Annotated in this window: 56 protein-coding genes and 1 pseudogene (1 of these 57 running past the window's edge); 41 read left to right on the top strand and 16 right to left on the bottom strand. The window is 55.7% G+C overall.

All coding sequences use genetic code 11. The features are described from left to right. Window positions 1–24: 24 nt before the first annotated feature. Both tapT and trxC read right to left on the bottom strand, forming a co-directional pair. Window positions 25–723: a tRNA-uridine aminocarboxypropyltransferase gene (tapT, locus tag ABIE11_RS08025; protein ID WP_102105002.1), complete on the bottom strand. Its 699-nt coding sequence runs from the start codon at window positions 721–723 to the stop codon at window positions 25–27. A gap of 69 nt (window positions 724–792) precedes the next feature. Next, the gene (trxC, locus tag ABIE11_RS08020) at window positions 793–1,212 is read right to left on the bottom strand and encodes a thioredoxin TrxC (RefSeq protein ID WP_100779268.1); all 420 of its coding nucleotides are present in this window, start codon (window positions 1,210–1,212) and stop codon (window positions 793–795) included. A gap of 206 nt (window positions 1,213–1,418) precedes the next feature. On the opposite strand from trxC, the gene ABIE11_RS08015 reads away from it, so the two are divergent. Beyond that, complete coding sequence (locus tag ABIE11_RS08015) at window positions 1,419–2,516, top strand: tRNA/rRNA methyltransferase (protein WP_102105001.1); 1,098 nt, start codon at window positions 1,419–1,421, stop codon at window positions 2,514–2,516. Window positions 2,517–2,582: 66 nt separating this feature from the next. Here the strand turns inward: ABIE11_RS08015 and ung are convergent, their stop codons facing one another. Continuing rightward, window positions 2,583–3,272 (bottom strand): uracil-DNA glycosylase, encoded by a 690-nt coding sequence (gene ung / locus ABIE11_RS08010; RefSeq protein ID WP_314520592.1) that lies wholly within the window; start codon window positions 3,270–3,272, stop codon window positions 2,583–2,585. A gap of 314 nt (window positions 3,273–3,586) precedes the next feature. Here ung and grcA point away from each other — a divergent pair, with 314 nt between their 5' ends. After that, window positions 3,587–3,970: an autonomous glycyl radical cofactor GrcA gene (gene grcA, locus ABIE11_RS08005; protein ID WP_100779271.1), complete on the top strand. Its 384-nt coding sequence runs from the start codon at window positions 3,587–3,589 to the stop codon at window positions 3,968–3,970. A gap of 52 nt (window positions 3,971–4,022) precedes the next feature. Here grcA and srmB read toward each other — a convergent pair whose 3' ends face one another. Beyond that, window positions 4,023–5,354 (bottom strand): ATP-dependent RNA helicase SrmB, encoded by a 1,332-nt coding sequence (gene srmB, locus ABIE11_RS08000; RefSeq protein WP_100779272.1) that lies wholly within the window; start codon window positions 5,352–5,354, stop codon window positions 4,023–4,025. 131 nt (window positions 5,355–5,485) lie between these two features. Here srmB and trmN point away from each other — a divergent pair, with 131 nt between their 5' ends. Continuing rightward, window positions 5,486–6,223, top strand: coding sequence for a tRNA(1)(Val) (adenine(37)-N(6))-methyltransferase TrmN (gene trmN, locus ABIE11_RS07995; protein WP_429184251.1), 738 nt, complete (start codon window positions 5,486–5,488; stop codon window positions 6,221–6,223). Here trmN and nadB read toward each other — a convergent pair. Continuing rightward, window positions 6,208–7,827 carry an L-aspartate oxidase gene (gene nadB / locus ABIE11_RS07990; protein ID WP_107703093.1) on the bottom strand — a complete coding sequence of 540 codons (1,620 nt, stop codon included), beginning with the start codon at window positions 7,825–7,827 and terminating at the stop codon, window positions 6,208–6,210. The two genes, trmN and nadB, sit on opposite strands and share 16 nt — an antisense overlap. Before the next feature lie 324 nt (window positions 7,828–8,151). Here nadB and rseD point away from each other — a divergent pair, with 324 nt between their 5' ends. From rseD to acpS, 12 genes are all read left to right on the top strand, one after another. Further along, a complete protein-coding gene (gene rseD / locus ABIE11_RS07985; RefSeq protein WP_429184250.1) occupies window positions 8,152–8,256 on the top strand; it encodes a rpoE leader peptide RseD in 105 nt (34 codons plus the stop codon). Further along, window positions 8,253–8,828: an RNA polymerase sigma factor RpoE gene (gene rpoE / locus ABIE11_RS07980; protein WP_100779275.1), complete on the top strand. Its 576-nt coding sequence runs from the start codon at window positions 8,253–8,255 to the stop codon at window positions 8,826–8,828. Before rseD ends, rpoE begins: the two co-directional genes overlap by 4 nt. Window positions 8,829–8,859: 31 nt before the next feature. Next, complete coding sequence (gene rseA, locus ABIE11_RS07975; RefSeq protein ID WP_429184249.1) at window positions 8,860–9,513, top strand: anti-sigma-E factor RseA; 654 nt, start codon at window positions 8,860–8,862, stop codon at window positions 9,511–9,513. Next, window positions 9,513–10,466: a sigma-E factor regulatory protein RseB gene (gene rseB / locus ABIE11_RS07970; RefSeq protein ID WP_100779277.1), complete on the top strand. Its 954-nt coding sequence runs from the start codon at window positions 9,513–9,515 to the stop codon at window positions 10,464–10,466. The genes rseA and rseB overlap by 1 nt, the downstream gene beginning before the upstream one ends. Further along, complete coding sequence (rseC, locus tag ABIE11_RS07965; RefSeq protein WP_429184248.1) at window positions 10,463–10,939, top strand: SoxR-reducing system protein RseC; 477 nt, start codon at window positions 10,463–10,465, stop codon at window positions 10,937–10,939. Before rseB ends, rseC begins: the two co-directional genes overlap by 4 nt. A 185-nt stretch (window positions 10,940–11,124) precedes the next feature. Then, window positions 11,125–12,924 carry a translation elongation factor 4 gene (lepA, locus tag ABIE11_RS07960; RefSeq protein WP_100779279.1) on the top strand — a complete coding sequence of 600 codons (1,800 nt, stop codon included), beginning with the start codon at window positions 11,125–11,127 and terminating at the stop codon, window positions 12,922–12,924. A gap of 16 nt (window positions 12,925–12,940) precedes the next feature. After that, window positions 12,941–13,903: a signal peptidase I gene (gene lepB, locus ABIE11_RS07955; protein ID WP_100779280.1), complete on the top strand. Its 963-nt coding sequence runs from the start codon at window positions 12,941–12,943 to the stop codon at window positions 13,901–13,903. Window positions 13,904–14,124: 221 nt separating this feature from the next. Then, a complete protein-coding gene (gene rnc, locus ABIE11_RS07950) occupies window positions 14,125–14,805 on the top strand; it encodes a ribonuclease III (RefSeq protein ID WP_095284345.1) in 681 nt (226 codons plus the stop codon). Then, on the top strand, window positions 14,802–15,707 hold the full coding sequence (gene era / locus ABIE11_RS07945; protein ID WP_429184247.1) for a GTPase Era: 906 nt from the start codon (window positions 14,802–14,804) through the stop codon (window positions 15,705–15,707). The genes rnc and era overlap by 4 nt, the downstream gene beginning before the upstream one ends. Before the next feature lie 11 nt (window positions 15,708–15,718). After that, on the top strand, window positions 15,719–16,426 hold the full coding sequence (gene recO / locus ABIE11_RS07940; protein ID WP_100779282.1) for a DNA repair protein RecO: 708 nt from the start codon (window positions 15,719–15,721) through the stop codon (window positions 16,424–16,426). A gap of 27 nt (window positions 16,427–16,453) precedes the next feature. Then, on the top strand, window positions 16,454–17,185 hold the full coding sequence (gene pdxJ, locus ABIE11_RS07935) for a pyridoxine 5'-phosphate synthase (protein WP_429184246.1): 732 nt from the start codon (window positions 16,454–16,456) through the stop codon (window positions 17,183–17,185). Next, window positions 17,185–17,565, top strand: a complete 381-nt coding sequence (gene acpS / locus ABIE11_RS07930; protein ID WP_100779284.1) for a holo-ACP synthase — start codon at window positions 17,185–17,187, stop codon at window positions 17,563–17,565. Before pdxJ ends, acpS begins: the two co-directional genes overlap by 1 nt. Here the strand turns inward: acpS and ABIE11_RS07925 are convergent. Together ABIE11_RS07925 and ABIE11_RS07920 are read right to left on the bottom strand one after the other, a co-directional pair. Beyond that, on the bottom strand, window positions 17,562–17,822 hold the full coding sequence (locus tag ABIE11_RS07925; protein WP_100779285.1) for a YfhL family 4Fe-4S dicluster ferredoxin: 261 nt from the start codon (window positions 17,820–17,822) through the stop codon (window positions 17,562–17,564). The two genes, acpS and ABIE11_RS07925, sit on opposite strands and share 4 nt — an antisense overlap. A gap of 56 nt (window positions 17,823–17,878) precedes the next feature. Further along, window positions 17,879–18,727, bottom strand: coding sequence for a MurR/RpiR family transcriptional regulator (locus ABIE11_RS07920; protein WP_100779286.1), 849 nt, complete (start codon window positions 18,725–18,727; stop codon window positions 17,879–17,881). Between the two features lie 116 nt (window positions 18,728–18,843). Here ABIE11_RS07920 and murQ point away from each other — a divergent pair, with 116 nt between their 5' ends. From murQ to tadA, 4 genes are read left to right on the top strand one after another with little or no spacing between them, the layout of a single operon-like run. Beyond that, a complete protein-coding gene (murQ, locus tag ABIE11_RS07915) occupies window positions 18,844–19,737 on the top strand; it encodes an N-acetylmuramic acid 6-phosphate etherase (protein ID WP_102104993.1) in 894 nt (297 codons plus the stop codon). Window positions 19,738–19,750: 13 nt separating this feature from the next. Further along, on the top strand, window positions 19,751–21,112 hold the full coding sequence (locus ABIE11_RS07910; RefSeq protein ID WP_129035587.1) for a PTS transporter subunit EIIC: 1,362 nt from the start codon (window positions 19,751–19,753) through the stop codon (window positions 21,110–21,112). Between the two features lie 3 nt (window positions 21,113–21,115). Next, on the top strand, window positions 21,116–21,751 hold the full coding sequence (gene yfhb / locus ABIE11_RS07905) for a phosphatidylglycerophosphatase C (protein ID WP_312070254.1): 636 nt from the start codon (window positions 21,116–21,118) through the stop codon (window positions 21,749–21,751). Between the two features lie 24 nt (window positions 21,752–21,775). Continuing rightward, entirely contained in the window at window positions 21,776–22,315 is a 540-nt protein-coding gene (gene tadA / locus ABIE11_RS07900; RefSeq protein WP_107703097.1) for a tRNA adenosine(34) deaminase TadA, read from the top strand. On the opposite strand, the pseudogene mltF reads toward tadA, so the two are convergent. Further along, window positions 22,203–23,768: pseudogene (gene mltF / locus ABIE11_RS07895) on the bottom strand (membrane-bound lytic murein transglycosylase MltF); the annotation flags it as partial. The gene tadA and the pseudogene mltF sit on opposite strands and share 113 nt — an antisense overlap. Before the next feature lie 251 nt (window positions 23,769–24,019). On the opposite strand from mltF, the gene purL reads away from it, so the two are divergent. The 5 genes from purL (at window position 24,020) to glnB (ending at window position 32,423) form a co-directional block, all read left to right on the top strand. Continuing rightward, window positions 24,020–27,907 (top strand): phosphoribosylformylglycinamidine synthase, encoded by a 3,888-nt coding sequence (purL, locus tag ABIE11_RS07890; RefSeq protein ID WP_429184245.1) that lies wholly within the window; start codon window positions 24,020–24,022, stop codon window positions 27,905–27,907. 568 nt (window positions 27,908–28,475) lie between these two features. Continuing rightward, a complete protein-coding gene (gene qseE, locus ABIE11_RS07885) occupies window positions 28,476–29,909 on the top strand; it encodes a two component system sensor histidine kinase QseE/GlrK (protein WP_429184244.1) in 1,434 nt (477 codons plus the stop codon). Continuing rightward, window positions 29,906–30,670 (top strand): two-component system QseEF-associated lipoprotein QseG, encoded by a 765-nt coding sequence (gene qseG / locus ABIE11_RS07880; protein WP_102104988.1) that lies wholly within the window; start codon window positions 29,906–29,908, stop codon window positions 30,668–30,670. The genes qseE and qseG overlap by 4 nt, the downstream gene beginning before the upstream one ends. Beyond that, on the top strand, window positions 30,667–32,004 hold the full coding sequence (gene glrR / locus ABIE11_RS07875) for a two-component system response regulator GlrR (protein WP_100779295.1): 1,338 nt from the start codon (window positions 30,667–30,669) through the stop codon (window positions 32,002–32,004). The genes qseG and glrR overlap by 4 nt, the downstream gene beginning before the upstream one ends. Before the next feature lie 80 nt (window positions 32,005–32,084). After that, complete coding sequence (glnB, locus tag ABIE11_RS07870; RefSeq protein ID WP_002914032.1) at window positions 32,085–32,423, top strand: nitrogen regulatory protein P-II; 339 nt, start codon at window positions 32,085–32,087, stop codon at window positions 32,421–32,423. Between the two features lie 78 nt (window positions 32,424–32,501). On the opposite strand, the gene hmpA is transcribed toward glnB, so the two are convergent. Then, complete coding sequence (gene hmpA, locus ABIE11_RS07865; protein WP_429184243.1) at window positions 32,502–33,680, bottom strand: NO-inducible flavohemoprotein; 1,179 nt, start codon at window positions 33,678–33,680, stop codon at window positions 32,502–32,504. A gap of 304 nt (window positions 33,681–33,984) precedes the next feature. On the opposite strand from hmpA, the gene glyA reads away from it, so the two are divergent. Continuing rightward, on the top strand, window positions 33,985–35,238 hold the full coding sequence (gene glyA, locus ABIE11_RS07860) for a serine hydroxymethyltransferase (RefSeq protein WP_100779297.1): 1,254 nt from the start codon (window positions 33,985–33,987) through the stop codon (window positions 35,236–35,238). A 49-nt stretch (window positions 35,239–35,287) separates the two neighbouring features. Here glyA and ABIE11_RS07855 read toward each other — a convergent pair whose 3' ends face one another. Beyond that, on the bottom strand, window positions 35,288–35,710 hold the full coding sequence (locus ABIE11_RS07855) for a DoxX family protein (protein ID WP_107703106.1): 423 nt from the start codon (window positions 35,708–35,710) through the stop codon (window positions 35,288–35,290). Window positions 35,711–35,934: 224 nt separating this feature from the next. Here ABIE11_RS07855 and ABIE11_RS07850 point away from each other — a divergent pair, with 224 nt between their 5' ends. Together ABIE11_RS07850 and ABIE11_RS07845 are read left to right on the top strand one after the other, a co-directional pair. Beyond that, complete coding sequence (locus tag ABIE11_RS07850) at window positions 35,935–36,138, top strand: hypothetical protein (RefSeq protein ID WP_429184242.1); 204 nt, start codon at window positions 35,935–35,937, stop codon at window positions 36,136–36,138. Window positions 36,139–36,210: 72 nt separating this feature from the next. Continuing rightward, window positions 36,211–37,359 carry a 3-phenylpropionate MFS transporter gene (locus tag ABIE11_RS07845; protein WP_123427064.1) on the top strand — a complete coding sequence of 383 codons (1,149 nt, stop codon included), beginning with the start codon at window positions 36,211–36,213 and terminating at the stop codon, window positions 37,357–37,359. Here ABIE11_RS07845 and csiE read toward each other — a convergent pair. Beyond that, window positions 37,354–38,631 carry a stationary phase inducible protein CsiE gene (csiE, locus tag ABIE11_RS07840; RefSeq protein WP_107703108.1) on the bottom strand — a complete coding sequence of 426 codons (1,278 nt, stop codon included), beginning with the start codon at window positions 38,629–38,631 and terminating at the stop codon, window positions 37,354–37,356. The two genes, ABIE11_RS07845 and csiE, sit on opposite strands and share 6 nt — an antisense overlap. Before the next feature lie 125 nt (window positions 38,632–38,756). Here csiE and ABIE11_RS07835 point away from each other — a divergent pair, with 125 nt between their 5' ends. After that, a complete protein-coding gene (locus ABIE11_RS07835; protein ID WP_429184241.1) occupies window positions 38,757–39,395 on the top strand; it encodes a DUF1007 family protein in 639 nt (212 codons plus the stop codon). Next, on the top strand, window positions 39,386–40,366 hold the full coding sequence (locus ABIE11_RS07830) for a nickel/cobalt transporter (RefSeq protein WP_319417954.1): 981 nt from the start codon (window positions 39,386–39,388) through the stop codon (window positions 40,364–40,366). The genes ABIE11_RS07835 and ABIE11_RS07830 overlap by 10 nt, the downstream gene beginning before the upstream one ends. Before the next feature lie 82 nt (window positions 40,367–40,448). On the opposite strand, the gene suhB is transcribed toward ABIE11_RS07830, so the two are convergent. Continuing rightward, on the bottom strand, window positions 40,449–41,255 hold the full coding sequence (suhB, locus tag ABIE11_RS07825) for an inositol-1-monophosphatase (protein ID WP_100779303.1): 807 nt from the start codon (window positions 41,253–41,255) through the stop codon (window positions 40,449–40,451). Between the two features lie 137 nt (window positions 41,256–41,392). Between suhB and trmJ the strand changes: the two genes are divergently transcribed. The 11 genes from trmJ (at window position 41,393) to sseB (ending at window position 50,178) form a co-directional block, all read left to right on the top strand. Beyond that, window positions 41,393–42,130: a tRNA (cytosine(32)/uridine(32)-2'-O)-methyltransferase TrmJ gene (trmJ, locus tag ABIE11_RS07820; RefSeq protein ID WP_100779304.1), complete on the top strand. Its 738-nt coding sequence runs from the start codon at window positions 41,393–41,395 to the stop codon at window positions 42,128–42,130. 235 nt (window positions 42,131–42,365) lie between these two features. Next, the gene (gene iscR / locus ABIE11_RS07815; RefSeq protein WP_100779305.1) at window positions 42,366–42,857 is read left to right on the top strand and encodes a Fe-S cluster assembly transcriptional regulator IscR; all 492 of its coding nucleotides are present in this window, start codon (window positions 42,366–42,368) and stop codon (window positions 42,855–42,857) included. Window positions 42,858–42,976: 119 nt separating this feature from the next. Then, window positions 42,977–44,191: an IscS subfamily cysteine desulfurase gene (locus tag ABIE11_RS07810; RefSeq protein ID WP_100779306.1), complete on the top strand. Its 1,215-nt coding sequence runs from the start codon at window positions 42,977–42,979 to the stop codon at window positions 44,189–44,191. Between the two features lie 22 nt (window positions 44,192–44,213). Beyond that, the gene (gene iscU / locus ABIE11_RS07805; protein WP_005120408.1) at window positions 44,214–44,600 is read left to right on the top strand and encodes a Fe-S cluster assembly scaffold IscU; all 387 of its coding nucleotides are present in this window, start codon (window positions 44,214–44,216) and stop codon (window positions 44,598–44,600) included. 19 nt (window positions 44,601–44,619) lie between these two features. Further along, window positions 44,620–44,943: an iron-sulfur cluster assembly protein IscA gene (iscA, locus tag ABIE11_RS07800; RefSeq protein WP_100779307.1), complete on the top strand. Its 324-nt coding sequence runs from the start codon at window positions 44,620–44,622 to the stop codon at window positions 44,941–44,943. A gap of 76 nt (window positions 44,944–45,019) precedes the next feature. Beyond that, a complete protein-coding gene (gene hscB / locus ABIE11_RS07795) occupies window positions 45,020–45,535 on the top strand; it encodes a co-chaperone HscB (protein ID WP_102104982.1) in 516 nt (171 codons plus the stop codon). Window positions 45,536–45,550: 15 nt separating this feature from the next. Next, window positions 45,551–47,401 (top strand): Fe-S protein assembly chaperone HscA, encoded by a 1,851-nt coding sequence (hscA, locus tag ABIE11_RS07790; RefSeq protein ID WP_409255436.1) that lies wholly within the window; start codon window positions 45,551–45,553, stop codon window positions 47,399–47,401. A 1-nt stretch (window position 47,402) separates the two neighbouring features. Continuing rightward, window positions 47,403–47,738 (top strand): ISC system 2Fe-2S type ferredoxin, encoded by a 336-nt coding sequence (gene fdx, locus ABIE11_RS07785; RefSeq protein ID WP_100779310.1) that lies wholly within the window; start codon window positions 47,403–47,405, stop codon window positions 47,736–47,738. An 11-nt stretch (window positions 47,739–47,749) separates the two neighbouring features. Next, on the top strand, window positions 47,750–47,953 hold the full coding sequence (gene iscX, locus ABIE11_RS07780) for a Fe-S cluster assembly protein IscX (RefSeq protein ID WP_100779311.1): 204 nt from the start codon (window positions 47,750–47,752) through the stop codon (window positions 47,951–47,953). Between the two features lie 68 nt (window positions 47,954–48,021). Next, window positions 48,022–49,308 (top strand): aminopeptidase PepB, encoded by a 1,287-nt coding sequence (gene pepB / locus ABIE11_RS07775; RefSeq protein WP_429184240.1) that lies wholly within the window; start codon window positions 48,022–48,024, stop codon window positions 49,306–49,308. Window positions 49,309–49,401: 93 nt separating this feature from the next. Continuing rightward, entirely contained in the window at window positions 49,402–50,178 is a 777-nt protein-coding gene (gene sseB / locus ABIE11_RS07770; protein ID WP_100779313.1) for an enhanced serine sensitivity protein SseB, read from the top strand. Between the two features lie 18 nt (window positions 50,179–50,196). Here the strand turns inward: sseB and ABIE11_RS07765 are convergent, their stop codons facing one another. The 4 genes from ABIE11_RS07765 to ABIE11_RS07750 all read right to left on the bottom strand — a co-directional run bounded on the left by ABIE11_RS07765 (window position 50,197) and on the right by ABIE11_RS07750 (window position 54,824). Further along, entirely contained in the window at window positions 50,197–50,967 is a 771-nt protein-coding gene (locus ABIE11_RS07765; protein ID WP_129035579.1) for a MurR/RpiR family transcriptional regulator, read from the bottom strand. After that, complete coding sequence (gene sseA / locus ABIE11_RS07760; protein ID WP_429184239.1) at window positions 50,967–51,812, bottom strand: 3-mercaptopyruvate sulfurtransferase; 846 nt, start codon at window positions 51,810–51,812, stop codon at window positions 50,967–50,969. Before sseA ends, ABIE11_RS07765 begins: the two co-directional genes overlap by 1 nt. Window positions 51,813–51,900: 88 nt before the next feature. After that, on the bottom strand, window positions 51,901–53,268 hold the full coding sequence (locus tag ABIE11_RS07755) for a 6-phospho-alpha-glucosidase (RefSeq protein ID WP_429184238.1): 1,368 nt from the start codon (window positions 53,266–53,268) through the stop codon (window positions 51,901–51,903). Window positions 53,269–53,279: 11 nt separating this feature from the next. Next, complete coding sequence (locus ABIE11_RS07750; RefSeq protein WP_429184237.1) at window positions 53,280–54,824, bottom strand: PTS transporter subunit EIIC; 1,545 nt, start codon at window positions 54,822–54,824, stop codon at window positions 53,280–53,282. Window positions 54,825–55,116: 292 nt separating this feature from the next. Between ABIE11_RS07750 and ABIE11_RS07745 the strand changes: the two genes are divergently transcribed. Continuing rightward, window positions 55,117–56,242, top strand: the beginning of a protein-coding gene (locus tag ABIE11_RS07745) for an alpha-2-macroglobulin family protein (RefSeq protein ID WP_429184236.1). Its footprint extends 3,824 nt past the window's final position; only the first 1,126 of its 4,950 coding nucleotides appear in the window; it begins with the start codon at window positions 55,117–55,119; the stop codon falls past the right edge of the window.

The raw sequence follows: 56,242 nt of genomic DNA, 5'->3' as shown, positions 1-56,242 counted from the left end.
GTTAACGCGAGTGACCTGATGATTTTAAACGCTTTCCGGCTCTTCTGCTGTGATGCTGGCCTGATGTGTGGGTTTTCCTGCCAGGTAACGCTCGCGGAAACAGGAAAAATGGCGGCCCAGGGCGCTGGCGGCTTCGGTATCATTCGCCAGATCTAACAGGGCGATAGCCACCTCCGCCGTACAATATTGTCCCTCGGCATGGGCTTCACGCAGGCGATAGGCTGACACGCGGGACAGATCGACGGAGATCACCGGCAGTGCATCCAGATACGGGCTTTTGCGGAACATTTTTCGCGCTTCGGTCCAGGTACCGTCCAGCATAATAAACAGTGGAGGTTTGCCTTTGGGCGGCGCGGCGATCACCTTGCGGCTTTCACCGGCATAGGAGGCGGGAAACACCACCATGGGTTGATAATCGGGACTGGCGACCAGATCGAGCAGTGCCTGCGGCGGCTCGGTGCGGGACCACTGAAATGCGGCCGTATTCGGCAGAATATCGGCGATTAACCGTCCGGTATTGCTGGGTTTCATCGGCTCGGTGTCAAACATCACTAGGCAGAAACGGCTCTGTGCGTGGCTCGCAGCCAGCGTCTCACACAGACACTGTTTTAGCGGCAACAGGCAGCGCTGGCAGCGACGAATGCGGTTGCCACGGGCAAGAAAAGGGCGGGTCGCACGCGCCAGGCGTTCGGCGCGCAATTGAAGTACGGCGTTATCAGTCATGGAAGAGGCGCAGAAAAAACGCCATTCTCGCAGAGGGAACAGCGGGGCACAAGCAGTGCCCCGTGATTGTCAGAGCGTTTCGTTCAGCCAGCTTTCGAAAGGTGCCTTTGGTACGGCACCGTTGAGCATATCCACGACTTCACCCTTTTTGAAAATCATGATGGTGGGAATGCTGCGTATACGGAATCGCGCACTCAGCTCGCGTTCTGCTTCTGTATTGACCTTCACAAAGCGCATTTTACCGCTGCGCTCTTCGGCGACATCTTCAAAAATCGGCGCAAAGTTACGGCATGGGCCGCACCAGGGTGCCCAGAAGTCCACGACTACCGGCAGATCATCTTTCAGTAATTTATCGAGGGTTTCACCGGTTGCGTTAATCACGTCGCCATCGAAAAGCTCATGACCGCAACGCCCGCATTTCGCTCCATCATCAATTCGGTCATCCGGAATGCGATTGAGAGCCTGGCAGTTGGCACATACGGTATTCATAACTAACCTCTGATAGAGCAGTGGGACAAAGCGGCAAAGTGCCGATAATGTTTCTGATATGTTACATATTATCATTGAGCTTGTTTGAAACGACAATGCGTTTTATTCAATGGGAACAATAGTCACAGGCTTTTGTATGAAATAATGGCTATGCGCTGACACATCGGGTAATCTGCGCGCTTCGCGCAGCGCTGGTGGAGAAAAGCATGAACGACGAACTGAAGAATAAAAGCGGCAAGGTCAAAGTGATGTATGTCCGCAGTGATGATGATTCTGACAAACGCACCCAAAATCCGCGTACCGGAAAGGGTGGGGGCCGTCCGGGACCATCTCGTGCAGACGGTGGCCGTCGCCCCGCCCGCGATGACAGAAATAACCGCGGTGATGACCGCAAACGTGATGACCGTAAGCGTGACGATCGCCGTCGCGATGACCGTCCACGCGATGATTTCCCTCGTGATGCATCCCCATGGCGCACCGTTTCCCGTGCACCGGGTGAAGAAGCGCCGGCAAAAGCCGATCACGGTGGAATCAGTGGTAAGAGCTTTATTGATCCGGAAGTCCTGCGCCGTCAACGCGCAGAAGAGACCCGCGTCTATGGCGAAAATGCCTGTCAGGCCCTGTTCCAGAGCCGTCCTGAATGCATCGTTCGCGCCTGGTTTATCCAGAGCGTCACGCCGCGTTTCAAAGAGGCCCTGCGCTGGATGGCAGCAAACCGCAAAGCCTACCATGTGGTAGATGACGCGGAGCTGACCAAAGCATCCGGTACTGAGCATCACGGCGGCGTCTGCTTCCTGATCAAAAAACGTAACGGCACCACGGTGCAGCAATGGGTCAGCCAGGCTGATGCCGATGACTGCGTACTGGCACTGGAAGATGTGGGCAACCCGCACAACCTGGGTGCGATGATGCGTAGCTGCGCCCATTTCGGCGTGAAAGGTGTGTTGTTGCAGGATGCGGCGATTGTCGAATCCGGTGCCGCGATTCGTACAGCCGAAGGCGGTGCGGAACATGTGCAGCCGATTACTGGCGAAAGCGTTCTGGATGCCATCGAAGAGTTCCGCCAGGCGGGTTACTCCATCGTGACCACCTCCAGCCATAAAGGTACGCCGCTGTTCAAAGCGACGCTGCCGCGCAAAATGGTATTGGTACTGGGTCAAGAACGTGATGGTCTGTCCGATGCCGCGCTCTCTACTGCCGACCTGAGCGTCTCAATCGACGGAACAGGTAAAGTAGAAAGCCTCAACGTTTCCGTTGCAACCGGCGTCCTGCTGGCTGAATGGTGGCGTCAGAACAAAGCATAATATTGCGTTGTTTACAATTATGCCCGGTGATAGCCGGGCATAATTATTTTTATCCCTTCCGAATAATCACTCGCTTTCAGCCGGTAACACGGGCATCCAGTCGATTGGCGCTTCATTGCGTTTTTTCAGCCATTCATTGGTCAGAACAAAGTGGTTACAGCCAAAAAATCCGCGGTGAGCTGACAGTGGAGAGGGATGCGGCGCTTTCAGGACATGATGACGCTGGGCATCGATAATCGCCCCTTTCTTCTGCGCATGTGCGCCCCACAGTAAAAACACCACGCCTTCACAATGTTCATTGATAAGGCTGATGACTTTATCCGTAAAGGTCTCCCAGCCCAGGCTGGCGTGGGAGTGAGCCTGTCCCGCGCGAACCGTTAACACGGTATTGAGCAGCAGTACGCCCTGACGCGCCCAGCTTTCAAGATAACCGTGCGCCGGACGGGTAAAGCCTGGCATCGATCCTTCCAGCTCTTTATACATATTCAGCAGAGAAGGAGGTATTGCGATCCCAGGACGAACCGAAAATGCCAGACCGTGCGCCTGTCCAGGACCGTGGTAGGGATCCTGACCCAGAATGACCACTTTCACATCATTCAGTTCGGTGTAACGAAAGGCGTTAAACACATCCTTCTGGGGAGGATAGATCGTTTGACCGGATTGCCGCTCCTGCGCGACGGTACTGAGCGTATTCACAAAATAAGGCTGTTGCTTTTCATCTGCCAGCACGTCATGCCATGTCAAAGGGGTCGTCATCATGCTCTCCTGCATATCTCAATTGCGCCTAGCTTAACCTTTTCAAGGAAGGGAGCAAAATTCCGCGCGACATTTACGGCTAAGTCTTTCAATTTAATTTGAAATACTCAAATCAGGGTAGGTAGTTGGCTCTGGAAAATTGATCTGAAGCAACAAAATCAAACCACACTATTTGTATGGTTGCGGTTTTTGTTGATTTAAATCAAAGAATCATGGGGTGCCGGCTGATATATATACACTCAAGCAACAATGGTTTTACCAATTGGCCGCGAGAGGCCGACATTCATTAATTAATGTAGCCCTGGAGGCATGACATGATTACAGGTATCCAAATTACTAAAGCTGCAAACGACGACCTGCTGAACTCTTTCTGGCTGCTGGACAGCGAAAAAGGCGAAGCACGTTGTGTGGTTGCGAAAGCCGGTTTTGCTGAAGACGAAATCGTTCCGGTCAACAAACTGGGCGAAATCGAATACCGCGAAATCCCAATGGACATCCAGCCGGAAGTTCGCGTGGAAGGCGGTCAGCACCTGAACGTTAACGTTCTGCGTCGTGAAACCCTGGAAGATGCGGTTAAGAACCCAGAAAAATACCCGCAGCTGACTATTCGTGTTTCTGGCTACGCGGTACGCTTCAACTCTCTCACCCCAGAACAGCAGCGTGACGTTATCGCGCGTACCTTTACTGAAAGCCTGTAAGGCTTGAGGTTTTGGGGGAATAAAAAAGCCGGGTGATTAACCCGGCTTTTTTTTACTCTTCGTTCTGCGACGTTGGCGGCGTACCGCTTGGCTTACGGCGCTTACCAATGTTTTTGGCATCGCGATGGCGGTTCTTCACGCGCGGCTTCTCTTTAGCCTGCTCTTTTTTCTTCTCTTCGCGTTTCGCGAGCACTTTCTTGGACGGTTTGCCCGTCATCTTTTCGCTCGGTGGGCGCGTGGTTGGACGCAGTTCGTCAATGACGCGAGCTTTCAATGGCTCTTCGATATAGCGCCCAACTTTCAGCAGCAGCATGTAGTCGTGTGCTTCTACCAGCGAGATAGCGATCCCTTTACGACCCGCACGGCCGGTACGACCGATACGGTGCAGGTAGGTGTCACCGGTACGCGGCATGTCGAAGTTAATGACATGGCTGACATCAGGGATATCGATACCGCGCGCTGCGACATCGGTGGCAACCAGCACATTGACGCGACCTTCAGTCAGACGCTTAATCCCCTCGGTACGCTTCGCCTGCGGCATATCGCCTTCAAGATAGCAGTTATCGATACCGGCAGAACGCAGCATATTCGCCAGCTCATGCACACGCTCGCGCTTACGCACAAACACGATGGTACGGGTGGTATCATCTTGTTTGAGCAGATGTTTAAGCAGCTCGACTTTGTGCTCAAGGTTATCGGCACGGTAATACCACTGGTGGATCTTTTTGCGCTCGCGCGTGGATGGCGTCGCAGACACTTCCGCTGGTTCGTTGAGCAGACGCTCAGCGAAGTCTTTAATTGCGTCACCTTCCAGGGTGGCGGAGAACAGCATCGTCTGTTTGCGCCAGCGCGTTTCGCCCGCAATGTGTTCGATGTCCTGCGCAAAACCGAGTTCGAGCATGCGGTCAGCTTCATCGAGGATCAGCGTTTCCACCGCACGGCAGTCAAAGTTTTCTTCTTTGATGTACTGCATCAGGCGTCCGGTTGTCGCCACCACGATATCCTGGTTCTCACTGAACACTTCTGCGTGGTTCATATAAGCAACACCGCCGGTGATGGTGGCGATATCCAGATGCGTATTCGCGGCCAGTTCACGCGCATGTTCTGCCACCTGCACGGCCAGTTCACGTGTTGGGGTCAGAATAAGAATGCGCGGTGGGCCAGATTTCTTGCGAGGGAAATCGATCAGATGCTGCAAGACGGGCAGCAGGTATGCCGCCGTTTTACCGGTGCCTGTCGGCGCAGAACCGAGTACATCACGGCCTTCTAACGCAGGCGGAATAGCAGCCGCCTGGATGGCAGTTGGGCGTGTGAAGCCTTTATTCTGGAGAGCTTCCAGCAGGCACTCATCGAGTTCAAGTTCGGAAAAAGTCGTTACAGTCATGTTCTACCTCTGTGTGGGGCGCTGATTATAGACGTTATGGCTGCAATCTTCATCTGTTTGTGGATATCCCTTTTCCACCACTTCGCTTTCCCCTATGCTAATCCGGTTTTATTTAAGAAGGTTGCTTTGACATGTCTCAACCCAAAGCGCAGCTGCGCCGCGATGGTTTTACGTTTAAACAGTTCTTTGTAGCCCACGATCGCTGTGCGATGAAAGTCGGCACTGACGGGATATTACTGGGAGCGTGGGCACCCGTCGCGAAGGTTAAGCGAATTCTGGATATTGGTAGTGGAAGTGGATTACTGGCGCTGATGCTGGCGCAACGCACGGAGCAGCACGTCACCATCGATGCCGTTGAACTCGATGCGCAGGCCGCCAGTCAGGCCAGCGAGAATGCCACCGAATCGCCTTGGGCGTCTCGCGTTCAGGTGGAATGCGCCGATATCCTCACGTGGGCGCCGGAGCAAACGGCGCGCTACGATCTGATAGTCAGCAACCCGCCTTACTTTGAGCCTGGCGTCGAATGCGCGACACCGGAACGCGATCAGGCGCGATACACCGGTTCGCTGGATCACACCGCCCTGTTAATGGCGGCGGCGAATTTAATCTCAGAAGAGGGATTTTTCTGCGTTGTTCTGCCCGAAAGTACCGGTAACGCGTTTATCAAAAAAGCGCTCGATATCGGCTGGTATTTACGCCTGCGAACGGATATCGCCGATAACGAAGCAAGACTTCCGCACCGCGTTTTATTAGCACTGTCCCCAAAAGAAGGTGAGTGCTTTAGCGACAGGATGGTGATTCGCGGGCCAGATCAGCGTTATTCCGAAGCCTACACGGCGCTGACCCAGGCGTTTTATCTGTTTATGTGAACGAGAGGGGACAGCACCGACGGACCAGACTCCTCCAGTTGATCGGGGTAGTCCAGCGTGTAATGCAGGCCCCGACTCTCTTTGCGCATCATCGCACAGCGGACAATCAGCTCCGCCACCTGGACCAGATTGCGCAGCTCCAGCAGATTGTTAGATACGCGGAAATTGGCGTAATACTCGTCAATTTCCTGCTGCAGCATCGTAATCCGGCGTAGGGCGCGCTCCAGACGTTTGGTGGTGCGTACAATCCCGACGTAATCCCACATAAAGAGCCGCAGTTCATGCCAGTTGTGCTGGATGACCACCAGTTCATCCGGATTATCCACCCGGCTTTCATCCCAGGCAGGCAGGTGTGCCACCTCACGGGCGTAGGGCATCCGTTTGATGATATCTTCTGCGGCAGACCAGCCGTAAACCAGGCACTCCAGCAGCGAGTTTGACGCCATGCGGTTCGCGCCGTGAAGCCCGGTATAACTCACCTCACCGATGGCGTACAGACCATCCACGTCCGTACGGCCATGATCGTCCACCATCACGCCGCCGCAGGTATAGTGCGCCGCAGGGACGATCGGCACCGGCTCTTTGGTGAGATCAATCCCAAGCCCCAGCAATTTTTCATAGATAGTCGGGAAGTGCTGGCGCACGAAATCGGCGGGTTTATGGCTGATGTCGAGATACATACAGTCGACGCCGAGACGTTTCATTTCGTGGTCAATGGCGCGAGCGACGATATCGCGCGGGGCCAGTTCACCACGCGGGTCGAAGTCTGGCATAAAGCGCGTGCCGTCGGGGCGCTTGAGATGCGCGCCTTCACCACGCAAGGCTTCGGTAAGCAGGAAATTACGCGCCTGAGGATGGAACAGGGCGGTCGGGTGGAACTGGTTAAACTCCAGATTGGCGACGCGGCAACCTGCACGCCACGCCATGGCGATCCCATCTCCTGAAGAGATATCCGGATTCGTCGTGTACTGATACACCTTCGATGCGCCACCTGTGGCCAGCACCACCGATTTAGCCTGACAGGTCTCAACCGTCTCTTTATTCCGGTTCCAGACCCACGCTCCCACAACGCGTCGCGTGCCCGGCAGACCAATTTTATCGGAGATAATCAGGTCCACTGCATTGCTGCGTTCAAGCACCTGAATATTGGGGTGATTACGTGCCTGAGCGACTAAAGTGGTTTCGACCTCTTTGCCCGTTGCATCTGCTGCGTGCAGGATGCGGCGGTGGCTATGACCGCCTTCACGGGTGAGGTGATACCCCTCTTCGCCATTCGGCTGAACGTGCGTGTCGAACAAAACGCCTTGATCGATAAGCCATTGCACACAGTGACGGGCATTGCTGGCCACAAATTCTGCGGCGTGTTCATCGACAATGCCTGCGCCAGCGATAAGCGTGTCCTCCACGTGCGACGCAATGCTGTCGGTTTCATCAAACACCGCAGCAATACCGCCCTGAGCATAGAACGTCGAGCCTTCGCTCATCGGCCCTTTACTCAGCACAATCACTTTCTGATGCGAGGCCAGTCGAAGCGCCAGAGAGAGTCCGGCAGCGCCGCTGCCAATAATCAGTACATCACAATGCAGTTCTGGAGTTGTGTTCATGATGTTTGTTTAATTTACTAAACAGTGTTTGGCCAGAATAGCACCCGAATGCGATGAATCGCACGTTTTTTTTGAATGCTGTTGCGCAGCCTAAACTTAAACACAACCTCAAAAAAGGCGTAAAAGAACGAAAATATTTTGCGAAGCAGATCGTTAGCTTCAGATTATGTGGTGAAATAAACCCTGTGTTGCGGTACTCTTCTGGCAGCAAAAATACCATTTCTCATCAGAAATTGGGTACGTATCGTTAACAGACTTATAATGAGAGAAAATGAACAGTCTGCGACACGATGGACAAAAACAGACGCGTAACGGAACTTATTGATGAATAGACCCTCTAACCTCGTGCTTGCTCACATTGCAGTGTTTTTAGAGTGGCGTTTCGATAACGCGTGGAATTTAGGTTTGGGGAGATATTACCTCGGATGAGCGAGCAGTTAACGGACCAGGTCCTGGTTGAACGGGTCCAGAAGGGAGATCAGAAAGCCTTTAACTTACTGGTGGTTCGCTATCAGCATAAAGTGGCGAGTCTGGTATCCCGCTATGTACCGTCAGGAGATGTTCCTGATGTAGTGCAAGAGTCTTTCATAAAGGCCTATCGCGCGCTGGATTCTTTCCGGGGGGATAGTGCTTTTTACACCTGGCTGTATCGTATTGCAGTCAATACAGCAAAGAATTATCTGGTCGCTCAGGGCCGTCGTCCGCCTTCAACGGATGTGGACGCAATAGACGCTGAAAACTTCGAAAGCGGCGGCGCATTGAAAGAAATTTCGAACCCTGAGAACTTAATGTTGTCAGAAGAACTGAGACAAATCGTTTTTCGCACGATCGAGGCACTCCCGGAAGATTTACGCATGGCAATTACCTTGCGGGAGCTTGATGGACTTAGCTATGAAGAGATAGCGGCTATCATGGACTGTCCGGTCGGAACGGTTCGTTCGCGAATCTTCCGTGCGCGAGAAGCTATTGATAATAAAGTTCAACCGCTTATCAGGCGTTGACGATAGCGGGATACTGGAAAAGGTATTAGGCATGCAGAAAGAAAAACTTTCCGCTTTAATGGATGGTGAAACGCTGGACAGTGAGCTGCTTAACGAGCTCTCTCACTCTCCCGAGATGCAAAAGACCTGGGAGAGCTACCATCTCATCCGCGACTCTATGCGTGGTGATACGGGCGATGTTCTCCATTTCGATATCTCAGCACGCGTAATGGCGGCAATTGAGAACGAGCCTGTACATCAGACCACTCCGCTGATCCCTGAAGCTCAACCTGCGCCACATCAATGGCAGAAGATGCCATTCTGGAAAAAAGTGCGCCCGTGGGCGAGCCAATTGACCCAAATGGGTGTGGCTGCATGCGTATCGCTTGCAGTTATCGTTGGCGTCCAGCACTATAACGGTCAATCAGAAGCTAACCAGCAGCCTGAAGCGCCAGTGTTCAATACACTGCCGATGATGGGTAAAGCAAGTCCGGTTAGCTTGGGTGTGCCATCTGCCGATGCCTCAGTCAGCCCGGGCCAGCAACAGCAGGTCCAGGAACAGCGTCGTCGCATTAATGCGATGCTGCAGGACTATGAGTTGCAGCGTCGTTTGCACTCTGAGCAGCTCCGGTTTGAGCAGGCACAGACCCAGCAGGCTGGTGTGCAAGTGCCAGGAAACCAAACTTTAGGAACGCAATCGCAGTAATGAAGCAACTTTGGTGCGCCATGTCCTTAGTGGCGGGTAGCCTGTTCTTCTCTACCAACGCCTCGGCTGATTTATCGTCCGGGGCGTTGTTGCAGCAGATGAATATGGCGAGCCAGTCACTCAACTACGAGTTGGCCTTTATCAGTATCAACAAGCAAGGTGTAGAGTCGTTACGCTACCGCCATGCCCGTCTTGATAACCAGCCGCTCGCCCAGCTTTTACAACTCGACGGCCCGCGCCGTGAGGTTGTACAGCGCGGTAATGAAATCAGCTACTTTGAGCCAGGCCTTGAGCCGTTTACGCTTAATGGCGATTACATTGTCGACTCGCTCCCGGCCCTAGTTTATACCGACTTCAAACGTCTGTCGCCTTACTACGATTTCATTTCCGTTGGCCGTACGCGCATTGCGGACCGGCTTTGTGAAGTGATTCGCGTAGTGGCAAGAGACGGCACACGCTATAGCTACATCGTGTGGATGGATGCGGAGAGCAAACTGCCGATGCGCGTCGATCTCCTCGATCGGGACGGCGAAACGCTGGAGCAGTTCCGCGTGATTTCCTTTACGGTGAATGGTCAGGTGGGTAACAGCATGCAGAATCTGGCGAAAGCGAGCCTTCCGCCGCTTCTGTCAGTGCCTGCGGGCGATACGGTGAATTTCAACTGGGTGCCAGCTTGGATCCCACAAGGTTTCAGCGAGATATCCAGTAGCCGCCGTCAGCTTCCGACCATTGAAACGCCGGTCGAGTCGCGTCTCTATTCCGACGGCTTGTTCAGCTTCTCGGTGAACATCAATCGGGCGTCAGCTAACAGCAGCGAGCAAATGCTTCGTACCGGACGCCGGACCGTGAGTACGACGCTGCGGGATAACGCCGAAATCACGATTGTGGGCGAACTGCCACCGCAGACGGCGAAGCGCATCGCTGACAGCATTAAATTCAGGGCCGCACAATGATCAAAGAATGGGCCACCGTTGTCTCGTGGCAAAATGGCCTTGCGCTAGTGAGCTGTGACGTGAAAGCGTCATGCAACAGCTGCGCCTCGCGCGCTGGCTGTGGCAGCCGGGTGCTGAATAAGCTGGGGCCGCAAACCACGCACACCATCTCTGTGCCAAGTGCAGAGCCTCTGGCTGTTGGGCAAAAGGTGGAACTGGGCATTGCTGAAGGCAGCCTGCTGGGGTCCGCCATGCTGGTGTATCTCTCCCCGCTGGTGGGCTTGTTTGTGGTCGCCGGAATTTTCCAGATGCTGTTTGGCACCGATCTCGCGGCGATGAGCGGCGGAGTGCTGGGCGGCGTGGGTGGGTTTATGCTGGCGCGCGGCTTTTCTCAAAAGCTTGCCGAGAAAGAAGCCTGGCAGCCCGTTATCCTCAGCGTGGGGCTTCCGCCAGACATGCTGCGTGTGGAAACGCTCTCTTCAGAAGCCCGATAATTCATCGGGCTTTATCTTTATTTACATCCCATAAAACAAAACGTCCTTCTCTGACGCTATGCTTGGCTTTAACAGCATTTCCTGGTGACGAAGATGTAGTGTAGAATGCTGCGTTTTCGCACTGAAAAACGTCAGGCTAAGAACAGCGGCCTCCAGGAATTCGTAAGGCATAATTATTTAACTATATGAAGAACATACGTAACTTTTCGATCATTGCTCACATTGACCACGGTAAGTCGACGCTTTCTGACCGTATTATCCAGATTTGCGGTGGCCTGTCTGATCGTGAAATGGAAGCCCAGGTACTGGACTCCATGGACCTGGAACGCGAACGTGGTATCACCATCAAAGCGCAGAGCGTAACGCTCGACTACAAAGCCCTTGATGGTGAAACATATCAACTGAATTTCATCGACACCCCAGGCCACGTTGACTTCTCTTATGAAGTTTCTCGTTCGCTGGCAGCCTGCGAAGGCGCGCTGCTGGTGGTTGATGCCGGGCAGGGCGTAGAAGCTCAGACCCTGGCCAACTGCTACACCGCGATGGAAATGGATCTCGAAGTGGTGCCGGTGCTTAACAAAATCGACCTGCCGGCTGCCGATCCAGAGCGCGTGGCGGAAGAGATTGAAGACATTGTCGGTATTGACGCCACAGACGCAGTGCGCTGCTCGGCGAAGACCGGTGTCGGTGTTCCTGATGTACTGGAGCGTCTGGTGCGCGATATCCCGGCACCAGAAGGTGACGCAGATGCGCCGCTGCAGGCGCTGATCATCGACTCCTGGTTCGATAACTACCTTGGCGTGGTATCGCTGGTGCGTATTAAAAACGGCACCATGCGTAAAGGCGACAAAATCAAAGTGATGAGCACCGGTCAGGTGTACAACGCTGACCGTCTGGGTATCTTCACACCGAAACAGGTTGATCGTACTGAACTGAAATGCGGCGAAGTTGGCTGGCTGGTTTGCGCCATCAAAGACATTCTGGGTGCGCCAGTAGGCGATACCCTGACTCAGGCACGTAATCCGGCTGATAAAGCGCTGCCAGGCTTCAAAAAAGTGAAGCCTCAGGTTTACGCGGGCCTGTTCCCGGTCAGCTCTGACGATTACGAAAACTTCCGTGATGCGCTCGGCAAGCTGAGCCTGAACGATGCTTCCCTGTTCTATGAACCAGAAAGCTCTACCGCGCTGGGCTTCGGCTTCCGCTGTGGCTTCCTGGGTCTGCTGCACATGGAGATCATTCAGGAGCGTCTTGAGCGTGAATACGATCTGGATCTGATCACCACGGCACCGACCGTAGTGTATGAAGTCCAGACCACCAACAAAGACGTTATCTACGTCGACAGCCCGTCCAAGCTGCCGCCGCTGAACAATATTGAAGAGCTGCGTGAGCCGATCGCGGAGTGTCACATGCTGCTGCCGCAGGAGTTCCTTGGCAACGTCATTACGCTTTGTATCGAGAAGCGTGGCGTGCAGACCAACATGGTTTACCACGGTAACCAGGTGGCGCTGACCTATGAAATCCCGATGGCGGAAGTGGTGCTCGACTTCTTCGACCGTCTGAAGTCTACCTCTCGCGGCTACGCGTCGCTGGACTACAACTTTAAACGTTTCCAGGCGTCCAACATGGTGCGTGTGGATGTGCTGATCAACGGCGAGCGTGTTGATGCGCTGGCACTGATCACCCACAACGATAACGCGCCGTACCGTGGCCGTGAACTGGTCGAGAAAATGAAAGAGCTGATCCCGCGTCAGCAATTTGATATCGCGATTCAGGCCGCCATCGGCAACCACATTATTGCCCGCTCTACGGTGAAACAGCTGCGTAAAAACGTCCTGGCGAAATGCTACGGCGGCGACGTAAGCCGTAAGAAGAAACTGTTGCAGAAACAGAAAGATGGTAAAAAACGTATGAAGCAGGTCGGTAACGTTGAGCTGCCGCAGGAAGCGTTCCTTGCCATTCTGCACGTGGGTAAAGACGGAAAATAATCCTTAAGGAGTTGGCATGGCGAACATGTTTGCCCTGATCCTGGTCATAGCGACCCTGGTGACGGGGCTGTTGTGGTGTCTGGATAAGTTTATCTTCGCCCCGAAACGTCGCGAACGTCAGTCTATTACGGGTGAACAGCTGGATGCGAAAACCATGAAGAAAGTCAGCCCGAAACCGGGCTGGCTGGAAACAGGGGCTTCCGTATTCCCGGTTCTGGCGATTGTTCTGGTGGTGCGTTCGTTTATTTACGAACCTTTCCAGATCCCGTCCGGTTCGATGATGCCTACGCTGCTGATTGGCGATTTTATTCTGGTAGAGAAATATGCCTACGGCATTAAAGATCCTATCTATCAGAAAACGTTAATCGAAACCGGTCATCCAAAACGCGGTGACATTGTGGTCTTCAAATACCCTGAAGATCCGCGTCTGGATTACATCAAGCGTGCCGTCGGCTTGCCAGGCGATAAAGTGAGTTACGATCCTGTCGCGAAAGAAGTGACCGTGCAGCCGGGCTGTAGCTCCGGTACGGCGTGTGAGAACGCGCTGCCGATCACCTATTCCAACGTGGAGCCGAGCGACTTTGTGCAGACCTTTGCCCGTCGTAACGGCGGCGAAGCGACCAGCGGTTTCTTCCAGATGCCGAAAGGCGAAACCAAAGAGAACGGAATTCGTCTGGTTGAGCGCAAAGAGACCCTGGGTGACGTGACGCATCGCATTTTGACGGTTCCGATCGCGCAGGATCAGCTGGGTATGTACTACCAGCAGCCAGGCCAGCAGCTCGCCACCTGGATCGTTCCGCCAGGACATTACTTCATGATGGGTGATAACCGCGACAACTCTGCGGACAGCCGTTACTGGGGCTTTGTTCCGGAAGCGAATCTGGTCGGTAAAGCGACCGCGATCTGGATGAGCTTCGAAAAACAGGAAGGGGAGTGGCCGACCGGCGTTCGTCTGAATCGCATTGGCGGAATCCATTAATTCCTGATAATTGCACACGTAACCCTCTTAAATGAGGGTTACGTGAATTATTTAAGAGATAATCTCTCCTGGCTAACGACATACCCTGTCGTTGCGTATAGAATATTCCCCCGAAGTTTAAGGTTGGCGCTGACTCAGTGCCACGGCACACGAAACCGCGTTGGTCTTATCAGGTCGGTTTCGTGTGCTGCATTTTTGACGCATTCATTTACTGGTATCGCATGAACCCCATCGTAATTAATCGGCTTCAACGGAAGCTGGGCTACACTTTTCAGCATCAGGAGTTGTTGCAACAGGCATTAACCCACCGCAGTGCCAGCAGCAAACACAATGAGCGCCTCGAGTTTTTAGGCGACTCCATTTTGAGTTACGTGATCGCAAATGCGCTTTATCACCGTTTCCCTCGTGTGGATGAAGGTGATATGAGCCGTATGCGCGCTACGCTGGTGCGCGGCAACACGCTTGCCGAGATTGCACGCGAGTTTGAACTGGGCGAATGCCTGCGACTTGGGCCGGGTGAACTGAAAAGCGGTGGTTTTCGCCGTGAATCAATTCTCGCGGATACTGTCGAAGCATTAATCGGTGGTGTTTTCCTCGACAGCGATATTCAGACGGTAGAGCAACTCATTCTGAACTGGTATCAAACGCGTCTGGACGAAATAAGCCCAGGCGATAAACAAAAAGATCCTAAGACTCGTTTGCAGGAATATCTGCAGGGTCGCCACCTCCCTCTGCCATCTTATCTGGTGGTGCAGGTGCGCGGCGAAGCACACGATCAGGAATTTACCATCCATTGCCAGGTTAGCGGCCTGAGTGAACCGGTGGTTGGCACAGGTTCTAGCCGTCGCAAGGCGGAACAGGCTGCCGCCGAACAGGCGTTAAAAATGCTGGAGCTGGAATGAGCGAAGAAAAGAGTTATTGCGGTTTTGTTGCCATTGTCGGACGTCCTAACGTCGGCAAATCAACCCTGCTGAACAATCTGCTTGGGCAGAAAATATCCATTACATCCCGTAAGGCGCAAACCACGCGTCACCGTATTGTCGGCATCCACACGGAAGGTGCGTATCAGGCGATTTACGTCGATACCCCTGGCCTGCATATGGAAGAGAAGCGTGCCATCAACCGCCTGATGAACAAAGCGGCGAGCAGCTCTATCGGTGATGTTGAATTGATCATCTTCGTGGTGGAAGGCACCCGCTGGACGCCAGATGATGAGATGGTTCTGAACAAACTGCGCGATGGCAAATCACCGGTGATTCTTGCGGTCAACAAAGTTGATAACGTGCAGGAAAAAGCCGATTTGCTGCCGCACCTGCAGTTCCTGGCAAGCCAGATGAATTTCCTCGACATCGTTCCCCTGTCTGCGGAAACGGGCATGAACGTCGATACCATCGCCGGTATCGTGCGTAAACATCTGCCGGAGGCGATCCATCACTTCCCGGAAGATTACATCACCGACCGTTCCCAGCGCTTTATGTCCTCTGAAATCATCCGTGAAAAACTGATGCGTTTCCTCGGTGCCGAACTGCCGTACTCCGTTACCGTGGAAATCGAACGTTTCCAGACTAACGAGCGTGGCGGGTACGACATCAACGGGCTGATCCTCGTTGAGCGAGAAGGGCAGAAGAAGATGGTGATTGGCAACAAAGGCGCCAAAATCAAAACCATCGGCATCGAAGCGCGTAAAGACATGCAGGAGATGTTTGAAGCACCGGTTCACCTGGAGCTGTGGGTGAAGGTGAAATCAGGCTGGGCTGATGACGAGCGCGCCCTGCGTAGTCTCGGTTACGGCGACGACGTCTAAGACACAACATCGTGGATGGATGGCAACGAGCCTTTGTCCTTCACAGCCGTCCGTGGAGCGAAACCAGCCTGATGCTGGACGTCTTCACGGAAGAATCGGGTCGCGTGCGCCTGGTTGCAAAAGGCGCACGTTCCAAACGCTCTAACCTGAAGGGCGCGTTACAACCCTTCACCCCGCTGTTGGTTCGCTTTGGCGGACGCGGCGAAGTCAAAACCCTGCGCAGTGCCGAAGCCGTCTCCCTCGCGCTTCCTCTGTCAGGCATCACGCTCTATAGCGGTTTGTACGTCAACGAACTCATCTCACGCGTCCTTGAACACGAAACACGCTTCTCAGAACTCTTTTTCGATTATCTGCACTGCATCCAGGCGCTGGCTGGCGCAACAGGCACACCCGAACCCGCATTACGCCGGTTTGAGCTGGCGCTGCTTGGCCACCTCGGTTACGGCGTTGATTTTCTGCATTGCGCGGGAAGCGGCGAATCCGTAGAGGACGCCATGACCTATCGCTATCGCGAAGAGAAGGGGTTTATTGCCAGCGTGGTGATCGACAACGCGACGTTCACCGGGCGGCACCTCAGGGCGCTCTATGAGCGAGAATTTCCTGACCAGGATACCTTACGCGCGGCAAAACGCTTTACCCGAATTGCCCTCAAGCCGTATCTTGGAGGCAAGCCCTTAAAGAGCCGCGAATTATTCAGGCAGTTTGTGCCAAAGCGTTAATGAACAATGAGAAAACCGAGGATTGTCATGGCTGAATTACTGTTAGGCGTCAACATCGATCACATTGCCACGCTGCGTAATGCGCGCGGTACGGCTTATCCTGATCCGGTTCAGGCGGCATTTATCGCCGAGCAGGCTGGCGCCGACGGCATTACCGTTCACCTGCGTGAAGACCGCCGCCACATCACCGATCGTGACGTACGCATCCTGCGCCAGACGCTGGACACACGCATGAATCTGGAGATGGCGGTTACGGAAGAGATGCTGACGATCGCCTGTGAAACCCAGCCGCATTTCTGCTGCCTGGTGCCGGAAAAACGTCAGGAAGTGACCACCGAAGGCGGGCTGGATGTCGCCGGCCAGCGCGACAAAATGCAGGATGCCTGCAAACGTCTCGCCGATGCCGGTATCCTGGTTTCCCTGTTTATCGATGCGGATGTCGAACAGATCAAGGCCGCTGCGGAAGTCGGTGCGCCGTACATCGAAATTCACACCGGTTGCTACGCGGATGCCAAAGACGAAGCCACCCAGGCCAAAGAACTGGAGCGCATTGCTAACGCAGCCCGCTATGCCGCGAGCCTGGGCCTGAAAGTCAACGCCGGTCACGGCCTGACCTATCATAACGTCAAGGCGATTGCTCAGATCCCGGAAATGCACGAGCTGAATATCGGCCACGCGATTATCGGTCGCGCGGTGATGAGCGGTCTGAAAGAGGCCGTTGCCGAGATGAAACGTCTGATGCTGGAAGCGCGTCAGTAATGGCGATTCTGGGCTTAGGCACGGACATCGTAGAGATTGCCCGTATCGAAGCGGTGATCGCCCGTAGTGGCGATCGCCTGGCAAAACGGGTGCTCAGCGACAACGAATGGGCCATCTGGGAAGCGCACCAACAGCCGGTGCGTTTTCTGGCGAAGCGCTTTGCGGTAAAAGAAGCCGCGGCGAAAGCTTTCGGGACCGGGATTCGTAATGGGCTGGCGTTTAATCAGTTCGAAGTGTTTAACGATGAGCTGGGCAAACCCCGTCTGCGGTTATGGGGCGAGGCGCAAAAGCTTGCAGAAAGACTCGGTGTGAACCATATGCACGTTACGCTGGCGGATGAACGTCATTACGCCTGCGCCACAGTGATCATCGAAAGCTAGAGTTTGTCCGCGTGATGCAGCTGCACGAACTTATCCCACAGCTGCTCTTCTGATTCGGCATGGGCCGGATCTTTGAGAATGGTGTTGGGGATCGGGCACACTTTCTGACAGGTCGGCGTTTCGTAATGGCCGATGCACTCGGTGCAGCGATCGCTGTTAATCTCATAAATGCTATCACCCATTGAAATGGCCTCGTTAGGGCATTCGGGTTCGCACATATCGCAATTGATGCATTTTTTGGTGATTAACAGCGCCATCAGGAAAATCTCAGAAACATCACAAACAGGGCGGGCATTATACGCTCATTCCCTGCTCAAACCAGTTTTTTTACCAGCTCTTCGCTGTGACGAATGCGTCCCGGCGCATGTTCCAGATCCTGCTGTACCAGTGCCACAAAGAGCAGATCCGTCAGCATCATCTGCGCGCTGGTAGAGGAAATCGCGGCGCTGCGGGTAGCCTGTTCTTCGGCGATGGTGTACAAGCAACGCGTGGCTCGCTGCTGCAGGGCATTCGGGTTAAAACCGGTAATCGCCAGGATTTTACCCCCGACGCGCAGCGTTTCATCAGACGCCAGATTGATCTCCCGGCGTTCTCCCGAATAGGAGATGGCTAACAGCAAATCATTCGGGTCCATCGCCTGCACGGTAGACAGCAGGGCGTGCATGTCCTGTTCAACCACGGCGTTATAGCCGATCTTAGTCAGTTTCCAGCCAAAATTACGTGCCACCAGCCCCGATGCGCCAATGCCGGTCAGGATAATTCGCCGCGCCGCGCGCAGCATCGCCACGCTCTCAAGCAGCTTCTCTTCGCTGTTCACGTCAAGCGTAGCGTGCATCGCCGTCACGTTCTCTTTGATCAGCTTTTCACCGACCAGACGCATCGGATCGTCGCCGCGAATCTGATTGTGCAACGGCATCGATTGCGGATTTGGATTGTTGACCAGCGCTTCGCTGATCGCCAGTTTTAGTGCCGGAAAACCCTTAAAACCAATCTTTTGCGCGAATTTCACCACGCTGGACTGGCTCACGCCCGCTTCACTTGCCAGCTGCTGAGAACTGAGATGACGCGCATGATCGGGCTGGGAAAGCAGGAAATCCGCCAGTTTTTTATCGCTCTGGGCAAAGCCCGCGTACCGCTGGCGAATCCGAATTAAACAGTTCATACGCCTCCTGGCGAAATGTGATTGCTGCTGCAAAACAGAATTTTGCTCGCCTGAATGAATTTTATATTCCATTATAGTACGGTTAATATGAATTAAAAATTCCTGAGGGACAAAAAATGAATCTTGGCTCACTCGTTTCAGAAACCCGTAATCCGCAAACTATGGATCTCGATGCGCTCTCTACGCTCGATCTTGTTAACCGTTTTAATCAACAGGATACGCTGGTCGCGCTGGCAGTGAAAGAGACATTGCCTGAGGTGGCAAAAGCCGTTGATGCCGCCGCCGCCGCGCTGAAAGCCGGTGGACGCATTATTTACATGGGAGCGGGGACCAGCGGACGTCTCGGGGTACTGGATGCCTCTGAATGTCCGCCGACCTTTGGCGTGCCGCACGGTCTGGTGATTGGGCTGATTGCCGGTGGGCCGGGGGCGCTGTTGAAAGCGGTCGAAGGGGCTGAGGACGATAAACAGCTGGGCGCGGATGATCTCGCCGCCCTGAGCCTGACCAAAAACGATCTGGTAGTCGGCCTGGCGGCATCCGGGCGCACGCCTTATGTCATCGGCGGTCTGGAATATGCCAAACAGCTGGGCTGCACGACGGTGGCGATCTCCTGCAATCCCGGTTCGCCGATTGCACAGGTTGCGGCGATTGCCATCTCTCCTGTCGTGGGGCCAGAAGCGCTGACCGGATCGACGCGCCTGAAATCGGGCACCGCGCAAAAGCTGGTACTCAATATGATCTCCACGGGGGCAATGGTGAAATTCGGCAAGGTCTACCAGAACCTGATGGTGGACATGAAAGCCACCAACATCAAGCTGGTGGATCGTGCCTGCCGTATGGTTGTGGAAGCCACCGGCGCCAGCCGTGAAGAGGCTGAAGCTGTTCTCCAACAAACCGATCACGACGTTAAACCGGCCATTCTGATGATTCTGAGCGGACTGGACGCCACAGCGGCACGCGCAAAACTGGAAGCCCATCAGGGATTCTTGCGGGCTGCATTACAAAACTAAAACTGAGGCGTATATGGAAAAAACAGCAGCGCTCGCCAGCGACATCTTGCAGGGGATTGGCGGGGAGAAAAACATCCGCCGTCTCGAAAACTGCATGACGCGCGTGCGGGTCGAAGTTCAGGACGACGGCCAGCTCGATCTGGCACGTCTGAAAAAGCTCCCCGGCGTCAGCGGGTACGTAAAGCAGGGCGCACAGCACCAGCTGATTGTCGGGCCGGGTAAAGCCGCGCAGGTCGTTGATGCGATGCGTGCGCTGATGATCGGTGAAAGCGCTGAGGTTTTAGGCGATGTGGATCGCAACAAAGCGCAGGCCAAAGCCAAATACAAAGCCCCGATGAGCGATGCGCTGCGCCAGTTGGCCAACGTCTTTATTCCCCTGATCCCGGCGTTTATCGCGTCGGGTCTGATTACCGGGATTATCAATATCCTCAAACGCCCGGATATCGTCGGCGATTTTGCGACCCATTATCCAAACCTGCTGGGGATTCTGGGCATCTTTGGTAGCGCAGTGTTTGCCATCATGAACATTCTGGTGGGGGTCAACGCGGCGAAAGTCTACGGCGGTTCGATGGCGATGGGCGGTGTGATGGCGGGGATCCTCTCCAGCCCGCAGCTGGCGCAAATTACCCTGTTTGGCGAAGCGCTCCAGCCCGGACGCGGCGGTGTCATCGCGGTGCTGCTGGTCGTCGCCCTGATGTGCTGGGTCGAGAAGCGTCTGCGTAGCCTGCTGCCGGGCTCGATTGAGCTGATACTCAATCCGCTGCTGACCACCCTGATCACCGGTACGGTGGCGATTGTGGCCTTGCAGCCGTTAGGCGGCTGGATCTCCGAGGCGATTGCGCACGGGGCGTCGATGGCTATCGATCGTGGTGGTTTGCTGGTGGGGGCGGTGCTGTCCGGGACCTTCCTGCCGCTGGTATTAACCGGGCTGCATCAGGGGCTGGTGCCTATTCACGTGGAGCTTGTGCAGGCGCACGGCTACAACGCGCTGCTGCCGATTCTGTCGATGGCGGGGATGGGGCAGGTCGGTGCTGCGATTGCTATCCTGCTGAAAACCCGCAACGACCGGCTGAAAAAAGTGATCAAAGGTGCATTGCCGGTTGGATTGCTGGGCATCGGTGAGCCGCTGATTTTCGGCGTCACATTGCCGCTTGGCAAACCATTCCTCGCGGCCTGTCTGGGGGGCGCGATGGGTGGGGCGTTGATCAGCTACTGGAAAGTGGCTACCGTTATTACTTTCGGGATCTCCGGTTTACCGCTGGCATTAACCATCGTAACCGGAAAAGTCATGCTCTATCTGTTAGGCTGTTTGGTAGCGATTATCGCCGGGTTCTTGTTTACCTGGCTGTTAGGATTCCACGATCCAGAGGAGTAAGGTTTGGTTAATCACGAGCGCCGCGTTGTCTTTTTCGATTTGGATGGAACGCTTCATCAGCAGGATATGTTTGGCAGTTTTATGCGCTATCTGTTGCGTCGCCAGCCCTTGAACGCACTGCTCGTGCTGCCACTTTTGCCGATTATCGGGATCGCACTGTTGATAAAAGGGCGCGCGGCGCGCTGGCCAATGAGCCTGCTGTTATGGGGCTGCACCTTTGGGCACAGCGACGCGCGGCTCAGCCAGCTGCAACAGGATTTCGTCCACTGGTTTCGTGGGCACGTCACCGCGTTTCCGGTGGTTCAGAACCGGCTGACGGAGTACCTCAACGCCAGTGACGCCGATATCTGGCTTATCACCGGCTCGCCGCAGCCGCTGGTGGAGCAGGTCTATTTTGACACGCCGTGGTTGCCGCGCGTGAATCTGATTGCCACTCAAATGGGGCGCGCCTACGGCGGATGGGTGCTGACGCTGCGCTGTCTGGGGCACGAGAAAGTGGTGCAGCTCGAGAAAAAAATCGGCACGCCCCTGCGCCTTTACAGCGGCTACAGCGACAGCAAGCAGGACAACCCGCTGCTCTATTTCTGCCAGCACCGCTGGCGCGTTACCCCTTCAGGCGAACTTCAGCAACTGGAATAGTGTTAATCATAACGGGTGTGTATAATGCCGCCCGCTTTCCGACTGGAGTACCTTTCGTTGTCTGACCTTGAACTCAATCATGAATACTGGATGCGCCATGCGCTTTCCCTTGCAAAACGCGCCTGGGATGAGGGCGAAGTGCCCGTGGGTGCCGTTCTGGTGCATAACAATCAGGTGATTGGCGAAGGGTGGAACCGTCCGATAGGGCGCCACGATCCGACTGCGCATGCCGAAATCATGGCTCTGCGTCAGGGCGGACTGGTACTGCAGAACTACCGTCTGCTGGATACAACGCTGTATGTCACGCTGGAACCCTGCGTGATGTGTTCTGGTGCGATGGTGCACAGCCGCATCGGTACGCTGGTGTATGGCGCACGGGATGAAAAGACAGGCGCGGCGGGTTCCTTAATGGACGTACTCGGTCATCCGGGCATGAACCACCAGGTCCAGATTATCGGTGGGGTACTTGCACCAGAGTGTTCGGGGCTACTAAGCGATTTCTTTCGAATGCGCCGTCAGCAGAAAAAGCAACAAAAGGCAGAATTGAAGTCGTCGGGTGATTAAGCTCATTCGGTGATACCACCGGATAGCTCTGCGCCAGCTGCTCTGCCTCCATCACTTCCTTCTCTTTCTCCTGCAGATAACCTTCCAGGCTTATCTGATACTTGCGGATATTTTCCACATACGCGTAGGCTTCGTGCCCGCGCGCATACCCGTACGTGAGTTTATTGTACCAGGGCTTCTGGCTCAGTAACGGCAGACGCTGTTTAACGTCAGACCAGCTGTCAGGATTGCCTTTGGTCTTGGCGGTCAACGCGCGGGCGTCGAGCATATGCGCGTAACCCATGTTATATGCCGCCAGTGCAAACCAGATCCGCTCCTCTTCCGGCACCGTTTCCGGCACTTTCGCCATCATATCCTGCAGATAACGCGCGCCGCCGCTAATGCTCTGTTCCGCGTCGGTGCGATCCGTCAGGCCGAGACTTTGCGCCGTATTCTTGGTGAGCATCATCAGGCCACGCACGCCGGTGGGTGAGGTCGCCTGGGCGTCCCAGTGAGATTCCTGATAAGAAATTGCCGCCAGCAGGCGCCAGTCGATCGCCTGGGCGTATTTTTCGAACAGCGGCTGGAGTTCCGGCAGCACACTGTCGACCGCGCGCAGGAAGCTGCGGGTATCGACGTAATCGAAATCGCCGCCGTGACCGAGATACTTCTCCTCAAGCCGCGCGAGGGTGCCGTCTTCATTCATGGAATTGAAGAAATCGAGGATCGCGGCGGCGAGGGTTTGATCCTCGTCGAGAGGGCTAAACCAGGTGACGGGCTGTTCGTCGGTCACGTCCAGCGCCACGGCCAGCTCCGGATGCACACGCTGGAACAGACTGATCGCCACGGAATCGGCGATGGTGTACGCCAGCTTTTTATCTTTTACCTGTTCCAGTAGGGCCGTAGTGCCGAGTTTGTCGTCGACCTTCCAGCTGAGATCCGAGTATTTCTTCTCTTTCAGGGAGCGCAAATCGTCAATCACCACATGGCCTGGCGCGATGGTGAGCTGCTGATCGTTAAGGGCAGCAAGCGTACGCGGGCGCACTCCGCCCACGCGATAGACGAGTTGCTGAGAAACGGAGTAGTAGGTCGGCCCTGGCTGATAGTTTTTGCTGCGCTCGCTGTTATAGACCAGCCCGGCGGCGAGCATATCGGCATCGCCGTTATCCAGGTCGTCAAACAGCTGGCTGATATTCTGGCGAACGGTGATTTTGAGTTTTACGCCCAGGTAGTCGGCAAACTGCTGCGCCAGTTCGTAATCGAGACCGGTTATTTTGCCGTTAACGTTGTTGTAGGTCAGCGGAGAGCTGATGGTACTGACACGCAGCTCCCCCCGCGACTGGATCGCGGCGATACGGTTTTCGGCTTTGCCGAACCAGGGGATTGAAGGCCAGAGGGCCGCTGCCAGCAGCAAGGTTACAATGCCGATGAGCAGATAATTAATCTTTAATTTTTTCAATTAGTTAATTCTCTGCGCCGTGCGTTGCCTCAGTGTGCTGTAGCCATGTAAAGAATAAGGTTTGCCATTGATTGAGCGGCATTTTGCGCAAACTTACGACAGTTGGCAACAAATTAGAGAGACAGGTCACACCTATGGATAAAAATACGAGATGATTTTATTTCGACGCAAACGGTTTCGTCGGCGCTCAGGATTCTCTATAATGACGCCCGTTTTCCCCTTGCGCACACTGTAAGCGCCTCAGGCGCTTCGAAGACGAGAGACTTATGATGGAAATTCTGCGTGGTTCGCCTGCACTGTCTGCCTTCCGTATCAACAAACTGCTGGCACGTTTTCAGGCTGCCGACCTTCCGGTAAGCAATATTTACGCTGAGTATGTCCATTTTGCTGACCTGAATGCTCCCTTAGATGCGCAGCAGCGCGAGCAGCTTGAACGTCTGCTCAAGTATGGCCCGAGCCTGAGCAGCCATACGCCAACCGGCAAACTGATCCTTGCGACGCCTCGCCCTGGCACCATCTCCCCCTGGTCTTCTAAAGCCACTGACATTGCCCACAACTGCGGCCTGAGCCAGATTAATCGTCTGGAGCGCGGCGTGGCGTATTACGTTGAAGCCTCGACGTTGACCGCTGAACAATGGCAGGCCGTTACCGCTGAGCTGCACGACCGCATGATGGAAAGCGTCTTCGCGTCGCTGGATGATGCACAACAGCTGTTCTCTCACCATCAGCCTGCGCCCGTTCAGAGCGTAGATCTGCTGGGTGAAGGCCGCCAGGCGCTGATTGATGCCAACCTGCGTCTGGGTCTGGCGCTGGCAGATGACGAGATTGACTACCTGCAGGATGCGTTCGTGAAGCTGAACCGCAATCCGAACGACATCGAGCTCTATATGTTCGCGCAGGCCAACTCCGAGCACTGCCGCCATAAGATTTTCAACGCCGACTGGGTTATCGACGGCGAAGAACAGCCGAAGTCGCTGTTTAAAATGATCAAAAACACCATGGAACAAACGCCTGACCACGTCTTGTCTGCCTATAAAGACAACGCGGCGGTGATGGAAGGTTCTGAGGTGGGCCGCTTCTTCGCCGATCGCGAAGCAGGGCGCTATGCATTCCATCAGGAGCCTGCGCATATCCTGATGAAAGTGGAAACGCACAACCACCCGACGGCGATTTCGCCATGGCCGGGTGCAGCGACCGGTTCCGGCGGCGAAATCCGTGACGAAGGCGCAACCGGACGCGGGGCAAAACCAAAAGCGGGCCTGGTCGGTTTCTCCGTCTCTAACCTGCGTATTCCTGGCTTTGAACAGCCGTGGGAAGAAGATTTCGGTAAGCCAGAGCGCATTGTCACGGCGCTAGACATCATGACCGAAGGCCCACTGGGCGGCGCGGCGTTTAACAACGAATTTGGCCGCCCGGCGCTGAACGGCTACTTCCGTACCTATGAAGAGAAGGTCGACAGCCACAACGGCGAAGAGCTGCGCGGCTACCACAAGCCCATCATGCTGGCAGGCGGGATTGGCAACATCCGCGCCGATCACGTGCAGAAAGGTGAGATCACCGTCGGCGCGAAACTGATCGTTCTCGGCGGTCCGGCGATGAATATCGGTCTGGGCGGCGGGGCGGCCTCTTCGATGGCCTCTGGTCAGTCTGACGCAGACCTCGATTTTGCTTCCGTACAGCGCGACAACCCTGAAATGGAGCGTCGTTGCCAGGAGGTGATCGACCGCTGCTGGCAGCTTGGGGATGCCAACCCTATTCTGTTCATTCATGACGTCGGTGCGGGCGGTCTCTCTAACGCCATGCCGGAGCTAGTGAGCGACGGCGGTCGCGGGGGGCGTTTCAACCTGCGCGATATCCTGAGCGATGAGCCAGGCATGAGCCCGCTGGAAATCTGGTGTAATGAATCCCAGGAACGCTACGTGCTGGCGGTCTCTGCGGACCAGTTGCCGCTGTTCGACGAACTGTGCCGCCGCGAGCGCGCACCGTACGCGGTCATTGGTGAAGCGACGGAAGAGCTGCATCTGACCATGAACGATCCGCACTTCGACAATCAGCCGATTGATCTGCCGCTTGACGTGCTGCTGGGCAAAACGCCGAAGATGACCCGCAACGTGCAAACCCGTAAAGCCGCGGGCAAAGCGCTGGATGTGCGTGGAATCGCCATTGCTGATGCCGTGAATCGCGTCCTGCACCTCCCGGCGGTAGCGGAAAAAACCTTCCTCGTGACCATCGGCGACCGCTCGGTGACCGGTATGGTGGCCCGCGATCAGATGGTTGGCCCATGGCAAATCCCGGTGGCGAACTGCGCGGTGACTACGGCGAGCCTCGACAGCTACTACGGCGAAGCGATGGCGCTGGGCGAACGTACTCCGGTTGCACTGCTGGACTTCGCCGCCTCTGCCCGTCTGGCGGTCGGCGAAGCGCTGACCAACATTGCTGCGACCCAGATTGGCGATATCAAACGCATCAAACTCTCCGCAAACTGGATGGCCGCAGCCGGGCACCCTGGTGAAGACGCGGGTCTGTATGAAGCCGTAAAAGCGGTCGGCGAAGAACTCTGTCCGGCGCTGGGTCTCACCATTCCGGTCGGCAAAGATTCTATGTCAATGAAAACCCGCTGGCAGGAGGGCAACAAGCAGCGCGAAATGACCTCTCCGCTGTCGCTGGTTATCACCGCTTTTGCCCGCGTGGAAGATGTGCGTCACACCATCACGCCACAGCTGGTTACGGAAGATAATGCCCTGCTGCTGATTGATCTCGGCAAAGGCCATAACGCTCTCGGTGCCACCGCGCTGGCGCAGGTTTATCGTCAACTGGGCGACAAACCGGCAGATGTGCGCGACGTGGCGCAGCTGAAAGGCTTCTACGACGCCATCCAGGCGCTGGTAGCCGATCGCAAACTGCTGGCCTATCACGACCGTTCAGACGGCGGCCTGCTGGTGACACTGGCCGAGATGGCTTTCACCGGCCACTGCGGTGTGGAAGCAGATATCGCTTCGCTGGGCGACGACCGTCTGGCGGCGCTGTTTAACGAAGAGCTGGGCGCGGTCATTCAGGTCCGTGCTGCTGACCGCGATGCCGTTGAAGCGCTGCTGGCGCAGCAGGGTCTGGCGGATTGCGTACACTATCTGGGGAAAGCCGTCAGCGGCGATCGCTTCGTGATTGAAGCGGACGGTCACGCGGTGTTCAGCGAAAGCCGCTCCACGTTGCGTATGTGGTGGGCCGAAACCACCTGGCAGATGCAGCGTCTGCGCGATAACCCTGAGTGCGCCGATCAGGAGCATGAAGCCAAAGCGAATGACAGCGATCCGGGTCTGAACGTGAAGCTCTCCTTCGACATTAACGAAGACGTGGCGGCACCTTACATTACGACCGGCGCGCGTCCGAAAGTGGCGGTTCTGCGCGAGCAGGGCGTGAACTCCCACGTGGAAATGGCGGCAGCGTTCCACCGTGCGGGTTTTGACGCTATCGACGTCCACATGAGCGACCTGCTGGCTGGGCGCACCGGGCTGGACGATTTCCAGGCACTGGTCGCCTGCGGCGGTTTCTCTTACGGCGACGTGCTGGGGGCAGGTGAGGGTTGGGCGAAATCCATTCTGTTCAACAATCGCGTGCGCGATGAGTTCGAAACCTTCTTCCACCGTCCGCAGACGCTGGCGTTGGGCGTGTGTAACGGCTGCCAGATGATGTCGAATCTGCGCGAGCTGATCCCTGGCAGCGACGCCTGGCCGCGCTTTGTGCGCAACCAGTCCGACCGCTTCGAGGCGCGCTTTAGCCTGGTTGAAGTGACCCAAAGCCCGTCTCTGCTGCTGCAGGGGATGGTGGGCTCGCAGATGCCGATTGCGGTTTCACACGGTGAAGGGCAGGTGGAAGTCCGCGATGCTGCGCATCTGGCTACGCTCGAAAGCAAAGGGCTGGTGGCACTGCGCTTCGTCGATCACTTCGGCAAAGTGACGGAAACCTATCCGGCAAACCCTAACGGCTCTGCAAACGGCATTACTGCCGTGACCAGCGAAAGCGGCCGCGCCACCATCATGATGCCACACCCTGAACGTGTATTCCGTACCGTCAGCAACTCCTGGCACCCGGAAAACTGGGGCGAAGACAGCCCGTGGATGCGTATCTTCCGCAATGCGCGTAAGCAGTTAGGTTAATCAGCCTGTCAATGCCGGGCGGCACTGTGTTTGCCCGGCTTTCAAAAGGCTTAAATCGGAGGCCCGGTGAGCGCTAGCGCCATCGGGTTTTTTTTGTCGCAAAAATGCGACAAACGCATAACAACCATGTCGCTAAAAGGAGACATGTAACTCGTTGATTTTAAATGGGTGCGTAAGAGTGGTGAGAAGGTGTATCTAATTAGCGACACTTAGCCTGGAAATCGTTCAGTCAGCAACTAACATTGTTTTGCCATAAATGTGTTAAATATCATGATGATAATAATTTGTTTTGCATTCTGGCACGGCTGTTGCATAATATTAACCAGTGGCTCATTCACCCTCTTATGTCAGCCCCTTCGGGACGCGCTACATAAACTTCGAATGACGCACAACAAGGTGCCTGCCGTCCAACTACTGATTATAGCGATGCTTTATCAGACCCAGGGCGAAACGTCGAGTAAGGCACCGCCTCTTTTCGCAACAAAGCCGGGTTTTTACCCGGCTTTGTTGTATCTGACGGGCTGACTCAGTTAGCATCACTCAACACCCACATTGAGAGAGTCATGCGTTGAAACGCTGGTCAATTTTCCCTCGCTCCCTGCGACAGCTCGTTATGATGGCATTCATGCTGATCCTGTTACCCTTGCTGGTTCTGGCCTGGCAGGCGTGGCAGAGCCTCAATGCCCTCAGCGCTCAAGCGGCGCAAACCAACCGCACAACGCTGATCGATGCCCGCCGCAGCGAGGCGATGACCAATGCCGCGCTGGAAATGGAGCGTAGCTACCGCCAGTATTGCGTGCTCGACGACCGCACGCTGGCGAAGGTCTATCAGAACCAGCGCAAACGCTACAGCGAAATGCTCGACGCACATGCGGGCGTTCTCCCTGACGACAAACTCTATCAGGCGCTGCGTCAGGATCTTAACGATCTGGCGCAGCTGCAGTGCAAAAATAGCGGGCCGGACGAGGTCGCGACCGCACGCCTCGAAGCCTTTGCTAACGCCAATACCGAGATGGTGCAGTCCACGCGCACCGTTATATTCTCTCGCGGACAACAGCTTCAGCAGGAGATCGCCGAACGCGGTCAGTTCTTTGGCTGGCAGGCGCTGGTGCTGTTTCTGGTCAGCCTCGGTCTGGTGCTGCTGTTTACCCGCATGATCATCGGCCCGGTGAAGGGCATCGAACGGATGATTAACCGTCTGGGGGAGGGCAAATCCCTCGGCAACACCGTCGTGTTTAAAGGCCCGCGTGAGCTGCGATCCGTCGGTCAGCGCATCATCTGGCTCTCCGAGCGCCTTCAGTGGCTGGAATCACAGCGCCATCAGTTTTTACGTCATATCTCTCATGAGCTGAAAACGCCGCTCGCCAGTATGCGCGAAGGCACCGAGCTGCTGGCTGACGAAGTGGCGGGGCCGCTGACCCCCGAGCAAAAAGAAATTGTTGAGATTCTCGATGACAGCAGCCGCAATCTGCAGAAGCTGATTGAGCAACTGCTTGATTACAACCGCAAACTGGCCGACGGTGCCGTCGAGCTGGAAAACGTCGAGATTGAGCCGCTGGTGGATATGGTGCTCTCTGCCCACAGCCTGCCTGCGCGAGCTAAAATGATGCATACCGACCTGGATCTCCAGGAGCCGGTCTGTTTTGCTGAACCTATGCTATTAATGAGTGTGCTGGATAATCTTTATTCCAATGCGGTGCACTATGGTACTGAATCCGGTAACATTTATATTCGCAGTTTTACCCACAATTCACGGGTCTGTATTGACGTCGCCAACACCGGTAGTCCCATCCCGGATGACGAACAGAAGATGATTTTTGAGCCCTTTTTCCAGGGAAGTCATCAGCGAAAAGGTGCGGTTAAAGGGAGCGGTTTGGGCTTAAGCATTGCCCGCGATTGCATACGGCGAATGCACGGGGAGTTATATATCTCCCACGACGATCGCGCTGATGTTTGTTTTCGCATTGAGCTGCCCCTTGAGCCGGAAAAATCAATGAAATGAATCTAAGTCTGGTGAGTATGTCACACGTCTTTTTCCGCGCGGTTAACGCGACGTTTTCCAGTAAAATTTTACGCTTAGGTCTGCCATGCCTGCTGCTGGCGGGCTGCGTGGCGCACACGCCAAAAAGTGCGATTAGCGATAAACAAGAAGATAAATTACCTGAACATCAGCTGGCCGATTTCCTCTCCACCGATTGCGACGATGTCTGGCAGCTCAACGGCCATGATGTCGAATCGAACCCGCTGTTCTGGCTGCGCGGCATGGATTGCGCCGAGCGTCTCGCGCCTGCTGTGGCGCGCGCACAGGCGCATCAGTGGGCCGACGACACCTGGCAGGACACCTTTAAGCGCGGCATTCTGCTGGCCAATGCGAAAATTAATCCCGTAGAGCGTCGCAACAATACGTCGCGGATGGATGCGCTCAGCCCGCAGATCCCGGCGCAGATCCGCCCTCTGTATCAGCTGTGGCGTGACGGGCAGGTGCTACAGCTGCAACTCGCCGAAGAGCGCTTCCGCTACAGCAAACTGCAACAGTCCGCAGACGGCGAACTGGATACCCTGCGCCAGCAGCAGCAATACTTACGTTCCCAGCTTGATACGACCACCCGCAAGCTGGAAAACCTGACGGATATCGAACGTCAGCTCTCCACCCGCAAGCCGTCCAGCAACTATTTGCCGGATAATACGAAAGGCACTGCGCAGCCCGCGAAAACGCCGGAGCAGGAGAGCGAGACGCCGAAACAAGAGGATGTGAAGCCATGACAAGCCGCAAACCTGCCCATCTCCTGCTGGTGGATGACGATCCCGGCCTGCTCAAGCTGCTGGGAATGCGTCTGGTCAGCGAAGGCTACAGCGTGGTCACCGCCGAAAGCGGCGCTGAAGGACTGAAAGCGCTGGGGCGCGAGAAGGTCGATCTGGTGATTAGCGATCTGCGCATGGACGAGATGGACGGGATGCAGCTGTTTGTGGAAATTCAGAAGCTGCAGCCTGGAATGCCGGTGATTATCCTCACCGCCCACGGATCGATTCCGGACGCGGTCGCCGCCACGCAGCAGGGGGTGTTTAGCTTCCTGACCAAGCCGGTGGACAAAGACGCGCTGTACAAAGCCATCGACGATGCGCTGGAACACTCCGCGCCGTCGGTGGATGAGAAGTGGCGCGAATCCATTGTGACCCGCAGCCCGGTGATGCTCCGCTTGCTGGAGCAGGCGCGGATGGTGGCCCAGTCGGACGTCAGCCTGCTGATCAACGGCCAGAGCGGTACCGGGAAAGAGATTCTGGCCCAGGCCATCCACAACGCCAGCCCGCGCAGTAAAAATGCCTTTATCGCCATCAACTGCGGCGCGCTGCCGGAACAGCTGCTGGAGTCTGAGCTTTTTGGTCATGCACGCGGGGCCTTTACCGGCGCGGTCAGCAGCCGTGAAGGGCTGTTCCAGGCGGCGGAAGGTGGCACGCTGTTTCTTGATGAAATTGGTGATATGCCTGCGCCGCTGCAGGTCAAACTGCTGCGCGTGTTGCAGGAGCGCAAAGTGCGCCCACTCGGCAGCAACCGGGATATCGATATTAATGTGCGCATTATTTCGGCCACGCACCGCGACCTGCCGAAAGCGATGGAGCGCAAAGAGTTTCGCGAAGATCTCTACTACCGTCTTAATGTCGTAAACCTGAAAATCCCCGCTCTGGCGGAACGTTCCGAAGATATTCCCCTGCTGGCGAACCATCTTTTGCGCCAGTCAGCGGATCGCCACAAACCCTTCGTGCGCGCGTTCTCCACCGACGCCATGAAACGCCTGATGACCGCCAGTTGGCCGGGCAATGTGCGTCAACTGGTTAACGTGATTGAGCAGTGCGTGGCGCTTACCTCTTCGCCGGTGATCAGCGATGCGCTGGTGGACCAGGCGCTGGAAGGGGAAAACACCGCGCTGCCCACGTTTGTCGAGGCGCGTAACCAGTTCGAACTCAACTATCTGCGTAAGCTGCTGCAGATCACCAAGGGTAACGTCACCCACGCTGCACGTATGGCCGGGCGTAACCGCACTGAGTTCTACAAACTGCTGTCGCGGCACGAGCTGGAAGCGAACGATTTTAAAGAGTAGTACCGCAAAATTTGACTGACTATGATACTGTGAGCAATCGATTACGAGGCTACAGACAGGCGAGCGTTTAAGGACCCACCATGAAAAAGATTGATGCGATTATTAAACCTTTCAAACTGGATGATGTGCGTGAAGCGCTGGCGGAAGTCGGTATCACCGGGATGACAGTCACCGAAGTGAAAGGCTTTGGTCGCCAGAAAGGTCATACCGAGTTGTACCGTGGCGCAGAGTACATGGTGGATTTCCTGCCGAAAGTGAAAATCGAAATTGTGGTGACTGACGATATCGTCGATACCTGCGTGGATACCATTATCCGCACGGCGCAGACCGGTAAAATCGGTGACGGCAAGATCTTCGTCTTTGACGTGGCGCGCGTCATCCGTATTCGTACCGGTGAAGAAGACGACGCAGCGATTTAAGACGGCGTCGATGTCACAGGCCGGGTAGAGCGAACTGCCAGGCGTAATAAAAAGCCCCTATGAAAGGGGCTTTTTGCGTTACAGCACTTTGTGTGGACCAAAGCATTCGTAATGGATCTGCTCTGCTTTAACGCCCAATTCAACCAGCTGCTTCGCGGCAAACTGCATAAAGCCGACCGGACCGCAGAGATAAAACTGCATGGCCGGATCGCTGAACGCCCCTTCCTGAGTCCGTAAATCCATCAGCCCTGCGCTATCAAACACGTCATCGCTTTCCGGTTTGTTATACCAGATGTGAGAGGTGAAGCGCGGCAGCGTGGCACCCAGCGTTTTAACGTCTTGCGCAAAGGCATGTACCTGGCCGTTTTCCGCCGCGTGGAACCAGTTCACCTGGGCGCTGTGGTTTGCCGCTGCGAGGGTATCGAGCATTGCCAGCATCGGCGTTTGGCCGACACCCGCTGAGATCAATGTGACAGGCGTGTTCGCTTCTACCGCCATAAAGAAATCACCCGCCGGTGCCGCCAGATGCACCACGTCGCCGACGCTGGCGTGATTATGCAGCCAGTGAGAAACCTGACCGACGTCTTCACGTTTCACCGCAATACGATAGCCTTTTCCATTCGCTTTACGCGTCAGAGAGTACTGACGAATTTCCTGATGCGGGAACCCTTCTGGTTTTAGCCATACGCCGAGATACTGACCCGGCTGATAATCTGCAACCGGAAGCCCATCCACGGGTTCAAATTCAAAGCTGGTGATCAGGGCACTGCGCGGGGTTTTATCGGCGATACGGAACGCGCGCGTGCCTTCCCAGCCGCCGTTTTTCGTCGCGTGCTCGCTGTAGATTTGCGCTTCACGATTGATGAACACATTCGCCAGCACGCCGTAGGCTTTGCCCCAGGCGTCCAGCACTTCCTGGCCTGGGCTGAACATCTCGTCGAGCGTCGCCAGCAGGTGGCTGCCGACGATATCGTACTGCTCAGGTTTAATCTGGAAACTGGTGTGCTTCTGGGCAATTTTCTCAACCGCAGGCAGCAGCGCGGCCAGATTTTCAATATTGCTGGCATACGCGGCGATGGCGTTAAACAGCGCCTCGCGCTGATCGCCGTTGCGCTGATTGCTCATATTGAAAATCTCTTTCAGCTCCGGGTTGTGAGCGAACATGCGATCGTAAAAATGGGCGGTGAGTTTCGGTCCGGTTTCGACCAGCAGGGGAATAGTGGCTTTAACGGTAGCGATGGTTTGAGCGTCTAACATAGCAACTTCCTTCGATTGTTACTCTAATGATGTATTTTAAATGCATCTTATAAAAAATAGCCCTGCTTTGTAAATGGTTCTTTGCATGATGAAATAGTTGCATCACAAACCTGAAAAGAAATCCATTGAAAATCGCGAGGTCTTTATTCCTCAAACCCTTGCGTGGCGGGTAGGTAAACGTTTGCGTAAAATCCTTTGTCAAGACCTGTTATCGCAACACTATTCGGTTATACTGTTGCCCGTCGTCTATCAGGACAGCCTTTTCAGGCCAAAATTTTATTGTTAGCTGAGTCAGGAGATGCGGATGTTAAAGCGTGAAATGAACATTGCCGATTATGATGCCGAACTGTGGCAGGCTATGGAGCAGGAAAAAGTACGTCAGGAAGAGCACATCGAACTGATCGCCTCCGAGAACTACACCAGCCCGCGCGTAATGCAGGCGCAGGGTTCTCAGCTGACCAACAAATATGCAGAAGGTTACCCGGGCAAACGCTACTACGGCGGTTGCGAATACGTTGATATCGTTGAACAACTGGCGATTGACCGTGCTAAAGAGCTGTTTGGCGCAGACTACGCGAACGTACAGCCGCACTCTGGTTCTCAGGCGAACTTCGCGGTTTACACCGCGCTGCTGCAGCCGGGCGATACCGTTCTCGGTATGAACCTGGCGCAAGGTGGCCACCTGACTCACGGTTCCCCGGTTAACTTCTCCGGTAAGCTGTACAACATCATCCCTTACGGTATTGATGAGTCCGGTAAAATTGACTACGAAGACATGGCGAAGCAGGCGCAGACCCACAAACCGAAGATGATCATCGGCGGTTTCTCTGCTTACTCCGGCGTGGTTGACTGGGCAAAAATGCGTGAAATCGCAGACAGCATCGGCGCATACCTGTTCGTTGATATGGCGCACGTCGCCGGTCTGATCGCAGCAGGCGTTTACCCGAACCCGGTTCCACATGCACACGTTGTCACCACCACGACCCACAAAACCCTGGCGGGTCCGCGCGGCGGCCTGATCCTGGCGAAAGGTGGTGACGAAGATCTGTACAAAAAACTGAACTCTGCCGTCTTCCCAAGCGCTCAGGGCGGCCCGCTGATGCACGTTATCGCAGCGAAAGCCGTTGCCCTGAAAGAAGCGATGGAGCCAGAGTTCAAAGTTTACCAGCAACAAGTGGCGAAAAACGCGAAAGCGATGGTGGAAGTGTTCCTGAACCGCGGTTACAAAGTGGTTTCTGGCGGCACTGAGAACCACCTGTTCCTGCTGGATCTGGTTGATAAAAACCTGACCGGTAAAGAAGCCGACGCCGCGCTGGGCCGCGCTAACATCACCGTTAACAAAAACAGCGTACCAAACGATCCGAAGAGCCCGTTTGTGACCTCCGGTATCCGTATCGGTTCTCCGGCTGTCACTCGCCGCGGTTTCAAAGAAGCGGAAGTGAAAGAGCTGGCTGGCTGGATGTGTGATGTTCTCGACAACATCAACGATGAAGCTGTGATCGAACGTGTTAAAGGTAAAGTGCTGGATATCTGCGCACGTTTCCCTGTCTACGCGTAATTCTTGCTCACAGAAATAATAAAGGCCGCGTAAGCGGCCTTTATATTATCTAGCGACGGTCGATGGATATCGCCCCCGGCCCGGTCACGGCCAGCAACAAAAACGCGCCGGCAATGCTGATATTCTTGTAGAAGTTAATCATGTTAGGCATAACCGCATCACCGCTCATATCCCAGTAGTGGTGACCAATCACCGCTGTACCAAGCGTATAGAGGACAAAGAGCAGCGCCAGCGGCCGGGTGAAGAACCCGAGCACAATCAGAATCGCGGCGGGCACTTCCATGATCACCGCAATAATGGCCGCCAGCATCGGCATCGGTGCGCCGAGCGACGTCATATATTGCACCGTTCCATCAAAACCGGTCATTTTCGGAATACCAAAAATAATAAACAACACAACAATCGCGATACGTGCAATCAGCAGTACCAGCGGGCGGGACTGTCCGAAATCGAAATAGCGTAGAGTGTTCATGGCAGGCTCGTTATTGGATGGGGCTTATCATAAAGCTAATACACAACCGGTAACTCCGCCATAAGACCAAATTATCAGCCGCTTAACCCTTCGCAAGTCTGCTCCGAGTCCCCGTGCATTTCGCCCCGTTCCCGCTTTTGGCGGCCTGAATGCAATCTCGATACTCCGTCGACGAAAGCGTTTCAGGAGCGAATAAACAGGCGCTGTCTGTCAGAGGTAATGTGATGGTTATCACAATATCATCGCAAACTCCGTGGCTGATGCTGTTTCGAATGTCGGGTGAACCACGCTTATGCCGCGAACCTCAGCGCCATCCGGTGAATACCCGTCATCAGGCCGGACAACCGGATTTAGCAACGTTAGCCCAGGTTGAGCGTACCCGTTTAGCCACAGAAATTGCCGCCGAATCAACGGCAAATTCCTGTTAATCAGCTGTTAATAGCCGCTTGCGTCGGCCCCTTTTTAGCGCCAGACTAGCGCCTCCAAAACGGGAGGGATTCATGGGTTTGCATTCCACGCGCTGGCTGGCGCTCAGCTATTTTACCTACTTTTTTAGCTACGGTATTTTTCTGCCTTTCTGGAGCGTCTGGCTCAAAGGTATCGGCCTGACACCGGAAACCATCGGCATTCTGCTGGGTGCAGGCCTGGTGGCGCGATTCCTGGGTAGCCTGCTGATTGCGCCGCGCGTCAGCGATCCCTCTCTGTTGATTAAGGCCATGCGTATTCTCGCGCTACTAACGCTGGTGTTCCTCGCGGGCTTCTGGGTGAATCAGCAGTTTGCGTGGCTGATGGTGGTGATGGTCGGCTTTAACCTCTTCTTCTCGCCGCTGGTACCGCTGACGGACGCGCTGGCGAACACCTGGCAAAAACAGGTGACGATGGACTACGGACGCGTGCGCCTGTGGGGGTCCATCGCCTTTGTGATTGGCTCGGCGCTGGTGGGCAAACTGGTCAGTCTCTACGACTATCGGGCGATTCTGGCGCTGTTAAGCGTCGGTATTGCCTCAATGCTGCTGGGGATGTTGCTGCAGCCGTCGGTGAAACCGCAGGGCGAAAGCCGTCATCAGGAGAGCACCGGCTGGGCCGCGTGGCGGTCACTGATTAAACAGAGCTGGCGTTTTCTGGCCTGTGTTTGTCTGCTGCAGGGCGCTCACGCGGCCTACTACGGTTTTAGCGCCATTTACTGGCAGGGGGCGGGGTACTCCGCGTCGGCGGTGGGCTATCTCTGGTCGCTCGGCGTGGTGGCGGAAGTCATTATCTTTGCTCTTAGCAAGAAGCTGTTCCGCCGTTTTGGTGCGCGCGATCTGCTGCTGCTCTCTGCCGTCTGCGGCGTGTTGCGCTGGGGCATTATGGGCTGGACCACCGATCTCCCTTGGCTGATTGTGGCTCAGATCCTGCACTGCGGTACCTTTACGGTGTGCCATCTGGCGGCGATGCGCTACATCGCTGCGCGTCAGGGCAGCGAAGTGATTCGTCTCCAGGCGGTCTATTCGGCGGTGGCGATGGGCGGCAGTATCGCCGTGATGACGGTGTTTGCGGGCTTCCTCTATCAGCACCTCGGCCACGGCGTGTTCTGGGTGATGGCGCTGGTGGCGCTGCCGGCTATGGTGGTACGTCCCAAAGTGGCAGCGCGCAGCGAAGCGCTATGATTCCAGCATGGCGCGTATATGTTCCTGCTGCTGCGCATTCAACGTCTCTACGGCATGAATGAGCGGCGGCGAGAACAGCGGCAGGGCGGTAGGGTACGGAGTAATAATCAGCGCCGCTTCGCGCGGTGCGCCGTCCTTCTGAAACGTCTGGAGCGACACATAGCGGATATTCAGCGGCAGCAGCGTCAGCTCGCGCAGCTGCTCTTCAATCATCACTTCGCAGGCTTTATCATCGCCCGTTAACAGCACCACCTGTTTTTCATGCAGGTCGGTCTCCTGCATCAGCCAGGCGCCGAAAATCACCGCCACCAGGCTCATCTCCTCATCGGAAAACCGCAGGCCAAATTCTGCTTCCACTTCAAACAGCACATCCCGGGTAGTGCGCATCAGGCGCGGATAGAGGCGACCGATCTCTTCGGGCAGACTGTTGTCGATACCAACGCCAAACAGCGAGCGGTCCAGCGCCTGGGAAAGATGGATGTACAGCTGATCCGTCAGCCCCTGTTCGTCGCTAAAGCGCATTCCTGTTTGCCCGCGAAAGCGCCCGATCATCCGCGAGATGGCGTGGCGCAGGCGTTGATCCAGTTGATGCGCATCGCGCAGCGGATCGGGCGTGCGTAGCATCATAAACAGCAGCGACAGAAACAGCGGCTCATCGGCATGGGGGCTTTGCCGCACGCGGCGCTGCCAGTGGCGGACAATCTCCTGCGCTGCCAGATATTCACCGCGCGAATGCGCCCAGTGGCGCTGAACAGCGGAGAACTGCGGCGTCTGCCCCAGATGGTGCTGAATCAGGCAATACTGCAGATAGAGCTGCAAAAACTGCACGTCGCGGCACTCGAAGTGGCGCTGCAGGCGGCGCGAACAGAAGTTGATCAGCGCGCGCAAATTGGTATCGTCATACAGCGTACGCGCAATGCCGAGTTGTTTAAGCTCGGTTTTGAGCGCCGGGGTAAACTGTTGTGTAATAAAATGCGGACACAGCCGCAATGCCCGTCGCAACCAGTGCAGCAGGCATAAACGTTGATCGAGCGTCGTACCTTCAATTCGGTAGCTGCCGTCATGATGCGTCACGATGTTCAGCCGGTGATAGCGCTGGATCTCATCGCGTGTCTCGGCTATATCTTGCCGTGCAATGTCGTCGTCCACCCCATTGATATCAACAATACTTTGCGGGGTCACGGCAATACCTGGCAGGTAAAGCATCAAAAGCACCTGGCAGCGGCGCTGCGAACTGGAAAGCACAGATGGGTTTTCGAGGGTCGTCATCATCTGTCGGGTATCCAGTAGGAGTATTCGATAAGAATAGCTAAAGGATGTGCGCAGGAAAGCGCACCCGTGGGTCTTTCCGTCAGGAATGCGGGAGAACATCACAGAATTTTTGACGTGAGGAATCGATGCAAATAGTTAAACACAACGCCACGGCGCTATTTTTGGCGGTTTTATCTTCTGCCGCCGTCGCGCATCCTCACAGTTTTATCAGCCTGCAGACTGAGATTGTCGCAGACGATACGCACCTGAGCGGGCTGAAAATGCGCTGGACGATGGATGAAATTACATCAGCCGATCTACTCTATGACGCGGGCGATGCGAAACCGGGCGATGAGATCTGGAAAAAACTGGCGGCGGAAGTGATGGCCAACGTACTCGGTCAGCACTACTTCACGGAGTTTTGGCACAACGGCCAGAAAGTGAAATTCCTTAATCGCCCCACGACCTACGGCATGGAGCGCGACGGGCACCAGGCGGTGTTAACCTTTATTCTGCCGCTGGCCGAACCTCAGCCGTTGGCGGGGCAGAAGTATACGTTTTCAACCTTTGACCCGAGCTACTACGTCGACATGAGTTATGCAGAAGACAAGGACGCAACGCTGCCCGCGGTGCTGCAAAAGCGCTGCACGATTGCGGTCCATACGCCTAAACCCAGCGAAGAGACGATGAATTTTGCGCTCTCTCTCGATAAAGCGGATGCGCCGCCGGAAGACATGGATTTGGGTAAACAGTTTGCGCAGCAGGTGACCGTGCAATGTCAGTGATCTCCACTTCACTCAGCAAAAAACGCCGCTGGCTGCACCTGTGGCCGCTGGCACTGTTTCTGATCTTAGCGGCCATCGGGGCGTTATGGCTCTGGCAGGCGTGGCCGCAGGTGATGATGAAAAGCATCCTCTGGCAGCGCGACGTGAATCAGCAAATGAGCGGGCTGCTCAAGGCCGTGGCGGAAAACCCGACCAAAGCGGGCGGCTCGCTGCTGATCTTCAGCTTTTTGTACGGTGTGCTGCATGCCCTGGGGCCAGGGCACGGGAAGATCGTCATCACCACCTGGCTTGCGACTCACCCTTCAAAGCTCAAATCCAGTATCGGCTTAACGCTCGCCTCTTCGTTGTTGCAGGGGCTGGTGGCGATTGCGCTGGTGGTTGTGGTGCTGACGGTGCTGCAACTGCCTGCCCGACAGCTGCACATGAGCAGCTTCTGGCTGGAGAAGGGCAGTTATGCACTGGTGGGCGTGCTGGGGGGGCTGCTCTGCTGGCGGGCGATCAAAAAACTGCGGGCATTACTTCGAAAACCAACGTTTAAAGCCTTCACGGCGCATCATGTTCACGACGCACACTGCGGCTGCGGGCATCAACATCTGCCGACGCAGGAGCAGTTACAGGGCACAGATGACTGGCGCGCGCGGCTGATGATTATTCTGTCGATGGGAATGCGGCCCTGTTCCGGGGCGATCATGGTGCTGCTGTTCAGTAAGGTGATTGGTGTATTTAGCTGGGGCGTGGTCTCCGCGCTGGCGATGGCGGCGGGAACGTCACTGACGATTACCTCGCTGGCATTGCTGGTCCACAGTTTTCGCCAGTTGGCGGTCAAACTGAGCGGCAACACAACGCCGGTACTGTGGCGGCAGGTTGGCTGGACGACGCTGGCGTTAGCGGGCGGAGTGATTTTACTGGTGGCGGCGGTGACGATGTGGATCAGTGCAGTGCCGGTAGGGCGGGGGTTGCGGCCGTTCTAAAACGAACGATGGCACTGCACTTATCCGGCCTACAGGATCGTAAGCCCGGAAAGTGCAGTGCCACCGGGCACAACAGACGGAATTAACGCTTCAGCGCTTCACTCAGTTCGTCACGCATGTTCGCCAGCATAGCTTTCACCACACGCGGGTTACCGGCCACGATGTTACCGCTCAGCATGTAGTTGTGACCGCCGGTGAAATCGCATACCAGTGCGCCTGCTTCACGGGCAATCAGCTCGCCTGCAGCAAAATCCCACGGCTTCAGCGCGATTTCGAAATAACCATCAACGCGGCCAGCGGCAACGTAGGCCAGATCCAGCGCAGCAGAACCGGTGCGACGGAAATCCGCGCATTCGGTGTAGAGCTTGCCGAGAATTTTCATGTAGGTCTGGGCGTGCTGTTTCGCCTTGAACGGGAAACCGGTCGCCAGAATTGTGCCATCCAGATCGCGAGAGTTGCTGCCGCGCAGACGGTAGCCGTTCAGCTGTGCGCCCTGACCACGGGTAGCCGTGAACAGTTCGTTACGCATTGGATCGTAAACAACGGCCACTTCAGTACGGCCTTTGATGCGTACAGCGATAGAAACAGAGAAATGAGGAAGGCGTTTAACGAAGTTGGTGGTGCCATCCAGTGGATCGATTACCCATTGAACATCCTGATCTTCGCCTGCGTGTTCACCGCTTTCTTCGGTGATGATGGTGTGCTGCGGGTAAGATTTGCGAATGGTTTCGATAATAATCGCTTCTGCGGCTTTATCGACGTTAGTCACAAAGTCATTGCTGCCTTTCTGGCTGGTTTCTACAGAATCTGGAGTTTCGTAGTGTTTGGCAATTACATTACCCGCCTTGCGCGCTGCGCGCACGGCGATGGTCAACATAGGATGTTGCATCGGTTACTCTCACTGGATGTTAAAGAACAGGGGAAACGAAAACGGCCCAGAGTATAGCAGCGAGTTCGGATCATGTCTCTCGTTTATGATAATATGGCCGAATATTCTTCAGACACTGGCTTCAGACAAAACTAATTATGCTGCAAAACATCCGAATCGTACTGGTCGAAACATCGCACACCGGCAATATGGGCTCTGTCGCCCGCGCAATGAAAACCATGGGTTTAACCAATCTGTGGCTGGTCAATCCGCTGGTTAAACCAGACTCGCAGGCTATTGCACTGGCAGCAGGGGCGAGCGACGTGATCGGCAACGCTCAGATCGTCGATACCCTTGATGAAGCGCTGGCGGGCTGTAGCCTGGTCGTCGGCACCAGCGCACGTTCACGTACGCTGCCGTGGCCGATGCTCGATCCGCGCGAATGCGGCCTGAAAAGCGTTGCTGAAGCCCAGCAGGCGCCGATCGCACTGGTGTTTGGCCGTGAACGCGTTGGCCTGACCAACGACGAGCTGCAGAAGTGTCATTACCACGTGGCGATTGCCGCGAACCCGGAATACAGCTCTCTGAACCTGGCGATGGCGGTGCAGGTTATTGCCTACGAAGTGCGTATGGCGTGGCTGGCGACCCAGGAAAAAGGCGTCACCCCGGAGCAAGAAGAAGACGCCGCGTATCCGCTGGTGGACGATTTAGAGCGTTTCTACGAACATCTTGAGCAAACGCTGCTGACGACGGGCTTTATTCGCGCGTCGCATCCAGGCCAGGTGATGAACAAGCTGCGCCGTCTGTTTACCCGCGCCCGCCCGGAAACGCAGGAGCTGAACATTCTGCGCGGGATGCTGGCGTCGATTATTGAGCAGAAGAATAAGCAACAGTAACGACTGATTGCCCGGCTGCGCTTCGCTTGAGCGGGCCGACGTTCTGGTCAGTCGGGTGAGCAAAGCGCCACCCGACAAGGCTCAGAGCGCACATAAGGCTAAATACTTGACTAAAACAGTCAAGTAAATAGTTGACCAATTTAGTCGGGAATGTCAGACTTGGCCCTGCTATGCAATACCCCCCATTTTACAATAAAAAACCCCGGGCAGGGGCGAGTTTGAGGTTAAGTAAGACATGAGACTGACATCTAAAGGGCGTTATGCTGTGACCGCGATGCTGGACGTTGCGCTCAACTCTGAATCGGGCCCGGTTCCGTTGGCTGATATTTCTGAACGTCAGGGTATTTCCCTCTCTTATCTGGAACAGCTGTTCTCCAGATTGCGTAAAAATGGACTGGTTTCCAGCGTTCGCGGCCCAGGCGGCGGATATCTGCTGGGTAAAGACGCGGGCAGTATTGCAGTTGGCGAAGTCATTAGTGCTGTTGATGAGTCTGTTGATGCGACCCGTTGCCAGGGCAAAGGCGGCTGTCAGGGCGGCGATAAATGCCTGACCCATGCGCTGTGGCGCGATCTGAGCGACCGTCTGACCGGCTTCCTGAATAACATCACCCTCGGTGAACTGGTTAATAACCAGGAAGTTATGGAAGTGTCTGGCCGCCAGCATAATCACGAAAACCAACGCAGCACCCGCGCGCAAGACGCAATCGACGTTAAACTGCGCGCGTAAAAAAACGATAAGATTTTTCGAATCAGGCCGGGGCACCCGTTGCCCCGTGTACTCGGCCGTACATCCAGCCGGTTAGCCTGATTCCTTGCATTGAAGCGATGTACGGAGTTTATAGAGCAATGAAATTACCGATCTATCTCGATTACTCCGCAACCACGCCGGTGGACCCGCGTGTTGCCGAGAAAATGATGCAGTGTCTGACCCTGGACGGAAACTTTGGTAACCCAGCTTCCCGTTCTCACCGTTTTGGCTGGCATGCTGAAGAGGCGGTTGATATCGCCCGTAATCAGATTGCTGAGCTGGTTGGCGCCGACCCGCGTGAAATTGTTTTCACCTCCGGTGCAACCGAATCCGACAACCTGGCGATCAAAGGCGCTGCCAACTTCTATCAGAAAAAAGGCAAGCACATTATCACCAGCAAAACCGAACACAAAGCCGTGCTGGACACCTGTCGCCAGCTCGAGCGTGAAGGTTTTGACGTCACCTACCTCGCCCCTCAGAGCAACGGTATTATCGACCTGAAAGAGCTCGAAGCGGCCATGCGTGACGACACCATTCTGGTGTCCATCATGCACGTTAACAACGAAATCGGCGTGGTTCAGGATATCGCGACTATCGGCGAACTCTGCCGTGCGCGCGGCATCATCTATCACGTTGACGCGACCCAGAGCGTGGGCAAACTGCCTATCGATCTGAGCCAGCTGAAAGTGGACCTGATGTCCTTCTCCGGCCACAAAATTTATGGCCCGAAAGGTATCGGCGCGCTGTACGTTCGTCGTAAACCACGTATTCGCATCGAAGCACAGATGCACGGCGGCGGTCATGAGCGCGGCATGCGTTCAGGAACTCTGCCTGTTCACCAGATCGTGGGCATGGGCGAAGCCTACCGTATCGCGAAAGAAGAGATGGAAAGCGAGATGGCGCGCCTGCGCACGCTGCGTAACCGTCTGTGGGACGGCGTGAAAGATATGGAAGAAGTCTATCTGAACGGCGATCTCGAGCAGGGCGCTCCGAACATTCTCAACGTCAGCTTCAACTATGTTGAAGGCGAATCGCTGATTATGGCGCTGAAAGACCTCGCGGTCTCTTCCGGTTCTGCCTGTACTTCTGCAAGCCTCGAGCCATCCTACGTGCTGCGTGCACTGGGCATGACCGACGAGCTGGCACACAGTTCTATCCGTTTCTCTTTAGGTCGCTTCACTACCGAAGAAGAGATTGACTACACCATCAAGCTGGTTCGTAACTCCATTGGCCGTCTGCGTGACCTTTCTCCACTGTGGGAAATGTTCAAACAGGGCGTGGATCTGAACAGCATTGAATGGTCACATCACTAATCGGTACGAAGGAGAATTCAACATGGCTTACAGCGAAAAAGTTATTGATCATTACGAGAACCCACGCAACGTTGGCTCTTTCGACAACAGCGACGAAAGCGTTGGTAGCGGCATGGTCGGCGCGCCAGCGTGTGGCGACGTGATGAAGTTGCAGATTAAAGTCAACAATGAAGGTATCATTGAAGACGCGCGTTTCAAGACTTACGGTTGCGGTTCTGCTATCGCTTCCAGCTCCCTCGTCACCGAGTGGGTGAAGGGCAAGTCTCTGGACGAAGCACAGGCAATTAAAAATACCGATATTGCTGACGAACTCGAACTGCCACCGGTGAAAATTCACTGCTCTATTCTGGCAGAAGACGCGATCAAAGCCGCTATTGCGGATTACAAAAGCAAACGTGAAGCGAAATAAGAAGAGTTGAGGTTTTGTTATGTCGATTACCCTTAGCGACAGCGCTGCCGCGCGAGTAAGCGCCTTTCTGGCGAACCGTGGTAAAGGCTTTGGCCTGCGACTGGGCGTACGTACCTCCGGCTGTTCCGGGATGGCTTATGTACTGGAATTTGTTGACGCACCGGCGACTGATGACACCGTGTTTGAAGACAAAGGCGTGAAGGTAGTAGTCGATGGCAAGAGCCTGCAATTCCTCAACGGCACTCAGCTGGACTTCGTCAAAGAAGGCCTGAACGAAGGGTTTAAATTCACTAACCCGAACGTAAAAGACGAGTGCGGTTGCGGCGAAAGCTTCCACGTTTAACTGCGCGTTAACCGAAACCCCACCGTGGCCTGGCTACGTGTGGGGTTTGTTCTAACTGGCTAACCCTGAGATTGTTATGGATTACTTCACCCTCTTCGGGTTGCCCGCCCAGTACCCGATCGATATCCAGGCCCTGACGGTTCGTTTTCAGGATCTGCAACGTCAATTCCATCCTGATAAATTTGCCAGCGGGTCCCAGGCGGAGCAACTGGCTGCCGTTTCGCAGTCAGCCACCATTAATCAGGCGTGGCAAACGCTGCGCAGTCCCTTAGCGCGTGCGGAATATCTGCTCTCGCTGCACGGTTTTGATCTGGCAAGTGAACAACACACGGTACGCGACACCGCTTTCCTGATGGAACAGCTGGAGCTTCGCGAAGAGCTGGATGAGATCGAACAGGCGAAAGACGAAGTGCGTCTTGAAAGCTTCATCAAACGGGTGAAAGCGATGTTCGATACCCGCCATCAGCAGATGGTTGAACAACTGAATAACGAGACGTGGGACGTGGCGGCGGATACTGTACGCAAGCTGCGTTTTCTCGATAAACTGCGAAGCAGTGCTGAACAACTCGAAGAAAAGCTGCTCGATTTCTGATTTTGGAAGCTTAACATGGCCTTATTACAAATTAGTGAGCCTGGTCTGAGCGCCGCACCGCACCAGCGTCGTCTGGCGGTGGGCATTGATTTAGGCACCACCAATTCCCTCGTAGCGACCGTACGCAGCGGCCAGGCGGAAACGCTGGCAGACGCCGAAGGGCGTCATCTGCTGCCCTCTGTCGTTTACTACCAGCAGCAGGGCCATTCGGTGGGATATGACGCGCGCGCCAATGCCGCGAAAGATCCGGCCAATACCATCAGCTCGGTAAAACGGATGATGGGCCGCTCGCTGGCCGATATTCAAACGCGTTACCCGCATCTGCCGTATCAGCTGCAGGCCAGTGTTAACGGCCTGCCGATGATTGCCACCGACGCCGGGTTGCTCAACCCGGTTCGCGTCTCTGCCGATATTCTCAAAGCGCTCGCGGCGCGCGCGACCGCGACGCTCGAAGGCGAACTGGATGGCGTTGTTATCACCGTGCCAGCCTATTTCGACGACGCACAGCGTCAGGGCACGAAAGACGCTGCGCGTCTGGCGGGCCTGCATGTGCTGCGCTTGCTCAACGAACCAACCGCTGCGGCGATTGCTTACGGTCTCGATTCCGGCCAGGAAGGGGTGATTGCCGTTTACGATCTCGGCGGCGGCACCTTTGATATCTCCATTCTTCGCCTCAGCCGTGGCGTGTTTGAAGTGCTGGCGACCGGCGGCGACTCAGCCCTCGGCGGCGATGACTTCGACCACCTGCTGGCGGATTACATTCGCGAGCAGGCGGGAATTCCCGATCGCAGCGACGTGCGCGTTCAGCGCGAACTGCTGGATGCCGCTATCGACGCTAAAATTGCGCTTAGCGATGCGCAGTCAGTCACCGTTGACGTAGCGGGCTGGCGCGGCGAAATCACCCGTGAGCAGTTCAACGAACTGATTGCTGCGCTCGTAAAACGCACGCTGCTGGCCTGCCGTCGTGCGCTCAAAGACGCCAACGTCGACGCGAGCGAAGTGCTGGAAGTGGTGATGGTCGGCGGCTCAACGCGCGTACCGCTGGTGCGTGAACGCGTGGGCGAATTCTTTGGCCGCACGCCGCTCACCTCTATCGACCCGGATAAAGTGGTGGCGATTGGGGCCGCGATTCAGGCGGATATTCTGGTCGGTAACAAGCCGGACAGCGAAATGCTGCTGCTCGATGTGATTCCGCTCTCTCTGGGGCTGGAAACCATGGGCGGCCTGGTCGAGAAAGTGATCCCCCGTAACACCACCATCCCCGTGGCGCGCGCGCAGGAGTTCACCACTTTCAAAGATGGCCAGACTGCGATGTCTATCCACGTGATGCAGGGCGAGCGCGAGCTGGTCCAGGATTGCCGTTCGCTGGCGCGCTTCGCGCTGCGCGGTATTCCTGCGCTGCCAGCAGGCGGGGCGCATATCCGCGTCACCTTCCAGGTGGATGCCGATGGTCTGCTCAGCGTCACGGCGATGGAAAAATCGACCGGCGTGGAGTCATCCATCCAGGTGAAACCGTCTTACGGTCTGACCGACGGCGAAATCGCCTCCATGATTCAGGATTCAATGAGCTATGCCGAACAGGATGTGAAGGCACGTATGCTGGCGGAACAGAAAGTGGAAGCCGCGCGCGTGCTGGAAAGTCTGGAAGGCGCACTCACTGCCGATGCCGCGCTGTTAAGTGCCGCAGAGCGCCAGGCCATTGACGACGCCGTTGCGCAGCTACGCGCAGTGGCGGTTGGCGATGACGCTGACGCAATAGAACAAGCGATTAAAAACGTTGATAAACAAACCCAGGATTTCGCCGCTCGCCGCATGGACCAGTCTGTCCGTGTCGCGCTGAAAGGCCAGTCCGTGGACGAGGTTTAATATGCCAAAGATTGTTTTTCTGCCTCATGCGGACCTCTGTCCGGATGGCGCAGTTCTGGAAGCTGAGACCGGTGAAACCATCCTCGACGTTGCCCTGCGCAACGGTATCGAAGTGGAACACGCCTGTGAAAAATCCTGTGCCTGCACCACCTGCCACTGCATCGTGCGTGAAGGTTTTGACTCCCTCGCGGAAAGCACCGAAGACGAAGACGACATGCTGGATAAAGCATGGGGTTTGGAGCCAGACAGCCGTTTAAGCTGCCAGGCGCGCGTCACCGATGAAGACCTGGTGGTCGAAATCCCGCGTTACACTATCAACCATGCGCGTGAGCATTAACAGGGGGTAGTATGGGACTGAAGTGGACCGACAGCCGCGAAATCGGTGAGGCGCTGTACGACGCCAACCCGGATCTGGATCCGAAGACCGTACGATTCACCGATATGCATCAGTGGATCTGCGATCTGGAAGATTTTGACGATGATCCCAGCGCATCCAATGAAAAAATTCTGGAGGCGATTCTGTTAGTCTGGTTAGATGAAGCAGACGTTTAACAGAAAGAAAGATCACACGGGCTGCCTTCTGGCGGCCCGTTTGCTCGTTGCGAATAAGGAAAAATAAAATGACCGAAGCGATGAAAATTACGCTCTCTACACAGCCTGCTGACGCACGCTGGGGCGACAAAGCCACCTACAGCATTAACAATGACGGCATCACCCTGCACCTGAACGATTCCGACGATTTGGGTCTGATCCAGCGCGCCGCGCGTAAAATTGACGGCCTGGGCATCAAGCACGTCACTCTGGCCGGAGAAGGCTGGGACACGGATCGCAGCTGGGCATTCTGGGCGGGTTACAAAGGCCCGAAAGGCACCCGTAAAGTCGAGTGGGGGAACCTCGACGAATCCGCGCAGAAAGAGCTGGAAAACCGTCTGACCATCATCGACTGGGTGCGCGACACCATTAACGCTCCGGCGGAAGAGCTGGGCCCTGAACAGCTGGCGCAGCGCGCAGTCGATCTGCTGTGTAAAGTCGCAGGCGATAAAATGTCTTATCGCATCACCAAAGGTGAAGATCTGCGCGAGCAAAACTACATGGGGATTCACGCTGTAGGGCGCGGCTCTGAGCGACCACCGGTGCTGCTGGCTCTCGATTTCAACCCGACCGGCGACAAAGAAGCGCCGGTTTACGCGTGTCTGGTCGGCAAAGGCATTACCTTTGATACCGGCGGTTACAGCCTGAAGCAGAGCGCGTTTATGGACTCGATGAAGTCCGACATGGGCGGTGCGGCAACCATCACCGGCGCACTGGCATTCGCCATCACCCGTGGTCTGAACAAGCGCGTAAAACTGTACCTGTGCTGCGCAGACAACATGGTGAGCGGCAATGCGTTCAAGCTGGGCGATATCATTCGCTACCGTAACGGTAAAAATGTCGAAGTGATGAACACCGACGCCGAAGGCCGTCTGGTGCTGGCGGATGGTCTGATTGACGCCTCTGCGCAGAAACCTGAGCTGATCATTGATATGGCAACCCTGACGGGGGCGGCGAAAACCGCTCTGGGTAACGACTATCACGCGCTGTTCAGCTTCGACGACAAACTGGCCGCACGCCTGCTGGCGAGTGCCGCCGCTGAGAACGAACCTTTCTGGCGTCTGCCGCTGGCGGAATTCCACCGCAGCCAGCTGCCGTCTAACTTTGCCGAGCTGAACAACACCGCAAGCGCAGCGTATCCGGCGGGCGCAAGCACCGCGGCAGGCTTCCTGTCCCACTTCGTTGAGAACTATCACGAAGGCTGGCTGCACATCGACTGCTCCGCCACCTACCGCAAAGCGGGCGTGGAACAGTGGTCTGCGGGCGCTACCGGTCTGGGTGTGCGTACGATTGCGAATTTGTTGACTGCTGAGTAGTCGTCCTGCCGGGTGGCGTAGCCGCTGCCCGGCCTACAAACCCCGTAGGCCCGTGCAAGCGCTGCGCCGCCGGGCGATTAACGTAACGAAACTATGTCCGAAACCAAAAACGAATTAGAAACCCTGCTGGAGCAGGCGGCCACTGAGCCAGCCCACCGTCCGGCATTTTTCCGCACCCTGCTGGAGTCCACCGTCTGGGTTCCGGGAACGGCGGCTGAAGGCGAGCAGGTTGTGGAAGACAGCGCGCTGGATCTGCTGCACTGGGAAAAAGACGACGGCACGTCTGTTATCCCGTTTTTCACCTCGCTGGAAGCCCTGCAGCAAGCGGTGGAAGACGAACAGGCGTTTGTCGTCATGCCTGTGCGCACGCTGTTTGAAATGACGCTCGGTGAAACGCTCTTCCTTAACGCCAAACTGCCGACCGGGAAAGAGTTTACCCCGCGTGAAATCAGCCATCTGATTGGCGAAGAGGGCAACCCGCTCAGCACGCAGGAAGTGCTGGAGGGCGGCGAAACGCTGCTGTTGTCTGAAGTGGCTGAGCCTCCGGCGCAGATGATCGACTCTCTGACCACTCTGTTCAAAACCATCAAGCCGGTGAAACGCGCGTTTCTGTGCTCTATCAAAGAGAGCGCAGAAGAACAGCCCGTGCTGCTGATTGGGATTGAAGCTGATGGCGATATCGACGAGATCATTCAGGCGGCGGGAAGCGTTGCGACCGATACGCTGCCGGGCGATGAGCCGATTGATATCTGTCAGGTCGTGAAAGGTGAGAAGGGCATTAGCCACTTTATTACCGAGCACATCACGCCGTTCTATGAACGTCGCTGGGGCGGATTCCTGCGCGATCTGAAAACCACCCGTATTATCTAATATTCTCGGGGTGAGCACTCACCCCGTTGCTTCCAGCAGTAACAAATCCATCAGCAAAACCAGATTCGATTCAAATGACGTCACGCCTGCGGCCTCGGCGGCATAATGCACTGCTTCGTCATACAGGGCGAAATGCAAATCCGCCATCCCGGCAAGCGTATTTGCTGACGCGCGGGTAAAGGCAATCACCGTCATGCCTACGTTTTTGGCGATCCGCGCTTTATCAAGCACCTGCTCTGTTTCACCGCTGCGCGACACCGCGATAAACACCTGATAGCGCGCGGCGTTGCTCAGAAAAATATTCCGGCTGTCGCCCGGCCCGGAGATAAAGGCCGTTTTGCCTAGCACCTGCAGCTTTTTCGTCAAGTACTCCGCGAACAAATAGGAAAACCCGGCGCCGTAGAGAAAGAAACTCTCTTTCTCGCGCAGCAGCGTGGCAAACTGACGGCGCTTCTCTTCCGTGACCCACTGAAACGTCTGCTGATAGTTGGCGATAAACTGGCTGAACAGGGCGGGCAGGTGAGGCAAATCCTGCGCCTGTGCCGCAATGTGCGGTGTGTCGGTCAGCAGCTGTTTGCAGTGCCAGATAAACTCGCTAAAACCGCTAAACCCCAGCTTCTGACATAGGCGCATAATAGTGGCCGTCGAGACAAAGGTCGCCTGCGCCAGCTCGCGTACCGTGATATTGCCCACCAGCAGCGGATGCTCCGTGAGGTGGGCCAGGACGCGATATTCCGCGCGGGTCAGGGACTCCCCGCGCGTCAGCAGTGTTGCCAGTCGGTTATCCATTACTGAGCAGGTTCAATCGGCAGATCGTCCCGGGCGCCCCATTCACTCCATGCACCGTCGTACAGCGTCACGTCGGTCACGCCGAGCGTTGCCAGCGCCAGAATTACCACGCAGGCGGTCACACCCGAGCCACAGCTGGCAACCACAGGTTTATGCAAATCCACCCCCTGGCGGGCAAAAATCTCGCTCAGTTCATCGGTGGTTTTCAGCTCGCCTTCAAACACCAGATCGCCCCACGGCACGTTGAGTGCGCCGGGAATGTGTCCGCGTTTCAGGCCTGGACGGGGTTCATCAGCCTGGGCTGCAAAGCGTGGCGCCGATCGGGCATCGACAATTTGCGCCGTTTTCTCGTGGCTAACCAGCAGAACGTCGGTGAGACGTTTCACGGCGTTTGGGTCCAGCGTCGCGTCAAAGTCGTCTTCCGGCAGAGCGACATCCCCTTGCTGAAGTGGCAGTTCATTGCGCTGCCAGCCTGCCAGGCCACCGGCCAGAATAGACACATTCTCTACGCCGAAGGTTTTCAGCATCCACCATGCGCGCGGAGCGGAGAACAGATTGCCCTCATCGTAAACCACCAGATGTTTATCGCGGCTCACGCCCAGCTCACGCATGGCCACGGCAAAGGCCTCCGGGCGCGGCATCATATGGGGCAGGGGAGAGGTGTGATCGGAGAGGGCTTCGATATCAAAAAAGACCGCGCCCGGAAGATGTCCGGCGCGGTATTCAGCGGGAATGTCGCGATGCTCCTGCCCTGGCGGGGCCATGCGCGCGTCGAGGATTTGCACTTCCGGGTCGTCGCTATGTTCGAGAAGCCAGTCGGCTGCGACAAAATATGAGGTGGACATGGGTGCCTCCATTTTTTCCTTAAAAAAGGATTGTCGGTGTTTTATCTGACACCGACAAGCAAACCACGTTCAACTCGCGAGCAACCCCCTATTTTTTCACCGCTTCGCCGTCCTGCCAGGCTTTTTGCAGCGCGGGCCAGTAGTCGCGGTTGGCCTCGATCATCTCATCGAGAATGGCTTTTGCGTGTTCCATCGTCGGCACGGTGCGGTTCAGGGTGAATGCCTGCAGCGCCTTTTCGTAGCTGCCTTCGATGGTCGCTTCCACCAGCAGTTGCTCAGAGGCGAGCTGTTGTTGCAGCAACGTCTGGTGGAACAGTGGCACCAGGCCCACGCGGATCGGCTCAGGCCCTTCGGAGGTGATATAGGCCGGGACTTCCACTACCGCGTCGTACGGCAGGTTGGTGATCGCCCCCCGGTTTTCGACCATCACCAGATGGCGCTGACGCAGGTTGAACGCCAGCGAACGGGCCACATCGACAATAAACTCGCCGTGCACGCCGACGTGGAAGGCATCGGACAAAATCCCGGTACGCTTATACGCTTCGGCGGCGGCAAACAGCTTTTTCTCGCGCCCGTTCATCACTTCGTTGGCACGGGTATAATCCGGGTTTTGATGCTCAACAATCTGATTTGGCATCAGATAATACTGCAGATACGGGTTCGGCAGATATTCCGGGAAGTTATCCATGATCGGCTTGATGTTGCGCCAGGTTTTCACCCACGAGGGATCTGAGTGCTGCGGGTCGGTTTTGGCTGCATCTTCCGTCAGCAGACCATATTTTGCGATATGGCGGCGCAGCTCCGGCAATCTGTCCACGCCATCGACCAGCACACGAGTAAACCAACCGAAGTGGTTCAGGCCGAAATAGTCCACTTCCAGCTTGTGACGATCGACGCCCAGAATCGCGCCCATATTTCGCATCGCTGCCACCGGCATATCGCAGATGTTCAGCACGCGGGCGTTCGGGCGCAGGCGGCGTACGCCCTCAGCCACAATTGCCGCCGGGTTGGAGTAGTTCACGATCCACGCTTTCTCGTGTGCGTATCGCTCTACCAGATCGATCAGTTCGACCATCGGCAAAATTGTCCGTAGCCCGTATGCCAGCCCGCCAGGGCCGCAGGTTTCCTGCCCGACGACGCCGTGGCGCAAGGGGATCTTCTCGTCCTGCTCGCGCATTTTATACTGACCGACGCGCATCTGGGCGAACACAAAATGGGCGCCGCTGAAGGCCACTTCCGGGTCGTGCGTCACGGTGAATTTAATGCTCTGGCTGTGGTCGCGAATCACTTTCTCGACCACGGGTGCGATGGTGTCCTGGCGCGCGGCGTCGATGTCGTAGAGGCGGATTTCCGCCAGCGGGAAATCCTGCAACTGAACCATCAGGCTTTTCACAATGCCGGGTGTGTAGGTGCTGCCACCCCCGGCAATGGAGAGAATAAAGGGAGGTTTAAACATGTTTGGCTCCTTCAGAGAAACGTCTCAACGGCTTCTCGCATTTTTTTGACGTGCAGCCCGTAGACCACCTGAACGTTGTTACCTTGTTTGATAATTCCTTTTGCACCCGTCGCCTTGAGCCGTGGCTCATCGATGATGTCGACATCTTTCACGGTGACGCGCAGTCGGGTGTAGCAGTTATCCACCACTTCAATATTTTCTCGCCCGCCGAGACCGACCACGATGGACTCGCCCAGCCCGTCGTTGCTGCCTTTCGCCTGATACTCCTGCTTGCTGTACAGACGGGTTTCCTGTTCGTCGTCCTCACGGCCCGGCGTTTTCATGTTGAAACGCAGGATCAGGAAGCGGAACACGATGAAATAGAGCGCGAACATAATCAGCCCGACGACGATATACATCGGCCAGTTGGACTTCTCCGTGCCCAGCGGCAGGTTGTAGAGAATGAAATCGATAATGCCGTTGGCGCCGATGGCATGAACGCCAAACAGATAGAACAGCATCATGCCAATCCCGGTCAGCACCGCGTGCACCACAAACAGCAGCGGGGCGACAAACAAGAAGGAGAATTCGAGCGGTTCGGTCACGCCGACCAGCAGCGAGGTTAGCGCCGCCGGGATCAGGATGGCTTTCGCCAGCGCTTTGCGCTCCGGTCGGGCGGTCATATACATCGCCAGCGCCGCGGCAGGCAGGCCGAACATTTTGCTTATTCCGCGTGCATCCCACACAACCGTGCTGCTGAGCTGTTTCACTTCCGGGCAGGCCATTTCGGCGAAGTAGATGTTCCGTGCGCCCTGATAGACGGTGCCGCACACCTCCTGCGTCCCGCCCAGTTCTGTGTACAGGAACGGCGTATAGACCAGGTGATGCAGGCCGGTTGGCACCAGAATGCGCTCAAGGAAACCGTAAATCGCCACGCCAAACGGACCAGAACCTTTAATGGCTAATGCCATGGCGCTAATTCCGTGCTGGGCAAAGGGCCACAGCTCGCTCATCACCACGCCAAGCAGCATCGACACGGGCAGCATGATAATCGCCACGAAACAGTGCCCGGAGTAGATCGCCATAGCGCCGTTAAACTGTACGCCGGAGTATTTATTGTACAGATATCCCGACAGGGCACCGGTCAGAATACCGGCGAAAACGCCCATCTCCAGAACCTGCACGCCTAATACCATGCTCTGTCCGGCGGCTTTCATCTGATCGGCGGGGGCGAGATGCCCTTGTAGCTGGAGCGTCACATTCATGGCATTGATAAACACCACAAAAGTCACCAGACCGATAAGCGCCGCGTAACCTTTATCCCGCGTGGCGAGGCCAACAGGAATGCCCACTGCAAAGACCAGCGCCAGATTGACCAGCACCGAGACCGCAGATTTAGCAATCAGCTGGCCAATGTGTTGAATCATAGGATGGCCGAGAAACGGCACATACTCGGCAAGATTACCGTTACCCAGCACGTTGCCGAAGGCGATAAACAGCCCGACAATCGGTAAGATAAGTACCGGTCCGTAAAGTGATTTTCCGAAATTTTGTAGGGCGTTCACGGCTCGTTTCATGGCTATCTCTCTTAGTGAACCGCGCACTCAGCGTGCGTCTAAGATGTAAACTAGCAGGTGATCTGTCTGGATATCTAGCTATCTTATTGTTTTAAAAACAAATGACGCTAAAGGTTACATGTAACCTTTAGCACTGTGATCTGAACGATGATCGGTATCGCAGCCGCAGGAGAGTCGGGAGCAATCTGCGAGGCGCTTTCCAGATTCTAAGATTGGACTTTTGTATTCGTGAAACTTGCGGATAATACTTATTCGGATGACGACTAACAGGTTCCAAGAACAGGGATAAAGGATGACACCGTTTCGCTTAGCTGCGCTCTCGCTCGCGCTTCTCACCACGTTTACGCTCGTTGGTTGCGATAACAACGACGATAAACCTCAGGCGGCCGCACCCGCGGCTTCCACCACCACATCAGAAGCGCCCGCCAAACCGGATGCGGATAAGCTCGCGAAACTCGCCGCGCAGAGTGAGGGCAAAGCGCTCACGCTGCTCGATGCCTCGGAAGTTCAGCTCGATGGCGCATCCACTCTGGTTCTGACGTTTTCGGTTCCGCTCAACCCCGATCAGGATTTTGCCCGCACGGTTCACGTCGTCGATAAAAAGAGCGGCAAAGTGGACGGTGCCTGGGAGCTCGCGCCAAATCTGAAAGAGCTGCGCCTGCGCCATCTGGAGCCGAATCGCAATCTTGTGGTCACCGTGGAGCGCGATCTGCAGGCGTTGAACAAAGCGACCTTTGGCATCGACTACGAAAAAGCGATCACCACTCGGGATACTGAACCGACTGTCGGCTTTGCCAGCCGGGGCTCGCTCCTGCCGGGTAAAGTGGTCGAAGGCCTGCCGGTGATGGCGCTGAACGTCAACAACGTGGATGTAAACTTCTACCGCGTGAAGCCGGAATCGCTGGCCTCATTTGTGAGCCAGTGGGAGTACCGTAACTCCCTGAGCAACTGGGAATCGGATAATCTGCTTAAGATGGCCGAGCTGGTCTATACCGGGCGTTTCGATCTCAATCCGGCGCGCAATACCCGCGAAAAACTGCTGCTGCCGCTGCGCGATATCAAACCGTTGCAGCAGTCCGGCGTCTATATCGCGGTGATGAATCAGGCGGGGCATTACAACTACAGCAATGCTGCCACGCTCTTCACCCTCAGTGACGTGGGCTTGTCTGCGCACCGCTATCACAATCGTCTCGATATCTTCACTCAGAGCTTAGAGAACGGCGCGGCACAGTCCGGTGTTGAAGTCCTGCTGCTGAATGACAAAGGCCAGACGCTGGCGCAGGGCACCAGCGATGGCGACGGCCATGCAAAACTCGAAACGGACAAAGAGGCTGCACTGATTCTGGCCCGTAAAGACGGCCAGACGACGCTACTGGATCTAAAACTCCCGGCGCTGGACCTGGCGGAATTTGATATCG

The sequence above is a fragment of the Lelliottia sp. 489 genome (assembly GCF_050435885.1).
In the GTDB taxonomy this organism is placed as follows: Bacteria; Pseudomonadota; Gammaproteobacteria; order Enterobacterales; family Enterobacteriaceae; genus Enterobacter; species Enterobacter nimipressuralis.
Note: the sequence above shows the minus strand (reverse complement) of the source record. Positions and strands in the feature narration are given on the sequence as shown.

Excerpts from the sequence above, each read along its gene's own strand:
- era (WP_429184247.1), top strand. The coding sequence starts at position 14,802 with ATGAGCGAAGAAAAGAGTTATTGCGGTTTTGTTGCCATTGTCGGACGT.
- ABIE11_RS07920 (WP_100779286.1), bottom strand. The coding sequence starts at position 18,727 with ATGAACTGTTTAATTCGGATTCGCCAGCGGTACGCGGGCTTTGCCCAG.
- iscA (WP_100779307.1), top strand. The coding sequence starts at position 44,620 with ATGTCGATTACCCTTAGCGACAGCGCTGCCGCGCGAGTAAGCGCCTTT.
- srmB (WP_100779272.1), bottom strand. The coding sequence starts at position 5,354 with ATGACTGTAACGACTTTTTCCGAACTTGAACTCGATGAGTGCCTGCTG.
- acpS (WP_100779284.1), top strand. The coding sequence starts at position 17,185 with ATGGCGATTCTGGGCTTAGGCACGGACATCGTAGAGATTGCCCGTATC.
- ABIE11_RS08015 (WP_102105001.1), top strand. The coding sequence starts at position 1,419 with ATGAACGACGAACTGAAGAATAAAAGCGGCAAGGTCAAAGTGATGTAT.
- purL (WP_429184245.1), top strand. The coding sequence starts at position 24,020 with ATGATGGAAATTCTGCGTGGTTCGCCTGCACTGTCTGCCTTCCGTATC.
- rseC (WP_429184248.1), top strand. The coding sequence starts at position 10,463 with ATGATCAAAGAATGGGCCACCGTTGTCTCGTGGCAAAATGGCCTTGCG.
- sseB (WP_100779313.1), top strand. The coding sequence starts at position 49,402 with ATGTCCGAAACCAAAAACGAATTAGAAACCCTGCTGGAGCAGGCGGCC.
- ABIE11_RS07765 (WP_129035579.1), bottom strand. The coding sequence starts at position 50,967 with ATGGATAACCGACTGGCAACACTGCTGACGCGCGGGGAGTCCCTGACC.
- ABIE11_RS07810 (WP_100779306.1), top strand. The coding sequence starts at position 42,977 with ATGAAATTACCGATCTATCTCGATTACTCCGCAACCACGCCGGTGGAC.
- rpoE (WP_100779275.1), top strand. The coding sequence starts at position 8,253 with ATGAGCGAGCAGTTAACGGACCAGGTCCTGGTTGAACGGGTCCAGAAG.
- hmpA (WP_429184243.1), bottom strand. The coding sequence starts at position 33,680 with ATGTTAGACGCTCAAACCATCGCTACCGTTAAAGCCACTATTCCCCTG.
- grcA (WP_100779271.1), top strand. The coding sequence starts at position 3,587 with ATGATTACAGGTATCCAAATTACTAAAGCTGCAAACGACGACCTGCTG.
- trmJ (WP_100779304.1), top strand. The coding sequence starts at position 41,393 with ATGCTGCAAAACATCCGAATCGTACTGGTCGAAACATCGCACACCGGC.
- ABIE11_RS07830 (WP_319417954.1), top strand. The coding sequence starts at position 39,386 with ATGTCAGTGATCTCCACTTCACTCAGCAAAAAACGCCGCTGGCTGCAC.
- hscA (WP_409255436.1), top strand. The coding sequence starts at position 45,551 with ATGGCCTTATTACAAATTAGTGAGCCTGGTCTGAGCGCCGCACCGCAC.
- tapT (WP_102105002.1), bottom strand. The coding sequence starts at position 723 with ATGACTGATAACGCCGTACTTCAATTGCGCGCCGAACGCCTGGCGCGT.
- rnc (WP_095284345.1), top strand. The coding sequence starts at position 14,125 with ATGAACCCCATCGTAATTAATCGGCTTCAACGGAAGCTGGGCTACACT.
- iscX (WP_100779311.1), top strand. The coding sequence starts at position 47,750 with ATGGGACTGAAGTGGACCGACAGCCGCGAAATCGGTGAGGCGCTGTAC.
- ABIE11_RS07925 (WP_100779285.1), bottom strand. The coding sequence starts at position 17,822 with ATGGCGCTGTTAATCACCAAAAAATGCATCAATTGCGATATGTGCGAA.
- tadA (WP_107703097.1), top strand. The coding sequence starts at position 21,776 with ATGCCGCCCGCTTTCCGACTGGAGTACCTTTCGTTGTCTGACCTTGAA.
- rseD (WP_429184250.1), top strand. The coding sequence starts at position 8,152 with ATGAATAGACCCTCTAACCTCGTGCTTGCTCACATTGCAGTGTTTTTA.
- ABIE11_RS07850 (WP_429184242.1), top strand. The coding sequence starts at position 35,935 with ATGGTTATCACAATATCATCGCAAACTCCGTGGCTGATGCTGTTTCGA.
- qseG (WP_102104988.1), top strand. The coding sequence starts at position 29,906 with ATGAATCTAAGTCTGGTGAGTATGTCACACGTCTTTTTCCGCGCGGTT.
- pdxJ (WP_429184246.1), top strand. The coding sequence starts at position 16,454 with ATGGCTGAATTACTGTTAGGCGTCAACATCGATCACATTGCCACGCTG.
- csiE (WP_107703108.1), bottom strand. The coding sequence starts at position 38,631 with ATGATGACGACCCTCGAAAACCCATCTGTGCTTTCCAGTTCGCAGCGC.
- ung (WP_314520592.1), bottom strand. The coding sequence starts at position 3,272 with ATGACGACCCCTTTGACATGGCATGACGTGCTGGCAGATGAAAAGCAA.
- sseA (WP_429184239.1), bottom strand. The coding sequence starts at position 51,812 with ATGTCCACCTCATATTTTGTCGCAGCCGACTGGCTTCTCGAACATAGC.
- ABIE11_RS07750 (WP_429184237.1), bottom strand. The coding sequence starts at position 54,824 with ATGAAACGAGCCGTGAACGCCCTACAAAATTTCGGAAAATCACTTTAC.
- hscB (WP_102104982.1), top strand. The coding sequence starts at position 45,020 with ATGGATTACTTCACCCTCTTCGGGTTGCCCGCCCAGTACCCGATCGAT.
- suhB (WP_100779303.1), bottom strand. The coding sequence starts at position 41,255 with ATGCAACATCCTATGTTGACCATCGCCGTGCGCGCAGCGCGCAAGGCG.
- iscU (WP_005120408.1), top strand. The coding sequence starts at position 44,214 with ATGGCTTACAGCGAAAAAGTTATTGATCATTACGAGAACCCACGCAAC.
- trmN (WP_429184251.1), top strand. The coding sequence starts at position 5,486 with ATGTCTCAACCCAAAGCGCAGCTGCGCCGCGATGGTTTTACGTTTAAA.
- glrR (WP_100779295.1), top strand. The coding sequence starts at position 30,667 with ATGACAAGCCGCAAACCTGCCCATCTCCTGCTGGTGGATGACGATCCC.
- ABIE11_RS07755 (WP_429184238.1), bottom strand. The coding sequence starts at position 53,268 with ATGTTTAAACCTCCCTTTATTCTCTCCATTGCCGGGGGTGGCAGCACC.
- rseB (WP_100779277.1), top strand. The coding sequence starts at position 9,513 with ATGAAGCAACTTTGGTGCGCCATGTCCTTAGTGGCGGGTAGCCTGTTC.
- pepB (WP_429184240.1), top strand. The coding sequence starts at position 48,022 with ATGACCGAAGCGATGAAAATTACGCTCTCTACACAGCCTGCTGACGCA.
- rseA (WP_429184249.1), top strand. The coding sequence starts at position 8,860 with ATGCAGAAAGAAAAACTTTCCGCTTTAATGGATGGTGAAACGCTGGAC.
- ABIE11_RS07855 (WP_107703106.1), bottom strand. The coding sequence starts at position 35,710 with ATGAACACTCTACGCTATTTCGATTTCGGACAGTCCCGCCCGCTGGTA.
- ABIE11_RS07845 (WP_123427064.1), top strand. The coding sequence starts at position 36,211 with ATGGGTTTGCATTCCACGCGCTGGCTGGCGCTCAGCTATTTTACCTAC.
- glnB (WP_002914032.1), top strand. The coding sequence starts at position 32,085 with ATGAAAAAGATTGATGCGATTATTAAACCTTTCAAACTGGATGATGTG.
- ABIE11_RS07910 (WP_129035587.1), top strand. The coding sequence starts at position 19,751 with ATGGAAAAAACAGCAGCGCTCGCCAGCGACATCTTGCAGGGGATTGGC.
- lepB (WP_100779280.1), top strand. The coding sequence starts at position 12,941 with ATGGCGAACATGTTTGCCCTGATCCTGGTCATAGCGACCCTGGTGACG.
- trxC (WP_100779268.1), bottom strand. The coding sequence starts at position 1,212 with ATGAATACCGTATGTGCCAACTGCCAGGCTCTCAATCGCATTCCGGAT.
- nadB (WP_107703093.1), bottom strand. The coding sequence starts at position 7,827 with ATGAACACAACTCCAGAACTGCATTGTGATGTACTGATTATTGGCAGC.
- murQ (WP_102104993.1), top strand. The coding sequence starts at position 18,844 with ATGAATCTTGGCTCACTCGTTTCAGAAACCCGTAATCCGCAAACTATG.
- ABIE11_RS07835 (WP_429184241.1), top strand. The coding sequence starts at position 38,757 with ATGCAAATAGTTAAACACAACGCCACGGCGCTATTTTTGGCGGTTTTA.
- iscR (WP_100779305.1), top strand. The coding sequence starts at position 42,366 with ATGAGACTGACATCTAAAGGGCGTTATGCTGTGACCGCGATGCTGGAC.
- glyA (WP_100779297.1), top strand. The coding sequence starts at position 33,985 with ATGTTAAAGCGTGAAATGAACATTGCCGATTATGATGCCGAACTGTGG.
- fdx (WP_100779310.1), top strand. The coding sequence starts at position 47,403 with ATGCCAAAGATTGTTTTTCTGCCTCATGCGGACCTCTGTCCGGATGGC.
- lepA (WP_100779279.1), top strand. The coding sequence starts at position 11,125 with ATGAAGAACATACGTAACTTTTCGATCATTGCTCACATTGACCACGGT.